The organism is Nocardia sp. NPDC059236 (assembly GCF_042754085.1).
Taxonomy (GTDB): Bacteria; Actinomycetota; Actinomycetes; order Mycobacteriales; family Mycobacteriaceae; genus Nocardia.
Window position 1 is genome coordinate 172,589 of record NZ_JBHZAF010000011.1, and the last position, 54,413, is coordinate 227,001.

General features: G+C 67.4%; 60 protein-coding genes (2 of these 60 running past the window's edge). 21 read left to right on the forward strand and 39 right to left on the reverse strand.

The genetic code is table 11. From position 1 onward, the window contains the following. Positions 1-185: the 3' portion of a cytochrome P450 gene (locus ACFXIV_RS27830; RefSeq protein WP_379399152.1), read on the forward strand. 1,015 nt of this gene lie to the left of the window's left edge; the window shows 185 of its 1,200 coding nt (coding positions 1,016-1,200); its start codon lies beyond the left edge, outside the window; the stop codon is at positions 183-185. Between the two features lie 46 nt (positions 186-231). Here the strand turns inward: ACFXIV_RS27830 and bioB are convergent, their stop codons facing one another. Further along, positions 232-1,296 carry a biotin synthase BioB gene (bioB, locus tag ACFXIV_RS27835; RefSeq protein ID WP_379399153.1) on the reverse strand — a complete coding sequence of 355 codons (1,065 nt, stop codon included), beginning with the start codon at positions 1,294-1,296 and terminating at the stop codon, positions 232-234. A gap of 186 nt (positions 1,297-1,482) precedes the next feature. Between bioB and ACFXIV_RS27840 the strand changes: the two genes are divergently transcribed. The 3 genes from ACFXIV_RS27840 to ACFXIV_RS27850 all read left to right on the forward strand — a co-directional run bounded on the left by ACFXIV_RS27840 (position 1,483) and on the right by ACFXIV_RS27850 (position 5,300). Then, positions 1,483-2,790 carry a PucR family transcriptional regulator gene (locus ACFXIV_RS27840; protein WP_379399154.1) on the forward strand — a complete coding sequence of 436 codons (1,308 nt, stop codon included), beginning with the start codon at positions 1,483-1,485 and terminating at the stop codon, positions 2,788-2,790. 719 nt (positions 2,791-3,509) lie between these two features. Further along, positions 3,510-4,385: a 3-hydroxyacyl-CoA dehydrogenase family protein gene (locus tag ACFXIV_RS27845; RefSeq protein WP_379399155.1), complete on the forward strand. Its 876-nt coding sequence runs from the start codon at positions 3,510-3,512 to the stop codon at positions 4,383-4,385. A gap of 15 nt (positions 4,386-4,400) precedes the next feature. After that, positions 4,401-5,300 (forward strand): hypothetical protein, encoded by a 900-nt coding sequence (locus tag ACFXIV_RS27850; protein ID WP_379399156.1) that lies wholly within the window; start codon positions 4,401-4,403, stop codon positions 5,298-5,300. Here ACFXIV_RS27850 and ACFXIV_RS27855 read toward each other — a convergent pair. Then, a complete protein-coding gene (locus ACFXIV_RS27855) occupies positions 5,186-5,599 on the reverse strand; it encodes an ArsR/SmtB family transcription factor (RefSeq protein WP_379399157.1) in 414 nt (137 codons plus the stop codon). The two genes, ACFXIV_RS27850 and ACFXIV_RS27855, sit on opposite strands and share 115 nt — an antisense overlap. An 83-nt stretch (positions 5,600-5,682) precedes the next feature. Here ACFXIV_RS27855 and ACFXIV_RS27860 point away from each other — a divergent pair, with 83 nt between their 5' ends. Further along, positions 5,683-6,057 carry a VOC family protein gene (locus ACFXIV_RS27860; RefSeq protein ID WP_379399158.1) on the forward strand — a complete coding sequence of 125 codons (375 nt, stop codon included), beginning with the start codon at positions 5,683-5,685 and terminating at the stop codon, positions 6,055-6,057. 130 nt (positions 6,058-6,187) lie between these two features. Here ACFXIV_RS27860 and hsaA read toward each other — a convergent pair whose 3' ends face one another. Continuing rightward, positions 6,188-7,351, reverse strand: coding sequence for a 3-hydroxy-9,10-secoandrosta-1,3,5(10)-triene-9,17-dione monooxygenase oxygenase subunit (gene hsaA / locus ACFXIV_RS27865; RefSeq protein WP_379399159.1), 1,164 nt, complete (start codon positions 7,349-7,351; stop codon positions 6,188-6,190). A gap of 209 nt (positions 7,352-7,560) precedes the next feature. Here hsaA and ACFXIV_RS27870 point away from each other — a divergent pair, with 209 nt between their 5' ends. From ACFXIV_RS27870 to ACFXIV_RS27880, 3 genes are all read left to right on the forward strand, one after another. Beyond that, complete coding sequence (locus ACFXIV_RS27870) at positions 7,561-8,748, forward strand: Rieske 2Fe-2S domain-containing protein (protein WP_379399160.1); 1,188 nt, start codon at positions 7,561-7,563, stop codon at positions 8,746-8,748. Between the two features lie 132 nt (positions 8,749-8,880). Next, positions 8,881-10,620 (forward strand): cytochrome c oxidase subunit I, encoded by a 1,740-nt coding sequence (gene ctaD, locus ACFXIV_RS27875; RefSeq protein WP_379399161.1) that lies wholly within the window; start codon positions 8,881-8,883, stop codon positions 10,618-10,620. Next, the gene (locus ACFXIV_RS27880) at positions 10,617-10,745 is read left to right on the forward strand and encodes a hypothetical protein (RefSeq protein ID WP_379399162.1); all 129 of its coding nucleotides are present in this window, start codon (positions 10,617-10,619) and stop codon (positions 10,743-10,745) included. Before ctaD ends, ACFXIV_RS27880 begins: the two co-directional genes overlap by 4 nt. Before the next feature lie 111 nt (positions 10,746-10,856). Here the strand turns inward: ACFXIV_RS27880 and ACFXIV_RS27885 are convergent, their stop codons facing one another. The 4 genes from ACFXIV_RS27885 to ACFXIV_RS27900 form a co-directional block, all read right to left on the reverse strand. Next, entirely contained in the window at positions 10,857-11,456 is a 600-nt protein-coding gene (locus ACFXIV_RS27885) for a TetR/AcrR family transcriptional regulator (RefSeq protein WP_379399163.1), read from the reverse strand. 19 nt (positions 11,457-11,475) lie between these two features. Next, entirely contained in the window at positions 11,476-12,183 is a 708-nt protein-coding gene (locus ACFXIV_RS27890; protein WP_379399164.1) for an ABC transporter ATP-binding protein, read from the reverse strand. Next, entirely contained in the window at positions 12,180-13,301 is a 1,122-nt protein-coding gene (locus ACFXIV_RS27895; RefSeq protein ID WP_379399165.1) for an ABC transporter permease, read from the reverse strand. Before ACFXIV_RS27895 ends, ACFXIV_RS27890 begins: the two co-directional genes overlap by 4 nt. An 86-nt stretch (positions 13,302-13,387) precedes the next feature. Beyond that, complete coding sequence (locus tag ACFXIV_RS27900) at positions 13,388-13,921, reverse strand: hypothetical protein (protein ID WP_379399166.1); 534 nt, start codon at positions 13,919-13,921, stop codon at positions 13,388-13,390. Positions 13,922-14,088: 167 nt separating this feature from the next. On the opposite strand from ACFXIV_RS27900, the gene ACFXIV_RS27905 reads away from it, so the two are divergent. Next, a complete protein-coding gene (locus ACFXIV_RS27905; RefSeq protein ID WP_379399253.1) occupies positions 14,089-16,923 on the forward strand; it encodes a LuxR C-terminal-related transcriptional regulator in 2,835 nt (944 codons plus the stop codon). 228 nt (positions 16,924-17,151) lie between these two features. Here the strand turns inward: ACFXIV_RS27905 and ACFXIV_RS27910 are convergent, their stop codons facing one another. Continuing rightward, positions 17,152-18,336, reverse strand: coding sequence for a lipase family protein (locus tag ACFXIV_RS27910; protein WP_379399167.1), 1,185 nt, complete (start codon positions 18,334-18,336; stop codon positions 17,152-17,154). A gap of 241 nt (positions 18,337-18,577) precedes the next feature. Beyond that, entirely contained in the window at positions 18,578-19,060 is a 483-nt protein-coding gene (locus ACFXIV_RS27915; RefSeq protein WP_379399168.1) for a MarR family winged helix-turn-helix transcriptional regulator, read from the reverse strand. A gap of 82 nt (positions 19,061-19,142) precedes the next feature. Here ACFXIV_RS27915 and ACFXIV_RS27920 point away from each other — a divergent pair, with 82 nt between their 5' ends. Then, positions 19,143-20,387 (forward strand): FAD-dependent oxidoreductase, encoded by a 1,245-nt coding sequence (locus ACFXIV_RS27920; RefSeq protein WP_379399169.1) that lies wholly within the window; start codon positions 19,143-19,145, stop codon positions 20,385-20,387. A gap of 39 nt (positions 20,388-20,426) precedes the next feature. Here ACFXIV_RS27920 and ACFXIV_RS27925 read toward each other — a convergent pair whose 3' ends face one another. Continuing rightward, the gene (locus ACFXIV_RS27925) at positions 20,427-20,612 is read right to left on the reverse strand and encodes a hypothetical protein (protein ID WP_379399170.1); all 186 of its coding nucleotides are present in this window, start codon (positions 20,610-20,612) and stop codon (positions 20,427-20,429) included. A 43-nt stretch (positions 20,613-20,655) separates the two neighbouring features. Continuing rightward, a complete protein-coding gene (locus ACFXIV_RS27930) occupies positions 20,656-21,264 on the reverse strand; it encodes a helix-turn-helix domain-containing protein (RefSeq protein ID WP_379399171.1) in 609 nt (202 codons plus the stop codon). Between the two features lie 111 nt (positions 21,265-21,375). On the opposite strand from ACFXIV_RS27930, the gene ACFXIV_RS27935 reads away from it, so the two are divergent. After that, positions 21,376-22,194: an MBL fold metallo-hydrolase gene (locus tag ACFXIV_RS27935; protein ID WP_379399172.1), complete on the forward strand. Its 819-nt coding sequence runs from the start codon at positions 21,376-21,378 to the stop codon at positions 22,192-22,194. Between the two features lie 482 nt (positions 22,195-22,676). Here ACFXIV_RS27935 and ACFXIV_RS27940 read toward each other — a convergent pair whose 3' ends face one another. Next, entirely contained in the window at positions 22,677-23,228 is a 552-nt protein-coding gene (locus tag ACFXIV_RS27940; RefSeq protein WP_379421346.1) for a hypothetical protein, read from the reverse strand. Positions 23,229-23,587: 359 nt separating this feature from the next. Beyond that, on the reverse strand, positions 23,588-24,259 hold the full coding sequence (locus ACFXIV_RS27945; RefSeq protein ID WP_379399254.1) for an alpha/beta fold hydrolase: 672 nt from the start codon (positions 24,257-24,259) through the stop codon (positions 23,588-23,590). Here ACFXIV_RS27945 and ACFXIV_RS27950 point away from each other — a divergent pair. Next, the gene (locus ACFXIV_RS27950) at positions 24,188-24,490 is read left to right on the forward strand and encodes a MarR family winged helix-turn-helix transcriptional regulator (RefSeq protein ID WP_379399255.1); all 303 of its coding nucleotides are present in this window, start codon (positions 24,188-24,190) and stop codon (positions 24,488-24,490) included. The two genes, ACFXIV_RS27945 and ACFXIV_RS27950, sit on opposite strands and share 72 nt — an antisense overlap. Before the next feature lie 37 nt (positions 24,491-24,527). On the opposite strand, the gene ACFXIV_RS27955 is transcribed toward ACFXIV_RS27950, so the two are convergent. Then, positions 24,528-24,740, reverse strand: coding sequence for a hypothetical protein (locus ACFXIV_RS27955; protein ID WP_379399174.1), 213 nt, complete (start codon positions 24,738-24,740; stop codon positions 24,528-24,530). Positions 24,741-24,810: 70 nt separating this feature from the next. Beyond that, positions 24,811-25,458 carry a TetR/AcrR family transcriptional regulator gene (locus ACFXIV_RS27960; RefSeq protein WP_379399175.1) on the reverse strand — a complete coding sequence of 216 codons (648 nt, stop codon included), beginning with the start codon at positions 25,456-25,458 and terminating at the stop codon, positions 24,811-24,813. 241 nt (positions 25,459-25,699) lie between these two features. Between ACFXIV_RS27960 and ACFXIV_RS27965 the strand changes: the two genes are divergently transcribed. From ACFXIV_RS27965 to ACFXIV_RS27975, 3 genes are all read left to right on the forward strand, one after another. After that, positions 25,700-26,884, forward strand: coding sequence for an LLM class flavin-dependent oxidoreductase (locus ACFXIV_RS27965; protein ID WP_379399176.1), 1,185 nt, complete (start codon positions 25,700-25,702; stop codon positions 26,882-26,884). A gap of 4 nt (positions 26,885-26,888) precedes the next feature. Next, positions 26,889-27,956, forward strand: coding sequence for an alcohol dehydrogenase catalytic domain-containing protein (locus tag ACFXIV_RS27970; protein ID WP_379388975.1), 1,068 nt, complete (start codon positions 26,889-26,891; stop codon positions 27,954-27,956). Between the two features lie 239 nt (positions 27,957-28,195). Then, positions 28,196-29,044, forward strand: a complete 849-nt coding sequence (locus ACFXIV_RS27975) for a ParA family protein (RefSeq protein WP_379399177.1) — start codon at positions 28,196-28,198, stop codon at positions 29,042-29,044. Here the strand turns inward: ACFXIV_RS27975 and ACFXIV_RS27980 are convergent. After that, positions 29,017-29,547 (reverse strand): hypothetical protein, encoded by a 531-nt coding sequence (locus ACFXIV_RS27980; RefSeq protein WP_379399178.1) that lies wholly within the window; start codon positions 29,545-29,547, stop codon positions 29,017-29,019. The genes ACFXIV_RS27975 and ACFXIV_RS27980 overlap by 28 nt on opposite strands. Before the next feature lie 112 nt (positions 29,548-29,659). Here ACFXIV_RS27980 and ACFXIV_RS27985 point away from each other — a divergent pair, with 112 nt between their 5' ends. The 3 genes from ACFXIV_RS27985 to ACFXIV_RS27995 are packed head-to-tail and all read left to right on the forward strand — an operon-like array spanning position 29,660 to position 32,413. Further along, positions 29,660-30,424, forward strand: coding sequence for an ATP-binding cassette domain-containing protein (locus ACFXIV_RS27985; RefSeq protein ID WP_379399179.1), 765 nt, complete (start codon positions 29,660-29,662; stop codon positions 30,422-30,424). Continuing rightward, positions 30,421-31,404: an ABC transporter permease gene (locus ACFXIV_RS27990; protein ID WP_379399180.1), complete on the forward strand. Its 984-nt coding sequence runs from the start codon at positions 30,421-30,423 to the stop codon at positions 31,402-31,404. The genes ACFXIV_RS27985 and ACFXIV_RS27990 overlap by 4 nt, the downstream gene beginning before the upstream one ends. Before the next feature lie 28 nt (positions 31,405-31,432). After that, the gene (locus tag ACFXIV_RS27995) at positions 31,433-32,413 is read left to right on the forward strand and encodes an ABC transporter substrate-binding protein (protein WP_379399181.1); all 981 of its coding nucleotides are present in this window, start codon (positions 31,433-31,435) and stop codon (positions 32,411-32,413) included. Between the two features lie 57 nt (positions 32,414-32,470). On the opposite strand, the gene ACFXIV_RS28000 is transcribed toward ACFXIV_RS27995, so the two are convergent. The 4 genes from ACFXIV_RS28000 to ACFXIV_RS28015 form a co-directional block, all read right to left on the reverse strand. Next, positions 32,471-32,752, reverse strand: coding sequence for a hypothetical protein (locus ACFXIV_RS28000; protein ID WP_379388981.1), 282 nt, complete (start codon positions 32,750-32,752; stop codon positions 32,471-32,473). A 321-nt stretch (positions 32,753-33,073) separates the two neighbouring features. Continuing rightward, positions 33,074-33,961 (reverse strand): alpha/beta fold hydrolase, encoded by an 888-nt coding sequence (locus ACFXIV_RS28005; protein ID WP_379399182.1) that lies wholly within the window; start codon positions 33,959-33,961, stop codon positions 33,074-33,076. Positions 33,962-34,063: 102 nt separating this feature from the next. Then, positions 34,064-34,228, reverse strand: coding sequence for a hypothetical protein (locus ACFXIV_RS28010; protein WP_379399183.1), 165 nt, complete (start codon positions 34,226-34,228; stop codon positions 34,064-34,066). 41 nt (positions 34,229-34,269) lie between these two features. Then, a complete protein-coding gene (locus ACFXIV_RS28015) occupies positions 34,270-35,235 on the reverse strand; it encodes an NAD(P)/FAD-dependent oxidoreductase (RefSeq protein ID WP_379399184.1) in 966 nt (321 codons plus the stop codon). A gap of 82 nt (positions 35,236-35,317) precedes the next feature. Here ACFXIV_RS28015 and ACFXIV_RS28020 point away from each other — a divergent pair, with 82 nt between their 5' ends. Then, on the forward strand, positions 35,318-35,902 hold the full coding sequence (locus ACFXIV_RS28020) for a helix-turn-helix domain-containing protein (protein WP_379399185.1): 585 nt from the start codon (positions 35,318-35,320) through the stop codon (positions 35,900-35,902). Positions 35,903-35,929: 27 nt separating this feature from the next. Here ACFXIV_RS28020 and ACFXIV_RS28025 read toward each other — a convergent pair whose 3' ends face one another. The 7 genes from ACFXIV_RS28025 to ACFXIV_RS28055 all read right to left on the reverse strand — a co-directional run bounded on the left by ACFXIV_RS28025 (position 35,930) and on the right by ACFXIV_RS28055 (position 42,723). Then, positions 35,930-36,556: a TetR/AcrR family transcriptional regulator gene (locus tag ACFXIV_RS28025; RefSeq protein WP_379399186.1), complete on the reverse strand. Its 627-nt coding sequence runs from the start codon at positions 36,554-36,556 to the stop codon at positions 35,930-35,932. A 108-nt stretch (positions 36,557-36,664) separates the two neighbouring features. Next, entirely contained in the window at positions 36,665-38,161 is a 1,497-nt protein-coding gene (locus tag ACFXIV_RS28030) for a flavin-containing monooxygenase (RefSeq protein WP_379399187.1), read from the reverse strand. Continuing rightward, entirely contained in the window at positions 38,158-39,015 is an 858-nt protein-coding gene (locus tag ACFXIV_RS28035) for an SDR family NAD(P)-dependent oxidoreductase (protein ID WP_379399188.1), read from the reverse strand. Before ACFXIV_RS28035 ends, ACFXIV_RS28030 begins: the two co-directional genes overlap by 4 nt. Further along, positions 38,999-39,901, reverse strand: coding sequence for an alpha/beta fold hydrolase (locus tag ACFXIV_RS28040; RefSeq protein WP_379399189.1), 903 nt, complete (start codon positions 39,899-39,901; stop codon positions 38,999-39,001). The genes ACFXIV_RS28035 and ACFXIV_RS28040 overlap by 17 nt, the downstream gene beginning before the upstream one ends. Beyond that, positions 39,898-41,259 (reverse strand): cytochrome P450, encoded by a 1,362-nt coding sequence (locus ACFXIV_RS28045; RefSeq protein WP_379399190.1) that lies wholly within the window; start codon positions 41,257-41,259, stop codon positions 39,898-39,900. The genes ACFXIV_RS28040 and ACFXIV_RS28045 overlap by 4 nt, the downstream gene beginning before the upstream one ends. 156 nt (positions 41,260-41,415) lie before the next feature. Then, positions 41,416-41,700 carry a hypothetical protein gene (locus tag ACFXIV_RS28050; RefSeq protein ID WP_354844716.1) on the reverse strand — a complete coding sequence of 95 codons (285 nt, stop codon included), beginning with the start codon at positions 41,698-41,700 and terminating at the stop codon, positions 41,416-41,418. Positions 41,701-42,078: 378 nt separating this feature from the next. Then, complete coding sequence (locus ACFXIV_RS28055; protein ID WP_354844718.1) at positions 42,079-42,723, reverse strand: helix-turn-helix domain-containing protein; 645 nt, start codon at positions 42,721-42,723, stop codon at positions 42,079-42,081. A gap of 151 nt (positions 42,724-42,874) precedes the next feature. Here ACFXIV_RS28055 and ACFXIV_RS28060 point away from each other — a divergent pair, with 151 nt between their 5' ends. Then, complete coding sequence (locus tag ACFXIV_RS28060) at positions 42,875-43,819, forward strand: oxygenase MpaB family protein (RefSeq protein WP_379399191.1); 945 nt, start codon at positions 42,875-42,877, stop codon at positions 43,817-43,819. Between the two features lie 12 nt (positions 43,820-43,831). Here ACFXIV_RS28060 and ACFXIV_RS28065 read toward each other — a convergent pair whose 3' ends face one another. After that, positions 43,832-45,148, reverse strand: coding sequence for an alpha/beta hydrolase (locus ACFXIV_RS28065; RefSeq protein ID WP_379399192.1), 1,317 nt, complete (start codon positions 45,146-45,148; stop codon positions 43,832-43,834). A 346-nt stretch (positions 45,149-45,494) separates the two neighbouring features. Here ACFXIV_RS28065 and ACFXIV_RS28070 point away from each other — a divergent pair, with 346 nt between their 5' ends. After that, positions 45,495-45,896, forward strand: a complete 402-nt coding sequence (locus ACFXIV_RS28070) for a hypothetical protein (protein ID WP_379399193.1) — start codon at positions 45,495-45,497, stop codon at positions 45,894-45,896. A gap of 6 nt (positions 45,897-45,902) precedes the next feature. Here the strand turns inward: ACFXIV_RS28070 and ACFXIV_RS28075 are convergent, their stop codons facing one another. From ACFXIV_RS28075 to ACFXIV_RS28125, 11 genes are all read right to left on the reverse strand, one after another. Beyond that, on the reverse strand, positions 45,903-46,982 hold the full coding sequence (locus tag ACFXIV_RS28075) for a calcium:proton antiporter (RefSeq protein WP_379389058.1): 1,080 nt from the start codon (positions 46,980-46,982) through the stop codon (positions 45,903-45,905). Positions 46,983-47,269: 287 nt separating this feature from the next. Next, positions 47,270-48,154 (reverse strand): ectoine hydroxylase, encoded by an 885-nt coding sequence (gene thpD / locus ACFXIV_RS28080; RefSeq protein WP_379399194.1) that lies wholly within the window; start codon positions 48,152-48,154, stop codon positions 47,270-47,272. Positions 48,155-48,163: 9 nt separating this feature from the next. Then, entirely contained in the window at positions 48,164-48,553 is a 390-nt protein-coding gene (locus tag ACFXIV_RS28085; protein ID WP_379399195.1) for an ectoine synthase, read from the reverse strand. 1 nt (position 48,554) lies between these two features. Next, entirely contained in the window at positions 48,555-49,829 is a 1,275-nt protein-coding gene (gene ectB, locus ACFXIV_RS28090; RefSeq protein ID WP_379399196.1) for a diaminobutyrate--2-oxoglutarate transaminase, read from the reverse strand. After that, entirely contained in the window at positions 49,826-50,362 is a 537-nt protein-coding gene (gene ectA / locus ACFXIV_RS28095; protein WP_379399197.1) for a diaminobutyrate acetyltransferase, read from the reverse strand. Before ectA ends, ectB begins: the two co-directional genes overlap by 4 nt. A 105-nt stretch (positions 50,363-50,467) precedes the next feature. Next, complete coding sequence (locus tag ACFXIV_RS28100) at positions 50,468-51,193, reverse strand: response regulator transcription factor (protein ID WP_379399198.1); 726 nt, start codon at positions 51,191-51,193, stop codon at positions 50,468-50,470. Positions 51,194-51,477: 284 nt separating this feature from the next. Beyond that, positions 51,478-52,176, reverse strand: coding sequence for a L,D-transpeptidase (locus ACFXIV_RS28105; protein WP_379399199.1), 699 nt, complete (start codon positions 52,174-52,176; stop codon positions 51,478-51,480). A gap of 87 nt (positions 52,177-52,263) precedes the next feature. After that, a complete protein-coding gene (locus ACFXIV_RS28110) occupies positions 52,264-52,806 on the reverse strand; it encodes a YaeQ family protein (protein ID WP_379399200.1) in 543 nt (180 codons plus the stop codon). Between the two features lie 212 nt (positions 52,807-53,018). Further along, complete coding sequence (locus ACFXIV_RS28115; RefSeq protein WP_379399201.1) at positions 53,019-53,213, reverse strand: hypothetical protein; 195 nt, start codon at positions 53,211-53,213, stop codon at positions 53,019-53,021. Between the two features lie 63 nt (positions 53,214-53,276). After that, on the reverse strand, positions 53,277-53,780 hold the full coding sequence (locus ACFXIV_RS28120) for a winged helix-turn-helix transcriptional regulator (RefSeq protein ID WP_379399202.1): 504 nt from the start codon (positions 53,778-53,780) through the stop codon (positions 53,277-53,279). Then, on the reverse strand, positions 53,777-54,413 hold the final stretch of the coding sequence (locus ACFXIV_RS28125) for a molybdopterin-dependent oxidoreductase (RefSeq protein WP_379399203.1). The gene runs 1,616 nt beyond the window's last position; the window shows 637 of its 2,253 coding nt (coding positions 1,617-2,253); its start codon lies off the right edge, out of view — the gene reads right to left on this strand; its stop codon occupies positions 53,777-53,779. Before ACFXIV_RS28125 ends, ACFXIV_RS28120 begins: the two co-directional genes overlap by 4 nt.

A 54,413-nucleotide genomic window follows, 5' to 3' on the forward strand; every position in this document is an offset into this window, starting at 1 on the left:
TGGCCTTCGGCCACGGCTTCCATCACTGCGTGGGTGCGCAACTGGCCCGCCTCGAACTGCAGGTGACGCTGACCGCGCTGCTGCGCCGCTTCCCGAACCTGCGCCTTGCAGTGCCCGCCGACGAGGTGGAGTGGAAGACGGGCATGCTGCTGCGCGGCCCGAAAGCGCTTCCGGTCGTCTGGTAGCGCCCGGCCGTGGGCGGCCCCTTCGGCGAGCCGCCCACGGCGCACCCTACGCGTTCGCCGGAAGATCCGTCCCCGCACCACGTTTGCGCACCGCGACCAGGTCGTGGCGCGCCGGCGGCAGGGTCTGCTCCTGCGCGCCCTCGATGGTGAATCCGGCATCGATGATCATCTGCCGGTCGTCGGCTCCGGGCTGCCCCTCGCTGGTGAGGTAGTCGCCCAGAAAGATCGAATTGGCCAGGTGCAGCGCCAGCGGTTGCAGGCCGCGCAGGTGGAGCTCACGGCCACCGGCCAGCCGCACCTCCACGTCGGGGAAGAAGAAGCGGAACAGCGCGAGAATGCGCAGGCAGCGGTCGGGCGTCAGCTCCCACTGTCCCGCCAGCGGCGTTCCATCGAACGGGATCAGGAAGTTGACCGGCACCGAGTCCGGGTCCAGCGCCCGCAGCGCGAAGGCCAGATCGACGATGTCCTCGTCCGACTCCCCCATGCCGAAAATCGCTCCGGAACACGGTGACAGCCCGGCCGCGCTCGCCCGCAGCACGGTGTCGACGCGATCGTCGAAGGTGTGCGTACTGCAGATGTCGGCATAGCGCGCCTCGGAGGTGTTGAGGTTGTGGCTGTAGGCGTGGGCGCCGGCCGCCGCGAGCCGCTCGGCCTGTCCCTCCCCCAATAGGCCCAGGCACACGCAGATCTCCGTCTGCGGATGGTCGGCCGTGATGGCGGCAATGGTCTGCTCGATTCTGGTCAGATCCCGTTCGCCGGGCCCGCGCCCGCTAGCGACCAGGCACACTCGTTTGGCCCCGCCCGCAATCGCCTGCCCGACGACCCGCGCGGCCTGCTCGGGCGTGATCCAGGAGTACTTCAGCACACCGGATGCCGAGCCCAGCCGCTGCGAGCAGTACCCGCAGTCCTCCGGGCACAGACCGCTCTTCATGTTGACGATCGTGTTGAGTTTGACACGCGCGCCGAAGAATTCGTGTCGCACCCGCGAGCCCGCCGCCACGACGTCGATGAGCGGTTGCGCGCCGCTCAGCAATGCCAGCGCCTCCGCCCGGGTCGGGACCGTTCGGCGTAACGCCTTGTCCACCAACAGATTCAACAGTCCATCAGTCATGTCAAGGCAATCTACCTCGAGCTTGAACATCGTTCAAGTATTGGTTTGACGTGGCCTTTTGTGATAACTAACAGTCCGAGGTGGGTGACGTTTGCCGAATATTCACAGGCCGAGTGCCCGGACAGCCGGTCCGGATGATCGGTAGCTTCGGGATCGGGAAGCAGGGGGTGCAAGGGAGAAACCGGAATGTCGATGATCGATTCACCGAGTTCGGGCCTGACCATTTCGGGCATGCCGCTGTCGTCGGCGCTGCGGGACGTCCGCGAGCTGTCGCGACGCATGGTCGGGCATTTCGTGGAGACCGTGGTCCCGTGCGGGACGCTGCCGGGCGACGCGCTGCGCGGGGATGTCACGACCATCACCCGCACCTGCCTCGAGCTGGCGGTGAGCATGCTCGACGGCCGGGACATCCCGGAGAAGACCAAGCGCCTCGAGGACGCCGCGGCGCAGTGGGCCCGCGAGGGCATTCCGATCGACACCATCCATCACGCCATCCACGAGGGCTTCAAGATCGGCCTGGACCTGGTGATGGCCAAGTCCACCAGCAAGTACACGCAGGCGGCGGGCACGACCACGCCCTCGCTCACCGCATCGGACTTCCACGCCATGGTCGGCGGCGCGAAACTCGTGGTGGAGCTGCTGGATCGGATGACGGCGGCCGTCTCGGTCGCGTACGTGCGCGAGCTGCGCGCGGTGATCAGCGAGCACCACACCGCCGTGCACACGTTGACCTCGGCGCTGCTCGGCGGCCACAGCACCTCCACCATGGCCCGCGAGTGCGGCATCGAGATCGCGGAATCGTATCGGGTGCTTGCGGTTTCGATTCCGCCGCATCCGGACGAGATGAACCGGGCGCTCGACAGTCAGGTGGTCGCGCGCCGCAAACTGCGCCGGACGCAGGCCGAGCTCGCGACCCGCTATCCGGACAAGGCGCTCTCGCTGCTGAGCGTCGACGGCGGCACCATCCTGATCCCGGAGCACGGGCTGCCCGATGCGGAGCTCGACGAATTCATCGTCAACCTCTCCCGGGCCGCGCAGGTGCCGATCACCGCGGCGGTCACCCAGGCTGCGCCGCAACAGATTCCGGCCGCGACCGAGCAGGCGCACGAGCTGCTCGACATGGTGCAGCGCTTGCAGCTGGTGCGCGGGCTGTACCGCTTCGACGATCTCTCGCTCGAATACCAGCTCACCCGTCCGGGTCCCGGCCGCGATCACCTCGGGACGCTGCTGGATCCGCTGGACGAGTATCCCGAACTGCTGCAGACGCTGCAGCTGCACATCAGCAACAACCTGAACCGTCAGCGTACGGCCCGGACGCTGCATGTCCACACCAATACCGTCGACTACCGGCTGAAACGTATCGGCCGGCTCACCGGATTCGACCCGACGCACACCTCGGGGGTCTGGTATCTGCGCTCGGCCCTGGTGGCGCGCACCTACCGGAGCACCCGGTCGAACAATGCCCAGGACTTGTGCAGGTCTTCCTCCCAGTAGCCCCAGGAGCGGGTGCCGACCGGCGCAGATCGAACGTGGCGGGCACGTGCAGGGCGGCGAGCCGGTCGCGCAGAGCGAGGGCGCACTGATCGGTCACGGCCTCCACGATCACGCCGGATGTCCACTGCGCCAACAGTTTCAGCTGCCGAGCTACACGCCATTCGATGGACTGCGAGTACGCATCGAGTCCGCAATCACGATCCACGAAGGCGCCCGTTCTCGGTGTTTGGAGCAGTATGCGCGACTTCAGCAGCAGTACAACGAGTTCGACGATCCATCGGCGCCGTGCGTGATACACGACGAGCATGGCAAGGAAATCTTGTGGTACCGCCCTCGGGTGTTCCCACCGTTCTCTACCTCGACAACGTATCGGTTGGTTGGCGTGAGGGGATCTCGTCCAACTGGCGGTCGACCACAGCGACTTCCGGCGGATCACCGACGGCCAGTATCAAAGCATTTTCGACGCTTACGGCGGCTACGACGTAACCAAATGGCCGGGTTATCGATTACTCGCCGACATCCCGCGTGGTGCCGAAGCCATGGACCTGACGAGCGCCCTGAGCCCGAACCGTGTCCGCCCGCCGGACCACCACCGCGTCCACACCCGCCCACCGCGCCGACAATGCTGCCGCTACCCCGGGAGAGGAGTATGCCCCGCTACGGTATAGCGATCGATTACGCGAATTCACAGCTCGGACCTTTCATCGAAGGAGCGGGGAATGGCCGCGATACCGAATGACTATCGCAATCGGCCGGTGGCCGTGATCGGCGCGGGAACCCTGGGCCGGCGCATTGCGCTGATGTTCGCCACGCGGGGCGGCACCGTGCACATCACCGATCCGAACGGGACGCAGGGGACGCAGGCCGCCGGGTATGCGACCGGCGAATTGCCCGCGGTGGCCGCCCACATCGACGGCGGCACGCCGGGGATCGTGAGTTATGTGCCGGACCTGGCCGATGCGGTGGCGGAGGCGTGGCTGGTGGTGGAGGCGGTGCCGGAGCGGCTCGACCTCAAGAAGTCGATCTTCGGTCAGCTCGACGGACTGTGCGCGGCCGATGCGGTCGTCTCGTCGAATTCGTCGTCGTATGCGAGCAGGCTGTTCACCGAGAGGCTTTCGACCCGCGACCGCATGCTCAATACGCATTTCTATATGCCGCCCGCGTCGACGACGCTCGATGTGATGTCCGATGGCGATACCGCGCCCGAGATCATCGACTTCGTCATGTCGACGTTCCCCGAATACGGTCTGCATCCTTTCCTGTGCCGTAAGGAGAGCACCGGCTTCATCCTCAATCGGATCTGGGCGGCGCTGAAACGCGAATCGCTCGACGTCGTCTACGAGGGCGTCTCGACCCCGCAGGATGTCGATGCCATGTTCAAGCTGAATTTCGGCACCGAGGCGGGTCCGTTCCGGATGATGGACAGCGTCGGCCTCGATGTGGTGCTCGATATCGAAGAGCATTACGCCCAGGAGAATCCGCATCTACCCGAGGGCCCGCGCATTCTGCTGAAGCGCTATATCGCCGACGGCAAGCTGGGCGTGAAATCCGGTGCCGGCTTCTACGACGACTACCCCGACCCGAATCGGCTTTGACGGCAGGAGGCCGCGATGAAACATCTGCTCGCGCTCGACCTCAAAGCCCGTGCCATGCACGCGATCTCGCTCGACGGGGGTGACGTGCGCACCCTGATCACCGGGTTGGACGCCTACCCCGACGGCGTCACCGTCGATCAGGATCGCGGGCACGTGTACTGGACCAGCATGGGCGCACCCGACATGCGTCCCACGCCCGGCACGGAACCCGTGTTCTTCCACCGGACCGGCATGCTCGAACGCGCCGACCTCGACGGCGGCAATCGCACGGTGATCGTCCCGCCCGGTGCGTTCACCACCGGCAAGCAGCTCACCGCCGATTTCGACACCGGCCACCTGTACTGGTGCGACCGCGAGGGCATGCAGGTCCTCACCTGCAATCTCGCCGGGGGCGAGCTGCGCCCGCTGGTGGTCACCGGGGAAGGCACCGAAGACGCTGTGCAGTCTCGGAATTGGCCGGTCGGCATCTGCCTGGACCTCGACCGCCGCCACCTCTACTGGACCCAGAAGGGCGCACCGAAGGCTGGTGAAGGCCGGATCTTCCGCGCGCCACTCGAGCTCCCCGCCGGCACCTCCCCCGCAGCCCGCACCGATATCGAGGTGCTCTGGCACGATCTCCCCGAACCGATCGACCTGGCACTGTCCGGCGACGGGAACCTGCTGTGGACCGATCGCGGCGCAGAACCCGCGGGCAATACCCTCAACCGCGCCTCGGTCGACCCGGTTCCTGGACCGGTGACCATCCTGTCCAGCGGCTACCGCGAGGCCATCGGCGTGGTGGCGATCAGCGAATCCCGGTTCTACGTCAGCGATCTCGGCGGTGCGATCCGCCTCGTCGACCTCGATGACGGCATCGACACCGAAATCGCCCGCCCCGGTGGCGCGCTCACCGGACTGGCACTGGCAGACCTCTGAGCGAGGGACCCGAGCACCGCGTCGAGAACGCCGGGGAATCGTTCGTCGAGGTCGGCCCGGCGCAGGGTCATGTAGCGGGCCTTGCCGTCGACGCGGGTGACGGTGAGGCCGGCCTCGCGCAGGGTGCGCCAATGGTTCGACAGGGTCGATCTCGGGATTACGAGATGGTCGGGGCTGCAGGAGATTTCGCCGTGGACGGCCATGAGGCGCACCAGTTCCATCCGGACCGGGTCCCCCAGGGTGTGCAGCACCGTCACCAGGTTCAGGTCCGCGGTATTCGGCTGGGTCAGCGGCGGCATCGGGTTCCTCGTTCGGTTGACATGACCGGGGCACCAGCTTACGTTCGTTTCGTTAATTCGGAAATATCGAAATGAGATTGCCTGTGACGGTCCTCAGCACCCTGGCCCGCGTCTACGTCGACGATCTGGACGCCGCATTGCCCACGTTCACCGCGCTCACCGGTGAGCAGCCCCGGCTCCGCTTCGCCTACCGCGAGCTGGAACTGGCCGGCATCGGCGCCTACCTGCTCATCGCCGGAACCCCGGAAGCCCTTGCCCCCTACCGGGAAACACACGCCACCGCGATAGTGGACGACCTGGACGAGGTGCTCACGATCATCACCACCCTCGGCGGCGACATCCTCGACGGCCCGAACGACGTTCCCACCGGCCGCAATCTGACGGTGCGGCACCCCGGCGGCGCACGCATCGAATACGTCGAATTCGATACGGCCAAGGTCGAATCCGTCGCGAGCTGACGACGGCAGGCCCCGCGCGGCGATCAGGCACCGGCGCGGGCGGTGGCCAGGATGGCGCCGATGGCGGGGCGCTCGGGTCCTTCGCCTGGCGGGCGGGGCCTGATCCGGAGCCCGCCGCCGACCGATCCGACTACACCATGGTGTCCCCCATCGGAAGACCGAAAGCATGGTTCCCGTACATGACGTAGGCACGTTCGGGGTCGTTGGCCGCGTGGACGCGTCCGGCATGGGCATCGCGCCAGAGGCGTTGCAGCGGGGTGTCGACTGCGAGGGCGCCGGCCCCGGCGGCCTCGAAGAGCCGGTCGATGGCGGCGATGGCACGGGCGGTGGCGCGGACCTGGTCGCGGCGGGCGCGGGCGCGCAGAGCGAACGGGATCTCCCCGCCGTCCCGGAGCCGGGCGTACTCGTCGGCGACATTGCCGGACAACTGCCGCCACGCGGCATCGATGTCGCTGGCGGATTCGGCGATGCGGATCTTGCCGAAGGGGTCGTCCTTGGCGTGCTCGCCGGCGTACGCGGCCCGGATCCGCTTGCCCTGATGCTCGACGTGGGCCGCGTAGGCGCCGTAGGCCATGCCGACGATCGGCGTGGAGATCGTGGTGGGATGGATTGTCCCCCATGGCATTTTGTAGACCGGCTCCGAATTTCGCTGCAGCCCGGGCGATGTCAGCGAGTTCATCACGCCGAAGCTCAGGAAGCGGTGCCGCGGGACGAAGACGTTCTCGACGACAACCGTATTGGATCCGGTGCCACGCAGACCGACCACGTTCCAGACGTCGTCGACGGAGTAGTCGCTGCGCGGGATGAGGAAGGAGCCGAAGTCGACAGGCTTGCCGTTCTCGAGCACCGGCCCGCCGACGAAGACCCAGTCGGCGTGGTCCACCCCGGAAGACCACGCCCACGAACCGCTGACCAGATAGCCACCGTCCACCACGGCACCGGCGCCCATCGGCGCGTACGACGAGGCGATCCGCGCGTCACTGTCGTGGCCCCAGACATCGTCCTGCGCACGCTGATCGAACAGCGCCAGGTGCCAGTTGTGAATCCCCAGGATCCCCGCCACCCAGCCGGTGGATCCACAGGCGCTCGCCAGGGTGCGCACGGTGTCGTAGAAGACCACCGGATCTGCGGCGCATCCACCCCATTGCCGCGGCTGCATCAGGGTGAAGAATCCCGCCTCCCGCAGGTCCTCGATCGACTCGTCGGGAATGCGCCGCAACGTCTCGGTCCGCTGGGCGCGCTCGCGCAGGGTCGGCACCAAAGCCTCGACGCGCGCGGTGATTTCACGGGTCATCTCGCCGGGTTCTCCTGACCGGTCAGGTGGCGATCGCACACTCTCCGCCACATTTCTAGAACACGTTCCTGTCACTATCGAGCAGCTCGAGGTACGCGACAAGCGGACGGAAATCCCTAAAAGAAGAGTCTTTCGACCATTTTCTGGATGCTCTTACTGATCGGAAGCTGACACAGATCTGAAACTGGTTCTAGACCTAGGAGGGTGCGATGGCGACGTCACGCGGGTTCGGCAGAAAGATCCGGGACATCGACGTGGGCACGATGCCGACCCGCTATGCCCGCGGCTGGCACTGCCTGGGCCTGGCGGACGCGTTCCGGGACGGGAAACCCCACTCGGTCAATGCCTTCGGCACCAAGCTGGCCGTCTGGGCCGCCGATACCGGCGAACTGCGGGTGCTGGACGCCTACTGCCGCCACCTCGGCGGCGACCTGTCGACGGGCACGGTCAAGGACGGCCGGATCGCGTGCCCGTTCCACGACTGGCGATGGGACGGCGACGGCCGCTGCACCGGCATTCCCTACGCGCGGCGGGTACCCCCGCTGGCCCGCACCCGCGCGTGGACCACGCTCGAGCGCAACGGCCAGCTCTTCGTCTGGCACGACCACGAGGGCAACCCGCCACCGGACCAGGTCACCATCCCGACCATCCGGGGACCGTACACCGACGCCGAAGGCAACCCCGCGGCAACGCTTTCCCCCGACTGGACCCCGTGGACCTGGCGCTCGATCCTCATCGAGGGCTCCAACTGCCGCGAGATCATCGACAACATCGTGGACATGGCCCACTTCTTCTACATCCACTACGCGTTCCCAACATTTTTCAAGAACGTCTTCGAGGGCCATGTCGCGACGCAGTACCTGGAGACCAAGGGCCGCCCGGACGTCGGCATGGCGACCAAGTACCGCGGAGACACGCTGCTGAAATCGGAGGCCTCGTACTTCGGGCCCGCCTACATGATCAATCCACTGCTCAATGTCTACGGCGGTTTCGAGGTCCGCAGCGTTCTGGTCAACTGTCACTACCCGGTCACCCAGGACTCCTTCGTCCTGCAGTACGGCATCACGCTGGAAAGACCCACGGGCGTACCGGCGGACACCGCGAACCGTCTGGCGGACAGGATGACCGAGGGCATCGGCGAGGGCTTCCTGCAGGACGTGGAGATCTGGAAGCACAAGTCCAAGATCGAGAACCCACTGCTCTGCGACGAGGACGGCCCGGTCTACCAGCTGCGCCGCTGGTACGAACAGTTCTACGTCGACGTCGCCGACGTCGACCCGAAATCGGTGCGGCGCTTCGAGTTCGAAGTCGACACCTCGCGGGCCAACGAGGTCTGGGAGCTCGAGGTCGCCGAGAACCTGCGCCGGCGCGATGTGATCCCGGCCACCGCACCCTAGCCCAGTTCGAGGACGATCTCGGTTCGGAGGTCACCGGCGGCGCGGCCCAAGGTCCTCGATCGCTCGTCGAAGGTCCTCAAACCGTCCCTCGGGGATTCACCGGCTACCCCGCAGCTCATTACCGTGCGCTGGGTGACCGCGATATCACCGAAAACCCCAGCAGCGCCGGAGATCACGCGTCCGCATCCGGTGCGGCGATCGCCCAAGGGCTCATTCCTGTACCGGATGGTCAGCACGACCGACCCGAAGGTGCTGGGGCAGATGTACCTGATGACCTCGATGGCGTTCTTCATGATCGCCGGGCTGATGGCGTTGATCATGCGCGCGGAGCTGGCGCAGCCGGGCATGCAGTTCCTGTCGCCGGAACAGTTCAACCAGCTGTTCACCATGCACGGCACGATCATGCTGCTGTTCTACGCGACCGCCATCATCTTCGGATTCGCGAATATCCTGCTGCCCTTGCAGATCGGCGCGCCCGATGTCGCGTTTCCGCGGCTCAATGCGCTGAGCTACTGGTTGTATCTGTTCGGCGCGACCATGGCGACCGCAGGCTTCGTCACCCCGGGCGGTGCGGCCGATTTCGGCTGGACCGCGTACGTGCCGCTGTCGGACATCATCCACTCCCCCGGTGTCGGCGCGGACCTGTGGATTCTGGGGGTGGGCGTCTCGGGCCTGGGAACCATTCTGGGCGCGGTCAATATGCTCACCACCGTCGTGTGCCTGCGCTGCCCGGGTATGACCATGTTCCGGCTGCCCATCTTCACCTGGAACGTCGTCGTCGCGAGTTTCCTTGTGCTGCTGGTGTTCCCGCTGCTGACCGCAGCCGCCCTGGCGCTGTACTACGACCGGCACCTCGGTGGGCACATCTACGATCCGGCCAGCGGCGGAACCATGCTGTTCCAGCATCTCTTCTGGTACTTCGGGCACCCCGAGGTGTACGTGATCGCGCTGCCGTTCTTCGGCATCGTGTCGGAGATCTTCCCGGTGTTCAGCCGCAAACCACTGTTCGGCTACACCGGCATGGTCTATGCGACACTGGGCATCGCGGCGCTGTCCATCGCGGTGTGGGCGCACCACATGTATGCCACGGGAGCCGTTCTGCTGCCGTACTTCTCGTTCATGACCTTCCTCATCGCGGTGCCGACCGGTGTGAAGTTCTTCAACTGGATCGGCACCATGTGGAAGGGGCAGCTCACCTTCGAGAGCCCGATGCTGTTCTCGCTGGGCTTCCTGGTGACCTTCCTGTTCGGCGGCCTGTCCGGCGTCATCCTGGCCTCACCGCCACTCGATTTCCATTTGTCCGACACCTATTTCGTGGTCGCGCACTTCCACTACACCCTGTTCGGCACGGTCGTGTTCGCCACCTTCGCAGGCATCTACTTCTGGTTCCCCAAGATCACCGGCCGCATGCTCGACGAACGCCTCGCGAAGTGGCACTTCTGGACCACGTTCCTCGGCTTCCATCTGACGTTCCTGGCCCAGCACTGGCTCGGCAACATGGGCATGCCGCGGCGCTACGCCGACTACCTGCCCTCCGACGGCTTCACCCTGCTGAACCAGGTCTCCACCATCGGCGCCTTCCTGCTCGGCGCGTCGATGCTGCCGTTCCTGTGGAACGTCTTCAAGTCCTACCGCTACGGCGAGATCGTGACCGTCGACGACCCGTGGGGCTACGGCAATTCCCTGGAGTGGGCCACCAGCTGCCCGCCGCCACGGCACAACTTCTACGAGCTCCCACGCATCCGCTCCGAACGCCCCGCCTTCGAACTCCACTACCCGCACATGATCGACCGCATGCGCGCCGAGGCCCACGTCGGCTGGGGCGCGACCGCCCATCACGTCACCGAGACCACGCCCATGGAGGCGAAATGACCAGGCCCCAGCAACTCTCGACCTTCCGGATTCCCCGCCTGCCCTACGGAGCCCTGGTCCTGCTGACCGGATTGACGCTGATCGGCGGCCTGATCCTGCTGACCCACCTCGCCCAGGGTCGCTGACCCCCGATCGTGCGAACGCTGACTCCCCTCGCAGCCGTTCGCACTCCGGTGAGGCCGCGCCCCCGCCCGTGCGGCCTCACCGGGCCTTTCGCGATCTTCCCGCGTGCGGATTCAGCGCCGCCCGGCCGCGTTCGGCGACAGCGCCGACAGGTAGGGCGCGACCAATTCCGTTGCGGCCGTGACAGTCCGGTCGGTGTCCTGGCCGCTCTCGAGCATGCGCGAGGCCGCATGCACGATGCCGTCGACGAGTCCGGCGGTGGCGGCGGGGTCGGCCGCACCGGCCGTCTCGAGCGCGGCGATGAGCGGGGTGCGGAGTTCGTCGTGCAGTTCGCGGCTGTAGGCGGCGATATCGTCGTCGATGATCGTGGTGAGCACGCGGGCCAGGGCATGCTCACCGCTCGCGACCAATTCCAGGTTGGCGCGGACGTATTCGAGAACCTGATCGGCCGGGCCGGACGCGGCCGCCATCCGCTCCGCCACCCGTCGCGCCCACTGCGGGAAGGTGTCGGCCAGCAGCTCGGCGAGCAACTGGTCGCGGGAGGAGAAGTACTGGTAGACGCTGGGGCGGGCGAGCCCGGCGCGCGCCGCCACCTCGGTGAGAGTGGGCGGGCGGGCCGGGTCCTCGGCGAGGATGGCGCGCGCGGCGTCGAGCAGGGCGCGGCGTTGCGCCTCGCGATGTTCGGCGAGCGTGGCGGCTTGGATCCTCGGCACCTGATCTCCTCGTTGGGGGTTACCCGCTCAGTCTCCCATCCACCAGGGTGAGCACCCGATCGCAGTGGCCGAGGATGTCGTGATCGTGGGTGACCATGATGGTGGCCACCTTCCGCTCGCGGGTCTGCCGGGCCAGCAGCTCGATCACGTCGTGGCTGCGGGCGCGATCCAGCGCTGCGGTGGGCTCGTCCACCAGCAGCAGCGTCGGGCCGGTCGCGAGCGCGCGGGCGATGCCGACGCGCTGGCGTTCCCCGCCGGAGAGCTGATGCGGCCGCCGCCCCGCCTTCGCGGCCATGCCGACGGCGGCGAGCAGGGCAGCCGGATCCGCTGTGCTGCTCGAAGCTGCTGCGGTGCCGCGCTTCCGCCCGCCGGTGCGATCGAGCAGCCGCACCTGGTCGCGGGCGGTCAGCGCGGGAATCAGATTCCCGGTCTGGAACACGAACCCGATGTGCTCGCGGCGGAATCGCGCCAACTGCCGCCGGGACAGGGTCGTCAGCTCGGTGCCGTGCACCAGCACCTGCCCGGTGTCGGGCCGGGCCAGCCCGCCCGCGACCGCGAGCAGCGTGGATTTGCCCGATCCGGACGGTCCCACGACTGCCAGCAGCTCGCCCGCCCGTACGGTCAGGTCGATGCGGTCCAGGGCCGCCACGGCATGGTCGCCGCTGCCGAAGGTCAGCGAGACATCGCTGAGCGAGATGCCCTGGCGGACAATCGATTCGACGGTCATCGCTGCGCCCCCAGAGCCTCGAGCGGGTCGACCCGCGTGACGCGCAACGTGGTCAGCACCGCACCCAGCATGCCCATCACGATCAGCAGTACCGCACCGACCGCGACCGCGCCGGGTTCGAGCGCGAAGGGCATGCCGCCGACGAACCGGCTGCCGCCCACTCCCACGCCGACCCCGGCGGCCGTCGCGGCGACGAGCACGATCGCGGCCTGGATCAGGCTGTCGCGCAACAGATATCCGGTGGAGACACCCAGCGCCCGCAGCACCGCCAGCTCGTGGGTGCGCTGCACCGTCCAGACCATGAAGAACGCGCCGACCACCAGGGCCGAGATGGCGTAGAGGAAGACCCGGATCAGGGTCATGGTCGACATTTCGGCCGAGTAGCCGGGAGAAGCATCGAATGAGGCCGACAGCGTCATGGCGTGCGTACCCGCGGCGCGATCCCCCGCCGCCAGATCGATGCCGCCGGGCCGCGCGCGCAACGCCACGGCATTGGCCTCGTGATAGATCTCCGGCCGGGCGATGTCGCCGGGCCGCAGTCCGGCGTGGATCTCCTGCCAGAGTCGCAGCGGCACATAGGCGACGTTCACGTGCCCGAAGGTGCGCTGTTCGGCGGTCGCGCCGACGACCCGCAGCGTGGTGCCGATGCGGTCGATGATCACCACATCGCCGATGCGGACGCCCTTGTCGAGGGTGGTCGGGCTGACCACGATGCCGTCCGGCGCCCCGAGCCCGGACCCCCCTGCCGGGCTCGGGGCCAGAAACGACCCCGGCTCGACCCCGAACAGCGCGAGATCGATCGCGACCCCGTTGCCGGTCTTCGCATTGACCAGCGTGTTTCCGAACAGCGCCGCATCGGCGACATCGCCGCGCCCGCGCCAGGCCGCGACCTGCCCGTCGTCGACCGTGCTGCGGGTGAAAGCCGATTCCGTCTCCGTCTTCGGCGCGAAGGCGAAGGCGTCCACGGGCATGGCCTTCAATCCCGAGACACCGTCGTCGACCAGGCCCGACGACAGGCCAGCCAGCATCACTATGAGCACCGCGATCAGGGCGACGACCGCGGCCATCAACCCGAATCTCGCTCGCGCGAACCACAGTTCGCGCACCGCCAGGAACATCCGAACTCCCTTGTCCGGCGCCGGGCACTTTTACCGACGCACCGTCGGGATGTTACCGACAGTGCGTCGGGAAAATCTGAGTGGGGTCAGAGTTTCTTCAGGCAGAATGTGGTCCGGGGTTCGGCCAGGGTGATGACGCTGTCCGCGTCCTCGCCGCACAGGGTTTCGTCGGATTGGCCGTCGATGCGGGTCAAGACCTGGAAGCTGGCGTTGGAGGTGCCGCATTCGGCGTACTTGTAGCCGGTCAGCATGCTCTCGTGATAGCAGGCGCCCTGCTTGAAATTCGGGGCCAGGCACAGATAGGCCATGGACATGCCATTGAGGGTTTCCTCGTACGAGGTGTAGTCGGCAGCGCAATCGGTCTTGCTGCTGTAGACCTTGGCGACCTGATACACCGCCTTCGGGGAACCGCAGTCCACCGGCGCGGTTTTGGAATCGATCATCGAGCCTTCGATGACATCGATACAGTCGCCGACTTGCGAGCGACCGGTATCGGATTTGCCCGCGTCCTTGACCACATCGGCGCTCTTCTGCACGGCGGAACAACCCGCCAGGGCCAGGGCCGCAATGGCCAGGATCACGGGGACCAGCCGCCGCGCACTCGACGAAATCCTCTGCATCTGAAGCTACGTACCTCTCCCACTCGCCAATCGATCGAACCCGGACTACCCAACCCGTTTCCGCACGCCACAGCATCCGTGAAACCACGGGATCGGGGCGGCGGCCGGGAGGCGAGAGTGCCGAGTTAGGCTCAGCCGAAGGCCGTTCACTCGGAAAGGAGTGCGCGATCCAGCCATTCGTCGGCCGCACCCGCGAACTCGCCACCCTGAACGCGGCCTGCCACACTCCCGGTGGAGACGGCGTATTCCTGGTGGAGGGCCCGGCCGGAATCGGAAAATCGCGGCTGCTTTCGGAATTCGCGAACGGGCTCGAGCCGGACCGATGGCGGACGGTCGTCGTCGCGGGCACCGAATACGACCAGCCCACACCGCACTATCTCGTGCTCGATATCGCGGATCGACTGAGCGGCACGGAAAGCGAAATCGGGACCGATACCCGGGACTCGGCCCGATGGATTCGGCAGCGGCTCGAAGCCACGCCGACGCTGCTCATCATCGACGATGCGCATTGGGCCGATGCCGCGTCGATGCGGGTGCTGGCCCTGCTCATTCGGCAGCGGCCGGAATCGGCTCGCATTGTGCTGGCCTATCGCGAAGGGCAATTTCCGGAATCGCTCGGATCCGCGCTGCGCGCACCGGGTGTCGCGAGCGAGCACCTCGCGGTGCCGCCGCTGCCCGATGCCGACGCGAGAGCGCTGCTGCCGGAGCTGCCGGCGGGCCGGTGCACACAGGTGGTGGCGGCGGCGCACGGCAATCCGCTGTATCTGCGACTGCTCGCCGAACTCACCCCGGCCGATTTCGACGCCACGATTCGAGCCGAGGATCCGGCCGCGGCACCGGCGGATCAGACCGCGCTGGACCGGACCATCCGGGCCGAACTGGCACACCTGCCCGCCCGGGAGCGGCTGGTCGCGCAGGCGATCGGGGTGTGCGGCGGCACCGATGACGTGGAACTGCTCTGCGGCACGGCCGAAGTCGCACCGGCCGACCTGCGCGAGGCGATCGACGACCTCACGCGGCGCGGCTGGGTCAGCGTCACCACCGGCCTGGTGAGCTTCCGCCATCCGCTGGTACGCGCGGCGGCGTACCGGCTGGCCGGGCACGGGTGGCGGGCGGCCGCGCACGCTCGCGCGGCACAGGTGCTCCGCGCCAAGGACGCTCCCGTCCTCGCCCGGGCCCGCCACCTGGAACACGCCCTCGGTCGCGACGAGCTCGCGGCGGGCGAATTGCTCTGCGCCGCCGAGCAGGCCCTCGGTACCGACCCGGCCGCCAGTGCCCGTTGGATCGCCGCCGCTCTCGACGCTCAGCCGGATTCGGGTGGGCGCGCCGATGTTCCGGCCCGCGTCCTGCTCGGCCGGGCGCTGCTGCTGTCGGGATCCGCGGAATCCGCGCGCGAGACCCTCGAGCCCCTGCTGCCGGGCACTGCGGGCGATCCCACCCCTGAGCAGGTCGAGGCGGCTCTCCTCTATGCGCGCTGCGAACGGATCCTCGGGCGCGTGGACAGCGCGCGAAACCTGTTGACCCGGCTGGTCGATCGGCCCGGCAGTCACGAACACGGGCCCGCCCGGCTGGAATTGGCCATCCTGGAGATCCAGGACAACCACGACGCCGAAGGCGCGGAACGAGTCCGGCAGCTGTTCACCTCCGAAGCCGTGCACGATCCGGCCATGCGCGCGGCCGCGGTGACACTGCGGAGCATGGGCCGGCTCAATGACCTCGACCTGCGCGCCGCCGAAGCCGACTACCGCGTCGCGGAGCGGGAATTCGCGCAGCTCACCGACACTCAGCTGCTCGACGGCATCCACGCCGTCTCCGCCCTCGGCTGGCTGGCGTACTTCCTCGACGACCAGCGCACCGGCCTCACCCACATCGAGCGCGCCATCCGCGTCAGCCGCCGCCGCGGCCGCAGCTTCATCCTCCCCGAACTCCTGACGGTACAGGCCTACTCGCTGGCCAAACTGGGACGCTACGCGGACGCCCTCGCCGCCGCCGATGACGCCGTCGAAACCGCCGAACTCTACGCCTACCCAGGCATCGCCCCACTGGCTCGAGCCCTCAAACTCCGTGTCCTGGAAGCAACTTCGCCGCGCGCAGACGTCATCCAATGCTGGCGAGACCTCAACGCCCTCCCCCGCCCCGCCGTCCGCTGGTGGCGCGGCGCAGTCGAAGCAGCCCTCCTGGAACTGGCCGCCCGCCTCAACCTGGATGATCTGCCCGCACAACAACCGAGCCCCCGCGCACCCGCAGCTCCAGCGTCCGAAGATTCGACCCTGCGCCCTGGTCCGACGCCAGGACCACAACCGGGAGGTCCGCTCCGAGGCGGCCGGGCACTGCCTGGATTGGCGGAGCCACTACGAGACGGCGCAGCAGACGGCGGCCGCTTGCACCCGATGCGAGCAGCCGAGCTCTCCGTCGCGTGCTTGAGTGCTGTCGATCGAGGTGACCTCGGCGCGGCCGAATTCATGCTGGCCCAGGCGGAGGATGCGGCCGAGCGCCTGGGCTTACCCGGCGCACTGGCTGCGGCAGCTCGGGCTCGGGCCGGATACCTCTGCGCCCGTGGGGATCTCATCTCCGCCGAACGTGCCGCTGAGGACTCGGCCGAAGCGTATGCGCGGGCCGATATGCCGGTGTTCCGCGCGCAGGCCCTGTTGGTGGCGGCGCAGATCGCCGGGCAGCGCGGCGATTTCACCACCGCCACCGCCCGAATCGCCGCCGCCCGCGCCGAATTCGCGGCAGCTGGAGCCACGGAACTGCAGCGCGCCGCGACGGTCGTCCAACGTCGGCTCGCAGGACATCGAACGGTCTCCGGAGCGACGAAGCTGAGCGAGCGGGAACGCGAGGTCGCCGAATTGGCCGCCAAGGGCCTTGCCAACAAGGAGATCGCGGCCCAGCTCTACCTGAGTCCCCGCACCATCGAAGATCACCTCGGCCGCATCCTGCGCAAACTCGGTTTGACCAGCCGCGCCGGAATCGCTGCTCGGCTGGCCGAATTGGCCGATTGACCGCGAAAGCATCCAGTGCCGATTGTCATTGCCGCGGGCGAGGTCGCTCTCCGCATGGAGGTCGTCCTGGCCCTCCTCGCCGATGGCGACGGCGCGGAACGGCATTGCAGTTCGTTCGGACTCCCGGTATCGAAGGCCACTCGGACACACCACTTTCGAGCGCTGCGCCTGGCCGGGCTGATCCGTCAGGTCAACCGCGGCAACAGCAATATGGCCCAGCTCGGCAATCTATCCGCAGTTCACCGGAACCGGATCTCCGCGGAAACGTGATTCCACATAGTTCCACGCGTCGGCGAATCCGGCGACGGCCGTGGTCATGTGCTCGGCGATTTCGAAGGGCCGGAACACCAGCGGCACACCGGCCTTGCAGTACCGGTCGGCGACCTCGGCGACCGGATCGAAGGAGGTGAGCGTGTCGAACCGCCCCTGCCAGAAGTAGGTCGGGACCGCCGGCGTGCCCGGGAAGTAGCGCAGGCTGTTCTCCCGCAGCACCGCGTGCGCCTCCGGACTGTCCATCAGGCTCTTGGACGCCGCCATCTGGTCGGCGTTGCGGAAGGCGCCGTGGAACAGCAGGAAGCGACGGCAGGCGTCGTGGGTGAATTCGCGGAACCAGAGCCCGTTCTCGTTGAGCTGATCCGAGATCGGCAGGCGGTTCGGGTATTCGCGCTCCAGGCCCATGGCCGCGGCGAAGGCCAGGCCGAAGCCCGGGTGCGGCTCGAAGCCCAGCGAGAGCGCCATCTGCTCGAGATCGGCCGGAATGCCCCCGGCCACAACGGCATCGAGCTTCAGGTCCGGCGCGTACTCGGGTTGCAGGGCAGCGGCCCAGGCGGTCGCCATGCCGCCGCCGGAATACCCGGCCAGCGCGACGGGCGACTTCCCGAGTCCCAGTTCGGTGGCCTTGCGGACCGCCTTCACACTGTCCAGGGTCACCATGCCGCTGAGCTTGGCCGCGCCGTAGGCGACATTCGGCCCCAGATAGTCGGGCAGCGAGATGGCCCAGCCGCGCCCGATCGGCAGCATGGCGCCCACCCCGTCCTGGAGCTCGCCGTTGAACAGCGACCGCGACGGATTGCATTGCGCGCCCAGCGAGTTGATGAGCGCCTGATACGACACCAGCGGCGGGTTCGAGACCCCTGCCGGGAGCAGCACCGTGGTCATGCCGAGGATCGGCTGCCCCTGGGAGTTGGTGCTACGGAAGGCCACCTGCCAGCCCTCGGTGCCCACGTACAGCCCGGTATCGATCTTCCGCGTCCGGACCACGTCACCGGGCGCGAGCGCACCCAGATCGGCCGGCGGACCGTAGAACGGATCGGGATCCTGCGTGGGATACAGGGGTTGAGCCGACGCGGGGGCGGCGCCTACCGCCCCCGCGGTCAGGATGCTCAGAGCCAGGACCACAGCCCTGACGGACACTGCGAACAACGACGTCCCTCACACTTCAGTCGTTCTCATCTCGCTCCCGACCGCGCGCGAAAGAACGATCGACCAATAAAGCAATGGATTGGCATTCGGCACAGCCGAGCCTGTGAACCGGAAGAGCATGCGTCAGCAAGCCTTTCGCGAATCGTGCAGTGACGCTACAGCTAACTAAACAGAGCGTCCAGTTATTCGGACAATTCCGGCACGAACTGTCAGTGCCGATCACTGCCCTCGACTACGAACCCCGAACCGCCTTGGGCAGAGCCGAGATTCGCTCGCGGTGGCGCTGCTGGAGTTCGCGGCTGCGGGTGAGGAAGTCGAGGATGGTGCGCAGCTCGGCGGCCGACGAGCCCGCCATCTCGGCCGCGCCCTCCTCGGCGATGGGCCCGTATATCTCCCACGCCCGAGCCATGGTCGCCGGGGTGATGCGGACCAGCACCTTGCGCCGGTCGCCCGGTTCCGGCTCCCGGGTGATGTGACCGAGCTTGGCGAGCCGATCCAGCATCGTCGTGACGCTGCCACTGGTCAGACCCAATTCGGCCGCCAGTGCGCCCGGCGTCGACTCACCCCGGACCAGCACCTCGAGACAGCGCAGGTCGGTGCGGTTGACGCCGAGCACGGTCGCGGCGGCCTGGTCGACATCGTCGACGGCCGCCTGCAACGCCTGAGACTCCCGTCCGACTCGGGCACGCAACTCGTCCAGATTTTCTCTTGACATTCAAACCTCTTGATCGTCAAACTATTGATATCTTGATAACCAAGATACATCACGTTCAAGAGAGTTCAGAGGGAGACACGACATGAAGAAGGCACTGGTCATCGGCGGCGGCATCGCCGGTCCGGTCACCGCGATGGCACTGCAGCAGGCCGGTTGGGAAGCGGTCGTCTACGAGGCCTACGCGGACACGGCCGCCGGGCAGATCGGCGCATATCTGACGGTTGCGGTGAACGGCCTGTCCGCGCTGGCCGAGATCGACGCCCACCACATCGTCATGGACACCGGTCACGCCACCGACACGCTGAGCTTCTACACCAGCGCCGGCAAGCACATCACCGATATGCCCATCGGCGGCACGCTGCCCGACGGCACCGTGACCCACAGCGTGAAGCGGCGCGACCTGTACCGGGCACTCAATGCCGAAGCCGCGCGGCGCGGTATCCGATACGAGTTCGGCAAGCGACTCGTCGACGCGGAACCGACGGCCACGGGCGGCGTCGTCGCCACCTTCGCCGACGGCAGCCGGGCCGAGGCCGACCTGCTCGTCGGCGCGGACGGCATCCACTCCCGCACCCGGGAGATCATCGACCCGAATGCGCCGAAGGCCCACTACCTGGGCATCTACGGCCTGGGCGGATTCGTCACCGATCCGGCCCTGGTTCACGAACTCGGTTTGCGGCCGGGCGTTTACAGCATGATCTTCGGCAAGAAGGCCTTCTTCGGCTATCTGGTCGCACCCGGCGGCGAGATCTGGTGGTTCGCGAACATGCCCGGCGCACAGGAACTTTCGAAGCAGACAGTGGCATCCACGGCGCCCGCGCAGTGGCGCGACCAGCTGGCGCGGATGCTGGCGGCGGACCGGGGCCCCGCGGCCGCCATCGTCGCCGCGACCCCCGACGCCACCTTCGTCACCGGCTTCAATCAGTACGACATGCCGTCGGTCCCCACCTGGCACAACGACCGCATGGTCATCATCGGCGATGCCGCCCACGCGGTGGCCTCATCCTCGGGCCAGGGTGTCTCCATGGCCGTCGAGGACGCGGTGACCCTGGCCATCTGCCTGCGCGACCTGCCCGAGACCGCCACCGCCCTGGCCGAATTCGAGCACCGCCGCCGCGACCGGGTCGAGCGGGTGGTCGCGCACGGCGCCGAAACCAGCGGCGACAAGGCCCAGAGCGGCCTGGCCCGCTTCCTCGTCCGCCAACTGACGCCGATCTTCCTGAAGAAGGCCGCCAAGCAGGGCGTGGGCTCACTGAACTGGATGTTCGACCACCGGATCAGCTGGTCCGGCGAATCAGCCGACCAGCCGGTCCGCCCGAACGCCTAGTACCGCAACGGTATCGACCAGCCGGGATCCTCTGGACCCTCAGCAGACGTAGTAGGTGATCTCGGTGGGGTCGCTGATCGACCGGCGCGCCATGAACGCGCTTACCACGATCAGGGCAAAGGTGCCCACCGCCCATGGGGTCGGTGCGTTGCCCCGCACCGGCGAGCACGCAGCGCCACTGCCGAAGCGCAGGCCCGGCGCGATGAGCGCGCGGACCGCGGTCAAGGCGAGGATGACTCGGGGCGCCTTGGGCGATGCGTGCGGCCGTTCAGGTTCTGCGCGAGATGAACATGATGTATTCGCAGGGAGCGTTCGTTCGGTTGGCGAAGCCGTGGTCCGCGTCGGCCTGGAAGAACAGGGAGTCGCCTGCGTTCAGGGTCTCGGTGATCCCCCCGATCGCGACGGTGAGGGTGCCTTCGAGTACCACGAGTTGTTTCTCCATACCCGGCGGATACGCGGGCAGCAGCCCGGTAGAGACCTGTGCGGGAAGGTAGTGGACGACCATCTCGGCTCCTCCCGCGCCCGGGGCCGCTGACACCATGTGCCGCTCGAAGCCGGTTTCCGGGTCACGGAAAACGGGGCGATCGTTCTTGCGCAGGACAACGGCCACACCAGACGCGGCAGCAGTCGCCCCACCGATCAGGTCCGAGAGCGATGCGTCGAGCGCGTGAGCGATCCTGGACGCGACGCCGATCGTCGGGCTCTTTTCACCGCGTTCGACCTTGGACAGCATCGCCCGGCTGACCGTCGACTGTGTGGACAGCTGCTCCAGCGTCAGGCCCGCCTCCTCGCGGCGTCGCCGCACGTTGGCGCCGAACGCGCCGGCCAGGTCGTCGCCGTGCTGTGGTTCAGCCACGTTTTCGTCTTGCTCGACCACCGTGCTCCTCGATCGATGAGTACCTTGCTGCCCACAGTGTAGATTTCTCCTAAAGAAGATATAGTCTTCTATCGGAGACACGCGATATGCGCCCGACACGACGGAGGTTCCATGCGTTTGATCTCGAGCGGCCAGCACCATGCCACGTTCGAATTCGGCGATCTGCAGGTGATCTCGTTGCGAGACGGGTACATCGACATGCCGCCGACACGGCTCCGCGACGAGTATGGGCGCGAGCTCGTTGCGCTGCCGGCCGCCGTGCCGCTGGCCGGCGACAACTTGCGGCTGTCGGTCAACGCCTTCTTCGTCACCGACGGCACGCGGTCGGTTCTCATCGACACCGGCGCGTCCAACGCCTGGCACGACCCCACCATGGGATTGATCTACGACGCGCTCGACGAAGCGGGAATCGACCGCGCGCAAGTCACCGATGTGGCCATCACCCACAGGCACGAAGACCACGTGAGCGGCCTGATCGCGCCGGACGGTGCAGAGGCGTTCACCGCACTCGAGCGCGTGTGGATCGGCGCGGGCGACACCTCGGTGTTCACGGGGCGGCTCGAGCCGATCCGCGACCGGGTCGTACCCGTGTCGGAGAAGGTCGCGATCAACGACTGGATCACCGCGATCCCGACACCGGGCCACACACCCGGTCACACCGTCTACGACGTCAGGAGCGGCACCGGCCACCTTCTCGTCTGGGGCGACACCGTTCACGTTCCCACGCTCCAATTCGATCAGCCGAACGTGTCCTGGGAGCTCGACGGCAACCAGTCCCAGGCCCGCGCCGCGCGAGCGGCCCTCCTCGAACAACTGACCCAGCCACACCATTTCGTAGCCGGCGCCCACCTCGACTCACCCGGTATCGCCCGGGTAACCCCCTCCGGCGATGGTTATGCGCTGGAATACCTCGCACCACCGATCGGCTGATCGAGCCTGCCGGCTCCCGGCCGCGCTCGCGATGGTGGCCAAGGAGGGCAAGCTCGTCCGGAACGTGGTCGAGCCGATCAGGCGCTTCCCGGGCGCTTAGAAGTTGATCAAGGTTTGGGGGTTAGTACTGCAGCGGCGCCCGGTGGTCAGGTGAGTGGGTGTCCGCGGCCGCTGCTCCAGCGTCCGTCGACTTGCCTACGTGCCCAGTCGTATTCGCGCGGGCCGTGTGTCCCGGTGCCGACCGACAACCGCTGCCAGGCGGTGGCCGACAGTTCCGACGCCGAGCGGTACAAGCAGCGCCACGCCGTCTAGTGCGGTATCGGTCGGCTGAAGGAAAACCGTGCCGTGGCAACCAGGTACGACACACTCGCCGTCCGCTACCGGGCCACACTCCACATCACCGCCGTCAACCAATGGCTCCGACACGGGTGAGGGCGGGCACACGCCCGCCCTCACGCACTTTCAAACACCGGCCAGCTGACCTACTGGATTGAGTTCGTCCACCATTCCATGTCGCGTATGCCGGAGTTGGTGCAGTTCACCGTGCCGGAGAACCCTTCAGCCTGGCTGTTCTGGTACCCGGTGACCGTCCCGACATAGTCACAGATCTGCGGCGAGTTGTTGGTGAGCCGATGGATTTGCACCGTGGCCCCGTCGAAGCTCATCGTCGCCGTCCCCCTGACGGTAGGACTGCCGGGGAGGGCGGTGTTGGTCTCGAACCAGTTCCAGGTTCCGTCGGACTGCTGCGTCCAGTTGCCGATCCAGGGCTGGGGGGCACCACCGGTGTCGCTGACCGACCATTGGGTGCCCAGTCCTGGATCGAAAACTGCCGCGGAAGCGACCCCCGTGCTGAAGGGCAGCATAACCAGGGCTGCGGCCCCGATCGCGACGCTCATTCCGATGCGGGTCCATCGGGGACGAGCGTTCCCGATGTCGGACTTTCTTGGTGAGGACCGCCCCTCGAGTGCGGACAGACCCACGACGGCTGCGACGGCCGAGGCACGGGCAACGAGTTTGGTGCGGTTGGTTGACATAGGTTCACCTTTTCTCCTGGGGTGTCGTGGTTGACGAGAAAAGGTTCTGATGTGGGGCTTCCCGGTTTCTTACGAAGTTCTGCACCCCAGCTCCCGACTCTCGCCCGCCTCCTCGTGCCGGTCCCCCTTGTCCTTTCGCATGGAACGAGCAGCAGAATCGATAGCTATGCCCAACGGGCCAGGCAGTCGGACGCGCGGTTCCCAGGCAAACCGGCCAGACCGGGCCCTGCCCCAGCACCCCGGTTCGGGCCGCTCCTAGGTCGCTTACCCATCTACCGGAGACCTCCCTTCGTCAGATCACCGACACGCCAACGCAGGCAACGAGATTCGCCGACGCGAGCACGCCCCGACTGCGGGCGTCAGGCGCCTGCCCGGAGCTGGCGCAGGTAGGCGTCGAGGTGGGCGAACGTTGCCCGGGGCTGTTCCAGGTGCGGGAGATGGCCTGCGGCAGTGATGATTTCGAGGCGGGCGTCGGGGAATGCCGCGGCATAGGCGGCCGCGTAGGCGGAGGTGGCGATGGCGTCGCTTTCGCCCCAGAGGAGCAGGGTCGGCAGGGACACCTCGGGTAGCCGGGCGGCCAGCTCGGGATTGTGCATATAGGAGTCGCCGGCGTAGTGGCACAGTGCGGCCATGTTCGCCGCACGAGCGGCCGATTGTTCGGGGGTCGGCTCGGGAGCATTCGACCGGGCTCGGGCCGGGTCGTGCCATGAGTACCGCGCGACCTGTTCGGGGGTGAGCGCGAAGATGTCGCGGATCGGCGCACCATCGACCCGGATGCCGACGGCGTCGATGAGCACCAGGCCCGCAAGGCGATTCGCGGTGTCCCGGACCGCCATCTCGGCGGCGATCCAGCCGCCGATCGAGGATCCGACGACAATCACCTCGCACAGGTCCTGTTCGGCCAGCAGCTCGACAGCAGGCTCACCACCGTGGGCACCACGCTGGCGCAGTAGGATGCGCTGCGCGCCATCGACCGCGAACCGGGGTCGTCGGCGCGAGCCTTGGCGGAGGAGACCTTTCAGAGCGAGCAGGCCTTCGGCACACTGGCCAACCGGCTCGCCACCCGCGGGCTGATCGAACGCACCCCAGGCCGCGGCCGCCTCATCGAGCACCGTTTGACCGCCGAGGGGCGACGCACGCTCGCGGCCGGAAACGCGATCGCCGACAGTGTCCTGGCGGAATCCTTCGCCGAACTGTCGGCCGCGGAGCGGAAGACGCTGCAGGCACTACTGCAGCGCGTGGGCCCCGGTTCCCGGGCCTGACGCCCCCGATCGGATTGCGGGACCGCCGAATCGGCGCTCAGCTGGCGAGGGTGTCCGGGGCGTCGGCGACTTCCGGGAAACGGCGGCGCAGGCCGTCGAGCTGACGCTGGACCGCGGTCAGGTCGGCCTGGGCGCGGGTCTGGGCTTCGGGGCGCGAGACGTATTGCAGCTCGCGGTTCAGCATGTCGGCGTGGCTCTGGAGCTCGCGGGCCAGGACACGGGCCTGGGCGAGTTCGGGATCTTCGGGCATCGGCAACCGCTTTCGAGCTGGGAGTGCGCGAAGTATGTCATGTTTCGTCCACTTGTGCGTCACCGGCGATTCAGCGGCCGGTTCCACCCAGCAAACGGTCGAGGCCGCCGATGAGGAAGACGACCTGATCTTCGTAGAGGGCGGCCAGTTCCTCGGCAGGAGGCGGGATCGCGCCTGGATGCCATTCGTCCGCGCGGCTCAGGGCCTGCAGGAAACCCATGAGCGAGATCGCCCAGCGGGCCTCGAGACGGCTGGGATCCGACTGCGGGAAGGCGCGGCGGAGCTGAACGTGCAACTGATCGGGGAGGTCCTGCTCGGCGGCGGTGAGGGCGGGATGGGAGTGCAGGGAGAGCTGGGTGACGATCTTGATCCAGCGCATGCCGCGGGTCCGGTGCTGCAGCAACAGGTCTCGATAGGGCTCGGTGACCGCGCGGACCAGGGTCTCCGCGGTGGGCGGTTCGGCGCGGGCGGCGAGCACGTCGGCATTGCCGCGAATACGGTCGCGGACGGTCGCGCCGAGATCGAGCAGCACGGCGGCGATCAGGTCGTCCTTGGTGCCGAAATGGTAGTTGACCGACGAGGGGCCGAGGCCGGCGGCGGCGTTCACCGCGCGCACCGAGACCGCGTCCACGCCGTGGGCGGCGAACAGGCGCTCGGCGGTTTTCACCAGCCGGGTGCGGGTCGCATTGCCCTGGCGGTTCTGCATGGGGACGGTCACGGCATGAGCTTGGCACATCGGAGGCGCGGGGCCGGCATCGCGGGGCCCGGAACTGGTTCGACAATCCGATTTCGGCACAGCACAGCGCTCATTATCGACGCTGAATCAGCTTGACTACCTGCGTTTTCAAATCATGCCCACTCACCGGGACAGCCGAACTTATGGATCAGTTGATCCAGGTTTACTCGGGGAACCGCACCGGGCGACGAAGCCCGGGGCACTGGGTGAAGGAGATCCATCCGTGTGGACCGCTGAATCGATGAAATTCGGGGCCTTCCTGGCCCCGTACCACCCCCTCGACGCCGACCCGGCCCTGCAGCTGCGTCGCGACATCGATCTCATGGAACACCTCGACCACCTCGGCTTCGACGAGGCGTGGATGGGCGAGCACCACTCGACCGGAGCCGAGATCGTGCCCGCGCCCGACGTTTTCATCGCCGCGGCCGCCGAACGCACCGAGCGGCTGCGCTTCGGCACCGGCGTGGTGTCGCTGCCCTATCACCATCCGCTGGTCACCGTCGACCGCATCACGCAGCTGGACCTGCAGACCCGCGGCCGCCTGATCTTCGGCACCGGCCCCGGCAAGATCCCGCTCGACGCGCACATGATGGGCATCAATCCGTCGGATCAGCGCCGCCGCCAGGGCGAGGCGCTCGAGGCCATCCTCGCGCTGCTGCGCGGCGAGGTGGTGAACATGACCACCGACTGGTTCACCCTGCGCGACGCCCGCGCCCAGCTGCCGACCTACGATCCGGCCGGCATCGAGGTCGCCACCGCCTCCACCATCTCCCCCAACGGCTCGGTGCTGGCGGGCACGCACGGGTTGTCACTGCTGTCGCTGGCGGCCAGCTCCCCCATGGGTTTCGAAGTGCTGGACCGCAATTGGGGCGTCTACGAGAAGGTGTGCGCCGAGCACGGGCACACCGCGGATCGGTCGCGGTGGCGGCTGGTCAATCCGATCTTCCTGGCCGAGACCCGCGCCGAGGCCGAGCGCGCGGTGAGCCGCCGCATCGGCTCGATGGCCGCGTACGTGAACCGGCAGACCGGCGAGCAGCCCGCGTGGGCGGACACCCCCAAGGGCATCATCGATCAGTGGCGCAATGACAACCTCGGCGAATTCGGGCAGGCCATCATCGGCACGCCGGACGAGGCGATCGCGCGCATCGAGAAGCTCATCGAGAAGACCGGCGGGTTCGGCACCATGTTGGTCCTGCACGTGGACATGGCGAGCTGGGAGGACACCAAGCGCAGCTACGAGCTGTTCGCCTCGGAGGTGATCCCGCACTTCAAGAATCGCAACCGCCGCCGCGAGGACAGCCTGCAGTACGCGCAGGACAACCGGGAGCTGCTGATCGGGCAGCTGGTCACCGCGATCACCAAGGCACACACCGACTACTACGGCGAGACCGCCGCGACGGGAGCGTGATCCCATGCGCGCCACACAGTTTCTGAACGGGCAGTTCTCCCCCGCCGAGGTGGCCGAGCCGCCCGCACCGGGTCCGGGGCAGTTGCGGATCGCGGTGGCCGCGTGCGGTATCTGCGGCAGCGATCTGTCCATGTCGAAGGATCCGTGCCGGTTCGTGCAGGTGGCCGCGGACAGCGGGTATCCGCTGGCCACCTTCGACACCGAGCGACCGGTCGTGCTCGGGCACGAGTACGCCGGGACCGTCACCGAAATCGGTGCCGGGGTCACGGATTTCGCGGTCGGCGACCGCGTCGCGGGGATCGGGCTCGCGACCGAGGCGGCGACCGGCATTCCGACGATCATCGGGTATTCGAACGACTATCACGGGGCGTTCGGCGAGAGCATCGTGGTGGACGCGTTCTGGGTGCGGCACGTGCCCGAGGGGCTGTCGCTCGAGCATGCGACGCTGGCCGAGCCGCTGCACGTCGGCGAGATGCACGTGCAGCAATCCGGTCTCACCGCCGAGGATTCGGCGCTGGTCATCGGCTGCGGGACCATCGGGCTGGGCGCAATCATCGCGGCCAAGGCGCACGGGGCGCGGTTGGTGGTGGCTTCGGAGCCCTCCCCCAAGCGGCGGGAGCTCGCGCGGGCCGTCGGCGCGGACATCGTGGTGGATCCGAACGAGCAGGATCCGATCGAGGCGTGGATGACGGCGGTCGCGCAGGGCGACAGTGTGGTGGGCCAGTCGGGCACGGGCATTCTCATCGCCTATGAATGCAGCGGGCGCGCAGGGATTATCGGCACGCTCATGCGGACCATGCCGTTCAACTCGCGGATCCAGGTGCTGGCCGCGCCGTTCGCGGACGAGCCGATCATTCCGGTGGTCGGGCAGTTCCGGCGGATCGCGGTCAATTTCGGGCACGGGCCGTACGAGAACGCCTACGACATCACGCTGGAGCGGCTGGCGTCCGGGGCGATCGACGCGGAGGCGCTGATCACCGGGCGGGTCGGGCTGGACGGGGTGGCGGATGCCTTCACCGCGCTGCGGAATCCGGAAGAGCACGTGAAGATCCTGGTGCTGCCGGATCACTGACGGTGATATGCCCGGTTCATCCGGTTCAGTGTGGCGGGCGGGGTGGTCCATTGCCCCGGCGACCCGCCACACCACCGTTCAGCTAATGACCAGCATGTGCCGAACTCCACCGTTGTCCGACATGCTGGTTCATTGCCCGGATTGTGAAAATCACTGGTAGATCGTCGCACTTGCCGATGTGCGAAAGGACTCCGGAGCGGGTCCGACCGATCCGCCACGTGACGGGTTAGGCTGGCGAAATGTCGGCAAACATTGCTGTTGAGGAGGCCGGGGCGACCGGAGGCGAAGCCCAGGTGATTGCGCTGTGCAATCAGAAGGGCGGCGTCGGGAAGACCACCTCGACGGTCAATCTGGGTGCCGCGCTTGCCGAGTGCGGGCTGCGCGTGCTGCTGGTGGACCTCGATCCGCAGGGGGCGCTGTCGGCGGCCCTGGGCGTCGCGCACCACGATCTCGAACTCACCGTCTACGACCTGCTGAGCCGGTCGGCGCCGCCGATCGACGACGTGCTGATCAAGACCGGCGTCACGAACCTGCATCTGCTGCCCAGCAATATCGATCTGTCCGCGGCGGAGATCCAGCTCGTCAACGAGGTGGGCCGCGAGCATTCGATGCGCCGGGTGCTCGATCCGATCCGGGATCGCTACGACTACATCCTCATCGACTGCCAGCCGTCGCTGAGCCTGCTCACCGTGAACGCGCTCGCCTGCGCGGACGGGGTCATCATTCCCATGGAGTGCGAGTTCTTCTCACTGCGCGGGCTGGCGCTGCTCAACGACACCATGGAGAAGGTGCGCGAACGACTCAATCCGCGGCTCGAGCTGTCGGGCATCGTGGTCACCATGTTCGATCCGCGGCTGCTGCACTGCCGGCAGGTGCGGGACCGGGTGGCGGAGACGTTCGAGGCGGAGCTGTACGACACGGTGATCTCGCGGACGGTGCGGTTCCCGGACTCCACCATCGCGGGTGAACCGCTCACCACGTGGGCACCGAAATCCCGTGGTGCGGAACAGTATCGGGAGTTGGCGCGGGAGTTCCTGAAGCGTTCGGGGCGGCCGATGGGTCAGCTCGCGATGTCCACGACGCAGTAACCCTGGGTCGCGGCGCGCAGGGTGAAGGTGAGCACGGTGGTGACGGCGGAGGAATTCGTCACCGGGACGGTCACGGCCGCGCCCGTGTCGCCGGTGCGGGCCGTCATCCGGTCGGCGTCGAAGGCTGTTGTGCCGGTGAGCCTTCCGGGGTTGTTGGCCAGGGTCGAGCCCGCGCAGACGAGGGGGTACTTGCCCTCGGTGTCATCGGGCTGGAGCGGCTGCCCGATCCAGCGGGACAGGTAGCGGCGGACCGTGTAGCGGGCGTCGTCCTCGGTGAAAGCGGGCTGGGCGGTGGCGGATTGCGTCGGCGTGGTTGTCACCGGCGCGGGGGTGGTCGTGGCCGCCTGCGAGGTGGTGCCCAGCGTGTCGAGTGAACCGGTCGGCAGGGGCCGCGCCTTCTCGGAGGAGTGCGCGGTGTGCGGAGTCTGGGCACAGCCGACCGCCAGCGCGCACAACGCCACAGCGGGGAGCACCTTCAATGCGCGGAATCCAAGGCGGGTCACCGATCCCACGATAGCGGTGTTTTCCATATCCGCCCCGACGCGACGAGATCATCAGTACGCTCGGTGAGTGGACTGGACGTCCGCTCAGTCGATGTCGCCGGGGTGATCGCCGATGCCAGCCGTGGTATTGGAAGCCGAAGGGCTTGAGAAGCGGTACGGCGGTGTGGAGGCCTTGCGCGGGGCCGGTTTTCAGGTCGGTGCGGGCGAAGTGGTGGCACTGATCGGCGACAATGGCGCCGGGAAATCCACACTGGTGAAATGCCTTTCGGGGGCCGAACAGCCCGATGGCGGGCGGATCCTGCTGGACGGCAAACCCGTCCGGATGGCGTCGCCGACCGCAGCGCGACGGCTCGGGGTGGAGACGGTCTACCAGGATCTGGCCGTGGCCCCCGACCTCGATCCCGCGGCCAATCTTTTCCTCGGGCGCGAGTTGCTCCGCAAGGGGCTGCCCGGGCGGCTCGGGATGCTCGATCGCAAGGCCATGAGAACGCAAGCGGCCGAGCACTTTCAACGACTCGGTGTCGTGCTGCCCAGTGCGGATGTGCCGATCGGGTCGCTGTCGGGCGGGCAGCGGCAGACGGTCGCGGTGGCGCGGGCGGTGATGTGGGCCAGCCGGGTCGTCTTCATGGACGAGCCGACCGCGGCGCTCGGCGTGGTGCAGCGGGAGCGAGTGCTGGATGTCATTCGCCGCGTGCGCGATCAAGGCATTGGGGTGGTGCTGATCAGCCACAATATGCCCGAGGTGCTGGCCGTCGCCGATCGTATCGAGGTGTTGCGGCTGGGGCAGCGGGTCGCCCGCTTCACCGCGGCCGACGCCACGCTGGAGCAGTTGGTAGGGGCCATGACCGGCGCGCTGACGACGGAGGACCAGTCATGAGGCGGCTGGCCGGGACCGGCACGTTCTGGATCGGCTGCGTGCTGGTCGTGCTGTACGCCGCGTTCAGTGTCGTGCGGCCGGACGCCTTTCCGACGCGATTCACGCTGCAGACCTTGCTGATCGAGACGTCGGTGCTGCTGGTGCTGTCGATCGGGATGACATTCGTGATCGTCACCGCGGGCATCGATCTGTCGGTGGGGATGGTGCTGATCTTCTCCGGTGTGCTCGCGGCCAAGACCATGGAGTGGCTCAGTCCCAGCGAGGATGCGACGCACGCGGGCTGGGGCATCATTCTGCTCGGGCTGCTGATATCGCTGGCGGGCGGGGCGCTCTGGGGGCTGGTGAACGGAATGCTGGTGGCCAAGGCGAAGATTCCGCCATTGATCGTGACGCTCGGGTCGTTCGGGGCGGCGCTGGGGGCGGCGCAGTTGATCACCGGCGGGGTCGATACCCGCACGGTTCCCGGGAAGCTGCGTGACTCACTGGGTTTCGGCACCATGCTGGGCGGGATTCCGGATCTGGTGCTGGTGGCGGTCGCGGTGACGGTGGTCGGCGCCTGGCTGCTGCACACCACTCGGTTCGGCCGGTACACGTTTGCGATCGGTTCCAGTGCGGAGGCCGCGCGGCGGGCCGGGATCGGGGTCACGCGGCATCTGATCCTGGTGTATCTCATGGCCGGAATGCTCTCGGGCCTGGCCGGTTTCATGAATTTGGCATATTTCGGGACCACGACGATCGCGGGCCACGGAACCGACAATCTCGATGCCATCGCGGGGGTGGTGATCGGCGGGACCAGTCTGTTCGGCGGGGTCGGGTCGGTGCTGGGCACCGTGATCGGGGTGTTCATCCCGTCGGTTTTGCGCAAGGGCTTCGTCATCGCGGGGGTGCCGGTGTTCTGGCAGCCCATTGCGGTGAGCGTCGTGCTCGTGGCGGCCGTGTGGTTCGACCAGATCCGCAGGCGGTCCCGGGACCGGAAATAACACAACGCAGTTCGAAGGTGAGGGCCTGATGATGAGGACCGGTGGACGGGCGGCCGTAATGGCCGGTGTAGTGGTGGCGGTGGCCGGACTACTGGCGGGATGCGGTGGCTCGGTGAGCAATTCGGGCAAGGCCGACACGAAGAAGCTGGTGCTCATCCCCGGCGTCGCGAACGAGCCCTTCTACATCTCGATGCAGTGCGGCGCCCAGGACGAGGCGAAGAAACTCGGATACTCCCTGGACACCCAGGCCCCCACCCAATTCGACGCCTCGCTGCAGACACCGATCGTCACCGGCGTCATCGCCAACAAACCCGGCGCGATACTCATCGCGCCCACCCACGCCCAGGCCATGGCCAGCCCGATCAAGCAGGCCAAGGACGCGGGCATCAAGGTCATCGAGGTGGACACCGCGCTCGACGACACCTCCATAGCCCTGTCCTCCATCTCCTCCGACAATGTGAAGGGCGGGCAACTGGCCGCGGTCACCCTCGCGAAACTGGTGGGCGACAAGGGATCCGTGCTGGTGATCAACACCAAGGCCGGCACCTCCACCACCGACCAGCGCGCCCAGGGCTTCGAGGACGAACTGAAACAGAACCACCCGGGCATGTCGTCACTGGGCGTCCAATACAACAACAACGAAGCCGCCCAGGCCGCCTCCATCGTCACCGCCACCCTCGCCGCCCACCCCGACCTGGCCGGCATCTTCGCCACCAACCTCAGCTCCGCCGAAGGCGCCGCCACCGGCCTCCGCAACGCCGGCAAACTCGGCCAGGTCAAGGTCGTAGGCTTCGACGCCAGCCCCAAACAGGTCCAAGACCTGAAGGACGGCACAGTCCAAGCACTGATCGCCCAAAACCCCTCCGACATAGGCAAACAGGGCGTAGACCAAGCCGACGCCGCCCTCCAGGGCAAGCCTGTCACCCGCAAAATCCAAACCGACATGATCGCCATCACCGCCGACACCATGTCCACCAACGACCAGTACTTCTACAAGAGCAAGTGCTGACCGGACCACCACTTCCGAACACGAGGGCGCAGCAGGCGTAGCCCAGTCAGGCGCAGCTCAGTACTTCTGGCGATCGACGCGGTGCGATAAGCGCTGGGTGAAGGTTTCGGTCCACGCAGCCGACTCCGATTCCTCAGCAGTCCCCGTGGCGCGTCTCCTCGCACGCAGATTGCCCGTACGCCCGCCTTGTTTCACCCCGCCGGGCCGGGCCTGCAACGCCAACACCCGCACTCCCCATGACACGTAGGCCTCCACGCTCATCCCCGCGCACTCCGCCGCATCGCGCAACGTGAGCCAATCATCCTCACCCACCGTCACCACAATGTCCTTGCTCGACATAACGATCAACGTTAGACCTTGCAGACCGTCCAGACCCGTAAGTGGCCTGCAAATATCTCGTTCAGCCGCTGATCGCCCGGTCCGGACAGTCAAACGAACCCACCCCGCGCGCCGCAAAGCCGAACGCCAGAGAACCGGTCGTATCTCGCACCTTCGGCCGCCGGGCAGCATTTTCTTGCCAATTCCAAAGGCACAGTGCGTGATCAGAACGGTAGAGCCAGATAAGGCTAGAACGGATCGTTCACGCACTCACCCGTAATTTGTTGCAGCCGAGCGCATCACGCCGAAGTGGGTACCCACCAACTGGTCTGAGAAACTCGCTCAGCTTTGCGACGCGTGTCGCTGGATGAGTTCGTATACCGGCTTGGGGTCTTCTATTTGGGGGTAGTGACCCAGACCCGGCAATCGAGTTACCGGCGTGTTCGGCCTGAGGTTCAGAACTGCTTGCAGTACGGCCTCGGTACAGATGGGATCCAGACCCGCCCAGCCGAGTTCCAGCGCGCCCAGCCAGGTGCGTATTGCGTTGTGCCAGCGCGTGGAAGTCGGGGGTGTGACGCGTTCGTGGTTGTAGTAGATGAGTTTGTCGAGCATGCGATGACCGTCGTTGTGGGACAGCAACGACCACTGGTCGGCTGCCTCCTCAGCGGTGAGGGGATGCGCCGCGGAGAAGATGCTGCCGAACGAGCGACGGAAGTAGAATTCGCTCGTCGCTCGGGTGACGAGCGGGCCGAGCCGGCTCAGCAGGAGTTTCTGTCCGAGCAGCAGGCTGGCCTGTTCGCGGACCAGGCTCGCATTGAACAGCAGAGCCGATTTCAGCGTGAACGACAATGTTCCATCGATGTCGCGGGCGAGGAGTTCGGTGGCGACCGAGCTGCCCATGTCGTGGGACACCATGACGACGGGTTCACCTACGTATCGCTGCACGAGTTCCTCGGCGAGATCGGCTTGAATTCGCAACGAGTACTGCGTATCTCGCGGCTTGTCGGACAGCCCGAAGCCCAGGAAGTCGAAGGTGAGCAGGCGGTGGCCGTCGATCGAGTCGAAGGCGTCCCGCCAGTCGTAGGAGCTGGACGGGTAGCCGTGCAGGAGCACCAGCGGCGGCAGGTCCGGGGAGCCGGCTCGTTCACGGACGAAGATCCGGTGGCGTCCGATCTGTTCGAAGGTGCCCGATCGCTGCCAGGCCGCGACGCGTGGGGTCAGGTCCGCCATCTCTACCCTCCTGTGGGCGACAGCCGTCGGTTCGCCTTCACCCTAACAAATTGCACTGTCCATGCAGATTGTTCGCGGGGTAAACGGGCCGATTCCCCACGCTCAGTAGTTGCCGCCGAAAGCAGCGCGCTGAGTCCGTTCCAGCCGGCCGCTGAACATCCGGGCCAGCGGCGGCACGGGCACGCCGGCCGCGTCGTCCGGGCCCGCTACGGAGAGCAGCCAGGCGGGCATGAATCGCAGCGTCCGGAGCGGAGCCGTTCTGCGCATCTGGGTAGGCCGGACCGGCGTGGGCCGGTCCGGCCGGCTGGTCAGGCGGTGGCCAGGGCGCGGTGAGCCTCCACTGCCAGACGGGTTTCTTCGGTTACCAGGTCGGCGTTGATGTGGGCGCCGGCCATGGCGCCGGCGGCGGCGGAATTGCCTACTTGAGCCGAGATGTCGGTGACATTGCCTGCGGCCCAGACGCCGGGGGTTTCGGTGCGGCCGGTGGGGTCGGCGGGGATGTATTCGCCTACGCCGCTGGGGTGCGTGGTGGGGGTCAGGCCTAGATCGGCCAGGAAGGCGGTGCGGGCGACCATGCGGGTGGGGGCGGCCAGGATCTCGCGGGGGATGATGGTGTCGTCGGCGAGGCGGACGCCGGAGATTCGGGCGGCGGCGATCTCTACGGCGGTGACCTCGCCGGTGACGACGCGAATTCCTCTGGCCGCCAGCTGTTCCGACTCCTCCTCGGTGGGAGTGGTGTTGGTGTGGGCGAAATAGACGACGTCGTCGCTCCACTGGCGGAAGAGGAGGGCGAGGTGAATTCCCATGGGGCCCAGGCCGAGGACACCGATCGGGCGGTCCCGGACCTCCCAGCCGTGGCAGTACGGGCAGTGGATGACATCGTGGCCCCAGCGCTCGCGCAGGCCCGGGATATCGGGGAGTTCGTCGACCAGGCCGGAGGTCACCAGCAGCCGGCGGGCGCGGACGGACCGCCCGTCGGCCAGGGTGACGACGAATTCCTCACCGTCCCTCACGATTCCGCTCACCTCGCCCGGAACCACCTGTCCGCCATAGCCACGCACCTCTTCCCGCCCCCGCGCCAGCAGTTCTGCCGGCGGCACGCCTTCGCGTGCGAACAATCCGTGTACCCCGTCCGCGGGCGCATTGCGCGGACTGCCCGCGTCGATCACGACCACCGAGCGTCGGGCTCGGGCGAGCATGAGCGCTCCGTTCAGTCCGGCCGCGCCGCCGCCGACCACCACCACGTCATAGCTGCTGTTCAGCTGATCGGTCATTGATGACCACCTCCTGCCTACGACCATGCGAACCATGCCGCGATCCTGGCAACCTTGTTTGCCGATATGGCAAACTGAAGTCATGACCGAGGATATCGACACAGCCCTGGAAGGGGTGGGACTACGGCTGCGTGAGCTGCGCAAACGACGCGAGACCACGCTGGCGGAGCTGTCCGCCGAGACCGGCATCTCGGTGAGCACGCTGTCCCGCCTGGAGTCCGGCGCGCGCCGCCCCACCCTGGAGCAGCTGCTCCCGCTGGCCCGCGCCCACAATGTGACCCTCGACGAACTGGTGAACGCACCGCTCACCGGCGACCCGCGCGTGCACATGCGCCCGATCAATCGGGGCGGCATGCAGATGCTGCCGCTGACCCGCCGCGTCGGCGGCATTCAGGCCTTCAAGATCGTGCTGGGCCCGAAATCCGGTCGCACCGAACCCAATCCGCAGACCCACGAGGGCTACGAGTGGCTCTACGTCCTCAACGGCCGGCTCCGGATGATCCTCGGCGCGCACGACCTGATCCTGCACCCGGGCGAGGCCGCCGAATTCGACACCCGGGAACCGCACTGGTTCGGCGCGGCCGACGACGAGCCGGTCGAATTCCTCAGCCTCTTCGGCAAACAGGGCGAGCGGGCTCACTTCCGCGCCCGCCCCAAGGACGACTGACGGGCCCGCCCTAGGGGAGACCGACGGCTATCCCTGATACCGCGGCCCGACCAGCGCGAGCGCGGTTTCGACTGCCACATCGATGATTTCGGTGATGTCGCGCCCGTCCTCCACGGTGGAGGCGATGAGCTCCCGGAACCCGCCGTAGAGGATGGTCGCCATCTGCCGGGTCGGCGGATGCAGTCCGGCCGCCTGGAATTCCGATGTGGCGGTGAGGTCCTGGATAAGCGTGATGAACGATTCCGCGGCGTCCCGGTGCAGTTGCCGCGCCCGCTCCCCCAGCGCCGGGGTGTCGCGGATCCAGGCCAGGGTGATGCAGGTGTCGTCACGGGAGGCCCCGATCCACGCCTCGATCGCCTGATGGATCTGGGTGTCCCAGGGCGCGGTCGGGTCCACGGCCGCGTAGATCTGCTGGACGGTGTCGTTGTTGCGTTCGGTGAGCATGGCGACGAAGCAGTCCTGCTTGTCGACGAAGTGCTCGTAGAAGGTCCGCCGCGAGGTCCGCGCGAGGCGGACCACATCGGCGACGGTGGTATCCCGATAGCCGCGCTCGCGAACCGCGTCGGCCATGGCGTCCAGCAGCCGCCGCCGGAACCCGGAGTCGATGGCGGGTTCGGCGCTGGTTGTGGTGTCGGCGGTGTCGACGTCGGTCACGAGCATCAGCCTAGTTTCTCCGATCTCGGTGAGCATCGCGGCATGTCGGTGTGTTCGCGGCGGTATCGCTCGCACCCGGTCAGGCGGCGGTGTCACCTCACACCCCGGTCAGGCGGTGACCTGTTCGGGACCGCGTTCGGCCGCGGCGACGGTATGAGCCGGGCGGCGGCCGAAGCGGATGGTGCCGTCCTCGATTCGCCCGTGCCGCAGAGTGATCACATCCTGGGCATAGTTCATGCCCAGCCGCCACGGCGCACGCGATCCGGCCCTGGGGAAGCGGTCCATGGACCGCAGCACATAGCCGGCCTGGAAGTCCATCAGCGGCGCGGTGGTCACCGCCGGATCCGGCCAGGGCGTCGCCTGCGAATACCCGTGAATGTCCATGTGCCGCAACAACCGGCACACGAATTCCGCGACCAGGTCGGCCTTGAGCGTCCAGGACGCATTGGTGTACCCGATGGTGAAGGCGAAGTTGGGCACGCCGCTGAGCATCATGCCCTTGTAGGCCATGGTCTCCGGCGGCTGGATCTCGCGCCCGTCGACGGTGAGCCCGATACCGCCGAGGGCCAGCAGGTCCAGCCCGGTGGCGGTCACCACGATGTCGGCCGACAGTTCCGCGCCGGATTCCAGCTTCACCCCGTCCGCGGTGAACCGCTCGATCCGATCGGTCACCACCGAGGCCCGCCCGTCGCGGATGGCCCGGAACAGGTCCCCGTCCGGGACCAGGCACAGCCGCTGATCCCACGGGTTGTAGGCCGGGTTGAAATGCGTGTCGACGTCGTAGCCCTCGGGCAGCTGCTTGATGGTCAGATCCCGGAAGAACTTGCGCATCATCTGCGGCCGCCGCTGGCTGAGCTGATAGATCAGTGTGCCGACGGCGACGTTCTTCCACCGGGTGATGGCGTAGGCCCGCCGCGTCCCGAACCACCCGCGCAGTTTGGTGGCGATGGCGTCCACGCTGGGCGCGGACATGATGTAGGTCGGCGACCGCTGCAGCATGGTCACGTGCCCCGCGTTCTCGGCCATGGCCGGCACCAGCGTGACCGCGGTCGCCCCGCTGCCGATCACCACGACACGCTTTCCGGCGTAATCGAGTTCGGCGGGCCAGTGCTGCGGGTGCACGATCTGCCCGCGGAAGTCGCCGATGCCGGCGAACTCGGGGGTGTAGCCCTCGTCGTAGCGGTAGTAGCCGCTGCACAGGTAGAGGAAGTCGCAGGTGATGGTCGAGGTCATTCCGTCGTGCTCGAACCCGACGGTCCAGCGCGCCTCCTCCGACGACCACGAGGCCCCGGTCACCCGGTGCCCGTAGCGAATTCGCCGATCGATCCCTGCGTCGGCGGCCGTCTGGCGAATGTAGCCGAGAATGGCGGGCCCGTCCGCGATGGCCTCCGCCGCCACCCACGGCCGGAACCGGTACCCGAGGGTGTGCATATCCGAGTCCGACCGCACCCCGGGATACCGGAACAGATCCCAGGTCCCGCCCATGGCCTCGCGCGCCTCGAAAATGGCGTAGCTGCGTCCCGGGAACGCGTCCTGCAGATGATGTGCCGCCCCGATGCCCGACAGCCCGGCCCCGACGATCAGCACGTCCACGTGTTCGGTCATTGCTTCGCTCCCTTCGCGGCCCGGGCGCGTACCAGGCCCATCACGACCGACAGCACGTCGAAGTAGTGCGTCGGGGTCACCCGCGCCAGCGTGTCGAACAGGTAGGCGTCAGGCCCGACGAGAACGCGCGCCTTGCCGCGTTCGACTCCGCGGCAGATGATTTCGGCTGCCTGCTCCGGCGTGGTCATGGTCATGGCCTCGAATTCGGCGGCCATCTGCTCGTGGGTGCGGCCCCTGCCCTCGGGATCCTTGCGCACCCGGCCGTTGCGGGCGATATTGGTCCGGATGCCGCCGGGATGCACGGTCACCGCCGAGACGCCCGTGCCCCGAAGTTCCTGCCGCAGTGCGTCGGTGAACCCGCGCACCGCGAATTTCGCTGCGCAGTAAGCACTCTGATACGGCATCCCCACCAGCCCGTACACACTGGAGGTGTTGACGATGGCGCCGCTGCCCTGCTCGACCAGGATCGGCAGGAACGCCCGCGTGCCGTTCACCACCCCGTCGAAGTTGATCTGCCGCAACCATTCGTCGTCCGCGGGCACACTGTCGAGCACCGAGGAGGACACCGCCACCCCGGCATTGTTGAACACCGCCGCCAGGGGCGCGGGCAGCCACTCGCGCACCTCGTCGGCGAAGGCCAGCTGATCGGCCGCGTCGCGCACATCCAGCACGCGGGTCAGCACCGGCCCGCTGAGGGAGGCCGCCGTCTGCTTCAGACCCTCGGCATCGATATCCGCGATGGCCACCGGCGACCCACGGCGAGACAGCAATTGGGCCAGTCCCCGCCCGATTCCGGAGGCCGCGCCGGTGATCATGACCGGGTGGCCGGACAGGGGCCTAGAGGTTCGGGGCATCGGAACTCCTGGATTCGGCGGTGCGGACGTGCGAGTCGATGAGGTCGGCGAAGGTGGGCCAGAGTGCGGCGGGCAGATCGTGACCCATGCCGGGGAGGGTGTGCAGGCGCGCGCCGCGGATCGCCGCGGCGGTGACCTTGCCGCCCGTCGGGTTCACCATGCGGTCGCGGTCGCCGTGCAGGACGAGGGTCGGCGCGGTGATCGTCCGCACCTCGGCGGTCCGGTCGCCGGACTTCATGATTCCGGCGAGCTGGCGTCCCACTCCCGCCGCCGGGCGCGGATCGCGGTCCCAGGTGGTCCCGGCGGTCGCGCGAATCCTGGCCTCGTCGAACGAATATCCCGCCGAGCCGATGTGCCGGTACATGCCGACCGCACGGTCCAGGTGCTCCTCGCGGGTCCCGGCGGGCTTGCGGAACATGCGTGCCCAGGTGGACAGCGCGGGGCGCCCCACGCGCGCCGCACCGGTGGTCGAGAAGATCGACGTCAGCGAGGACACCCGAGCCGGATAGCGGGCCGCAACGGTCTGCGCGATCATCCCGCCCATCGACATGCCGACCACGTGCGCGGACCGCCAGCCGAGGGTGTCGAGCAACCCGACGGTGTCGGCGGCCATGTCCCCGAGATCGTATTGCTGTGGGTCCCAGCGCTTGCGGGCCATTGCCAGCCCACCCGGCGGCCGGAACCCGGCGTGCGTGGAGGTCCCCACATCGCGATTGTCGAACCGCACCACGTCGTATCCGCGCACCACCAGCTGCGCGATCAGCCCGTCGTGCCATTCGTGCTTCTGCTGCCCGAGCCCGGCGATCAGCAGCAGCGGCACGCCCGATCCCTCCCGCTCGTAGGTGAGGGTGATCCCCCGCCCGACCTCGGCCACCCGCTCGCTCATGCGGTCACCTCGGCGCCACGCTCCACACTGGTTTCGGCGGCCTCGACCGCCGGCGGCCGCGGTGCCCGCCGATACACGACGACCCGCCCCTTCTTCGCCGGAACCAGTGCGACCCCGCGGAAGTGCGCGCGCTCATCGGGCGCGTCGGTGGTCTCGAGTGTGAAGTCCCGCAACAGCACCCGCAGCACCACATTCATCTCCATGGTCGCGAAGGCCGCCCCGATGCACCGGCGCGCGCCACCGCCGAACGGAATCCAGCTGAAGGTCCCCGGCCGGGCGCCGACGAACCGATCGGGATCGAAATCCCTTGGGTTGGTGAACAATTCCGGATTGTCGTGCATGAGCCGGATACTCACCAGCACGTGCTGCCCGCGCGCCAGCGTCCACCGGCCCAGTTGCAGCGAGTCGGTCCGCACCTTGCGCGCGGTAGCGTCGATGACCGGCCGTACCCGCTGGGTCTCCAGCAGTGTCGCCTCGCGCAGCGCGGACCCGCCCGCGTCGTTCTCCTCGACCAGGCGGCGCAGGATGTCCGGATGCCGCCGCAGCCGTTCGACGGTCCAGGCCAGCGAGGTGGCGGTGGTCTCGTGCCCGGCGGTGAGCAGGGTGAGCAGTTCGTCGGCGATCTCGCTGTGCGTCATGGCCGAACCGTCGTCGTAGCGAGCCTGCAGCAGCATGGCCAGCACGTCGTCACGCTCGCTCAGCTCCGGATCGGCGGCCGCGCGCCGGATGAGCCGTCCGACGATCTCGTCGTACTGCGCGCGGTAGGCGGCGAACCGTGCCCACGGCCCGAAGCGCCCGAACAGCCTGCGCGGCACCGGAAGTGCCGCCAGCGCCGACCCGACCAGCACCAGTTTCGGGAGCAGCGCCCGCAGCTGGTCGAATTCCGCGCCTTCCGCGCCGAAGACCGCGCGCAGGATCACGTTCAGGGTGATCCGCATCATCGAGTCCATGGTCGCGAACTCGCGCCCCGACGGCCAGCCGGCCATCTCGCGGACCGCCTCCTCCTCGATGAGCGATTCGTAGACCGCCAGCCGTCGCCCGTGGAACGGCGGGGTGAGCAGCTTGCGCTCCTTGCGGTGTTCCTCCCCGCGCAGCGCGAAAAGCGAACCGGGGCCGAGGAATTGGCCGAGGTTGGCGTCGATGTTGTCCACCAGATCGGTGTGCGTGGTGAACAGCGCCTTGACCTCGGCCGGTTCCGACAGCACGAGTGTGGGCCCGAAGCGGGGCATCGCGACCATGAACGCCGATCCGTAGCGCTGATGCAGGCGACGCCAGGCCCGGGTGCGCCCGGCCAGGATCTCGATGCCCTGCACGAAGGCCGGCGTGGTTGGTCCGTCGGGCAGTGTCACTGTGGTCATGCGCCATCTCCCAGCCTGGTACATCTGCGTACCACCAGCACGGTACGCGCCTGTACCGACTGTGGCAAGGGTCACGTTCCGGACATGAGAGGGCCACGTGGCAGCCCTCAGCAGTCCGGTCGGCGCGACGACCGCAACGCTGTCCGGAGAGGTCGACTACAGCGCCGACCGCAACGGGTGAGCGGGATCGAAGATCGAGATCGGCGGGCCCTCCCCCGCCGGATGCACCTGGAGCTTGCCGGTGTCGTCGATGAGGATGCGCCGCCCCGGGTATGTCCGCCGAGCGATCTCCACGTCACGCTCATCGAACTGGTCGCAGCCGGTGAAAACCAGTACGCCGTAATGCAATTCGGTGGCGTACACACTGGCCGGCCAACGATGTAGCCAGACGTCGAGATCGAAGAGGGCATCGGGTTTGGGCAGGTCAGTGCCGACCGTCATGCGGGCATAGTAGGCCCGCCCGCCCGAGTTCCGCACGCGCACATCGGCGAGTCGCCGTATGGATCGCATCAATGTTGCGCCGCCGGTTCGGGTCCGGACTTCGCTATCGTCACTCCCCGGCGGCGACACACGGGAGTCTGATGACGGAGACCGGTCTCGGACCAGCGCAGTCCGATCCGGCGATCGATCAAAGGCAGGCGCGGGTCCTCGCCCATTCCGGCCGCGTCCTGCGGTGGCCGCGGATGATCTACCGCCGCGAGGACATGACCCTCGAGTCACCCATCACCACCCCGAGCACGGCCCCCAACCTGGTGCGGGTGCTAGGACCGCTGGACGGGCAGCCGGCGTCGTTTTCCGGCATGGGCAGCGGCAGGTCTGTCAGCGGGCGCCGATCAGCAGGTGGACGATGGCCTGGACGAAGCCCTCGATGCGCTCGCGGGGATAGGCGTCCGGTTCGCTGACGGCCAGGCGGCCCAGCATTTCGGCAATCGTCAGCAGTGAATTCGTGAGCAGGCCGGAATCGATTCCGGCCCAGCGTGGATCGGCGATCAGACCCATGCGGACCAGCGCCTCGGCCCGGTCGAAGATGCCGGCGCGGGAGCTGCGGATGGCCTCGCGATATTCGTCGGGGGCATTGCCCGGGCCGGCGAGCAGCAGTCGCCAGCGGGTCGGATTGCGCAGGGCCACATCGACGAACGCCTCGACCGTGGCGGAGGCGGCGACGACCGGGTCCGCGCCGAGCAGGTCGGTGGGCAGGGTGTCGGCGACCTGTTCGAGGGCTCGCTCGCGTTCGCGTTCGAGCAGCGCGGCGACCAGCTCCGCGCGGGTCTTGAAGACCGTGTACAGCACCGGCTTGCCGACACCGGCCTCGGCGGCGACGGCCTCCATGCTCAGCTCGTGCAGCTCGGCCTGCTCGAGTACGGCGAAGGCGGCGTCGAGCAGCTGTGCCCGGCGTTCGTCCGGGGGCAGGCGGGGCGCATAGCGCCGCCGCGGCCGGTCTGCCGTCACACGGGGTTTGCTCACTGCCGCTCCACCTTCACCGGCCCATTCTGTCATCCCGGATAGCGAGGTCACGCGCCTGTCCGGACTAAAGCTACGCACCCGTTGTATTCGGCGGCCACAATTGCTACGGTGGCGTTGTATTCCATGGGATCGAGCCTGCAGAGGAGCCCCAGTGACCTTCGATCCGACCACTCTCCGCCGCGATGACTACGGCTTCTTCGGCCCGGATTCGCCGAGCTGGAAGGTGTGGACCGCACCCACCGCGGTGATCGGCTTCCAGCGCGCGGTGACCCTCGAGCACTTCGATCCGTTCCTGACCGCGGCCGTGGCCGACACCGGCAAGATCTACTCGGAGCCGCGCCACCGCCTCGACGCCACCTTCGCGTACTTCCTGATCGTGGCCATCGGCGATTCCCGCACGGCCATCCAGGCCTCCGAGCACCTGATGACGGTGCATGCCGAGAACACGGGCATCGAGCCGATCAGCGGGCAGCGCTACAGCGCCAATTCCCCCGAAACCCAGCTGTGGATCCACATCACCGGCTGGCACTCGGTACTCAAGGCCTACGAAATGTTCGGGCCCGGACTGACTCCCGAGGAGGAGGCCCGCTACTGGCAGGAGTGCCGGATCGCGGCCGAGCTGCAGACCTGCAAGCCCGAGGAGGTGCCGGTCACGCGCGCGGGTGTGCAGGAGTACTACGCGAATGTCCGTGCGCGCCTGTGCACTTCGGAACGCGCCCAGGACGGTATGCGGCAGCTGCTGTTCACCTCGCCGCGCCACGGCGCGGGCTGGACGTACGCAATCGGTGCACGCCTGCTGTCGTTCGCCTCGATCGCGACGCTGCCCGAGTGGATGCGCAAGCTCGGCCAGTTCGACCGCCCGGGCATTGTCGACCTGCTGGTGAGACCCGCAGCGCGCGTCCTGGTCTGGCTGTTCTCGCTCTTCGACAAGGCGGGTCTGATCATGGCCGCCCCGATCATCGCGCCGATGGCGGGGCAGATCCTCGAACAGCACCTGAAAGCGGCGCCCCCGGCCCGGCTCGAAACGGTCACACCGGCCGCCGCCCGCGAGCTCTACGGCCGTCGCGGGCACCGAACCGTCCCTGCCGCAAGCTGATTCGAGGCGACCTCATCGGCAGGTGAGGTCCTGATTCGGACGCGTGCCGTCGCGCAGGAAACGCTCGACGGCATCGTTCGCGCAGGCGACCGGCGAGGGATACACGCCGTGCCCGCCACCGTCGACCGCCACCATCCGGGCGCGGTCACCGAACGCCTGCCGCAAGTGCAACGCGCCGCTGTACGGGGTTGCCGGATCCCGGAGATTCTGCAGCAGTAGCACATTCGACGGTCCGGACGCGGTCACGACCGTGCGCGGCGCGACCGGATACGGCCAGAAGGCGCACGGGGAGAAGCCGCGCGGCATGCCCGCGGTGAGCGGGTATCGGGCTCGATCCGCGGCGACGGCGGTCGAGTAGTCGTCCGCCGACGTCGGCCAGGCCACGTCATTGCACAGGGTCGCTACCATGACCGCGGTCGACGCCTGGGCCGCCGGCTCCGGCGGGGAGAGCCGCGCGGCAGGCAGGGCGTCCGACCGCAGCGCGGCATTGATCACCTGGGCGACATAGGGAAACCGCTGATCCTTATATAGTCCGTCGAGCAGGATCTGCCGTAATCCGTTGCCGCTCAATGCCGAGGTCTCGGCACCCGGCCATGGCAACGGTGCGCGATCCAATCGTGCCGCCAGCGTGAGGAACGCGTCCCGCACCGCCTCGGGCGTCTCCGCCACCCGGTCAGGATTCCCCTCGGCCGCCGCCCACCGCGCGAAGTCCGGAAACCGATCCTCCGCACCCACGGCGGAATTCCCCAGCCAGGTCCGCTCGACCCGCTCGGGATCCGGATCATCGTTGCTGTCCAGCAGGATCCGATCCGTGTGCTCCCCGAACAGCGTGGCGTACACCGACAGCACGTACGTCCCATACGACGTTCCCCACGCTGCGATCCGCGCTTCCCCCAGCGCTTCCCGGATCCGGTCGATGTCCCGCGCCGCGGTCCGGGTCCCGATCGACCGCACCAGCGCACCCCCATCCCGCACGCACGCCTCGGCCACCCGCCGCTCCATCGCCACATTCTCCGCGATCCCCCCGTCCGCGTCCGGCCACGGCCGCAGCCGCTCCGGCGCCAGATCCTGCTGCGCGATATGGCAATTCGCCGCGGTACTCGCTCCGATCCCGCGTGGATCGAACCCGATCAGGTCATACTCGTCCCGCACCGACTCCGGCAGCGTCTGTCCTGCGGTGGACGGCAGATTCAGCCCGCTGCCACCCGGCCCGCCCGGCACGAGCAGCAACACCCCACGCCGATGTTCCGGATGCACACTCCGAATCCGCGACACCGCAAGGGAAACCCGCTCCCCCTCCGGATGCTCGTAGTCGAGTGGCACGGACACCGTCGCGCACTCCTGCCGCGAATCGACCCCCACCCCCTGACACGCGGCCCACTCGATGCCCGAGCTCGAATCCGACCGGCAGCCGGCGAGCACAGACGACACCACCACTGCGAGCCCCACCGCCGCCCCAACGCGAATTGTTGTCTTCACACCGCCGAACGTAGAAACCCCGAACACCGACCCGCGTCACCCCACGGTGCCACCCGCCGCTCCCCCTACGGGACTATCGGACAGCCGGCGGTTACGGTCCTGGGTGAAACGCCAGTGTTGCGTGATTGAACGTAATCGACCGGATTCGATAGGCTCGGGGTTTGGTGTGCGGGCCGATCGAGCCGAGGGTGATGCGATGAGGCAAGCGTTCGATGCTTGGAAGCGGGCGGTGACCCGGGGGGCCAGTACCCGGGCCATTGCGGAGAAGCTGGACAGCAATGGGCCCAGGATCAAGCGGCATTTGGAGGAGTCGGATCCGCCGGTGGCGGACACGGTGATCGAGCTCGCGCGGGCCTACGGGGTGAATCCGGTGCAGGGGTTGATCGCGGCCGGGCTGATCACGCGCAGCGATGTCGATCATGCTGCAACGAAGGACGCGCTTGCCGAGGTGCCCATGTTGCAGTTGCTGGAGGAGGCCGTGGAGCGGGAGCGGCGGGCCGTGCGGCGGCGGGCGCCCGAGGGTGAGCAGGCGGCGGAGGGCGAGGAGCGCCGGAGCCGGCGGTTCCGGCGCAAGGTCGGCGAGGGGACTGCGGAGTAGGCGTTCCTACGGCGCGACCGCGAGAAAACCGAACGCCGCGAAGAGCGAGAGGTGCACCGTGCCCTGCAGCAGGGTGGCGCGGCCGGGCACCACGGTGAGCATGCCGACGACCACTGTTATTGCCAGCAGCACCATTTCGGTCGCGCCCAGGCCGAGCAGCAGCGGGGTGTCCAGCCAGATCGAGGCGACCGCGATGGCCGGAATCGTGAGGCCGATGCTGGCCATGGCCGAGCCCAGCGCCAGGTTCAGACCGACTTGGACCCGCCCGCCCCGCGCGGCACGCACGGCGGCCAGCGCCTCGGGCAGCAGGACCAGCATCGCGATCACCACGCCGACCGCCGAACGCGGCAGACCCGCTGCGTCGACACCGGATTCGATGGCCGGGGACACCGCCTTCGCCAGACCGACCACCCCGACCAGAGCGGCGATCAGCAGCCCGCCGCTGATCCACGCGCGGCGCGCACTCGGCCGCTCCGCGTGCTCGTCCTCGTCATCGGTCCCGGGCTCCACCGGGAGGAAATCCTCTTTGTGCCGCACGGTCTGCATGGCGATGAAGCAGCCGTAGAGCACCAGTGAGGCCACGGCCGCGAAGGCCAGCTGGGCGGGCGAGAAGTGCGGTCCGGGTTCGCTGGTCGTGAACGTCGGCAGCACCAGGCTCAGCGTGGCCAGGGTCGCGACCGTGGCCAGCGCCGCACCCGTGCCCTCCGCATTGAAGACCGCGACCCGCCGCCGCAACGCCCCCACCAGCAACGCCATTCCGAAGATGCCATTGCAGGTGATCATGACCGCTGCGAACACGGTGTCACGGGCCAGCGGCGCGGCCTTGTCCCCGGCCGAAACCATCAGCGTCAGAATGAGTCCGACCTCGATGACGGTCACCGCGATGGCCAGCACCAGCGCGCCGAACGGCTCGCCGACGCGATGCGCGACGACCTCGGCGTGATGCACCGCGGCCAGTACCGCCGCCAGCAGGAGAGCGAATACCGGGATGTCGGCCAGCAGCGACAATTCCCGGCCCCACACCGCGGCGAGCATCACCACCGCGAGCAGGGGAACGACGACGGTCCAGCGAATCTTGTCCAGCAGCAAAGGTTCCTCAGTGGTCACGGGACTCGACGAGCGCGGAAATCCCTCGGACGCAGCCGAATCGATCGAGCACGCGCCGGTCGACCGGCGCGTGCCCGATGTTCGACCTACGTCAAACCATAGAGGTGGGATGCAACGTTCCACAATCACGATGAACCATTGTCGTTCCATCGAGCGTGGTCAGCTCACGCATATCGCCAGCTCAGACTGCACATCCGAGAAATATGTGATCGCACCCACATGGAACGACATCGGCATACGAGACGAACCCTCGACAACTCCCCCGATCACACCAGGGGTGTGAAGTCCCGGCTCGCGAGGAACTCCGGCCGCGGATGCGGCGCGGCATAGGGATCGAGCAGCGTGTTCTCGACACTGTTGAACACCAGGAACAGATTCGAGCGCGGGAACGGCGTGATATTGCCCGCCGACCCGTGCATGAGATTCGAGTCGAACAGCAACGCCGAACCCGCCCGCCCGGTGAACTGCGTAATGCCGTGCTTCCCGGCCAGATCCGTGATGGCCGCCTGCGACGGGATGCCGATCTCCTGACCGTGCAGGGAAACCCGGTGATGATCGGCGGGCGTCTCACCCTGACAGGGGACGAAGGTGCGATGCGAGCCGGGCATGACCATGAGGCTGCCGTTGAACGGGTAGTTGTCGGACAGCGCGATCGACAGGCTCACCGCCCGCGGCGTCGGCATGCCGTCCTCGGCGTGCCAGGTCTCGAAGTCGGAGTGCCAGTAGAAGCCGGTGCCGGTGAACCCGGGCATGTAGTTCACCCGGGTCTGATGCAGATAGACCTCGGAGCCGAGAATCTCGCGCGCCAGACCGGCAATCCGCTCCTCGCGCACCAGATCCGCGATCATGGCGCTGAGCCGGTGCACCTCGAACAGGGAGCGCACCCGGTGCGACTCGCGCTCGATGATCACGCGCTCGTCCAGCACGAGGTCGGGATCGCCGGTCAGCCGCTGGATTTCGGCCGCCACCTCACCGACCTCGTACGGATCGAGCAGGCTGTCGACCACGGCGTAGCCGTTGTCGTCGAAATCGGCGAGGGCATGGCTGCCGATCTCACCCCACACCGTCGGGTCGTCACGCTCGATCGGCGGGGTGCCCACCACCGTGCGGGTGCGATAGCGGTCGATTCTTCCGTTGCCGGACACAGTCATTCGAAACTCCTAGTCGACGGCGACGAGCGGGTACACACCGTGCTCGTCGTGCACCTCCTGCCCGGTCACCGGCGGATTGAACACGCAGAGCATGCGCATCCGGGTGCGGGCGAAGAGGCGGTGTCGTTCATGGCCGTTCAGCAGGTACATCGAGCCGGGGCCCAGCTCGTAGGTGGTGCCGTGGTCGAGATCGACCAGGGTGCCCTCGCCCTCGACCAGCCAGACGGCCTCGACGTGGTGCTGGTAATGGAATTCGTGGACGGTCTCGGCGTCGATGGTGGTCTCGTGGAACGAGAACCCGACCCGGTCGCCGCCGAGCACGATGCGCTTGCTGCGCCAGCCCGGGCCCGCGACATCCCGCTCGGTGCCAGTGATCTCGGCGGTGGTGCGCACGATCATGTCAGCGCCCCCGCCCGCCGCTGACGGCATCCAGTGAGGCGGCCAGCAGCTCCAGACCGTGATCGAGCTCGTAGTCGGTAATGGTCAGCGGCGGAAGCAGTTTCACCACCTCGTCCTCGGGACCGGAGGTCTCCACCAGCAGCCCGCGCTGGAAGGCGGCGGCACACACCTTCTCCGCCTGCGAGGCGTCGTCGAAGACCAGGCCGTGCACCAGACCACGCCCGCGCGCGCCGACACCGTCGAAGGCCGCGGACATGCCCGTGAGGGCACGGTCGAGGCGCTCACCCTTGGCCCGGGTGGCGGCCTCCAGGGCGTCGTCGGCCCAGTAATGCTCCAGCGCCGCACGGGCGGTGACGAAGGCCGGGTTGTTGCCGCGGAAGGTGCCGTTGTGCTCGCCCGGCTTCCACAGGTCCAGTTCCGGCTTGAAAAGCACCAGCGCCATCGGCAGGCCGTAGCCGCCGATCGACTTGGACAGTGTGACGATATCCGGTGTGATACCGGCCATTTCGAAGGAGAAGAACGGTCCGGTGCGGCCGCAGCCCATCTGCACGTCGTCGACGATCAGCAGAATCTCACGGGCGGAACACAATCCGGCAAGTTTGCGCAGCCACTGCACGCTCGCGAGATTGACTCCGCCCTCGCCCTGGACGGTTTCGACGATCACGGCGGCCGGGCTGTCCAGGCCGGAGGAAGCATCGTCGAGGACGCGCTCCATCCATTCGAACGAATCATCGTCCGCGCCGGACAGATACCCGTCGAAGGGCATCGAGGTGGCGTGCTGCAGCGGCACACCCGCACCCGCGCGCTTGGCGGCATTACCGGTGACCGAGAGGGCGCCCAGCGTCATACCGTGAAAAGCGTTGGTGAAGTTGAGGATCTCGGTGCGGCCGGTCACCTTGCGGGCCAGCTTGAGCGCGGCCTCCACCGCGTTCGCGCCGGTGGGTCCCGGGAACTGCACCTTGTAGTCCAGGCCGCGCGGCTGCAGGATCCGGTCGCGCAGCGACTGCAGCAGATCACGCTTGGCGACGGTGGACATGTCGAGCCCGTGGGTGAGGCCGTCGCCCGCGATGTACTCGAGCAGCGACTGCTTCAGCACGGGGTTGTTGTGGCCGTAGTTGAGCGCGCCCGCGCCGGCGAAGAAATCCAGGTACTCCCGGCCGGACTCGTCGCGGAGCCAGGCGCCGGACGCGGTGTCGAAGACCGTCGGCCAGGAGCGGCAGTAGCCGCGCACATTCGACTCGAGATCCGCGAAAACCGTCATATCGGGGCTAGTCATCGCCATTCCTCCTGAGTGGTGACCGGTGCGATGCGGTAGAGGTCCTCGGGCTGATGCCCGCCGGGAAACTGATCCGCCGTGAACAATGTGGTGCGGGTCAGGGCCGCGCCACGACGGCGGGCCAGCGAGGCGAACATGGCAACCGAGGCCGGATTGTCGGGGGCAATGGTGGTCTCGAGCTGCGTGGCTCCGCGCGCCGCGGCACTTTCCAGCAGCGCGTCGAGCATGTCGACGCCCAGGCCGTGCCCACGATGGGGCTGATCGACCGCCACCTGCCAGACGAACAGGATGTGCGGCCACGCGGGCCTGGTGTAGCCGATGACGAATCCGGCTATCTCGCCGTCTATTTCAGCGACGATCGAGGTATCCGCGAAATCGCGGCACCACAGCAGATAGGCATAGCTGGAGTTGGTGTCGAGGACCCGGGAGTCCTCCGCAATGCGCCACATTCGTGCGCCGTCGGCGAGCACGGGCTCCCGGATCTGGATGGATTGCTGGGATATCGCGTCAAATTTGCTGATTTGGATCTGCATGACCACTTCAGCCTGACGGTGAAGTTTTGAGGTCTTCCATGCGAACTCATTGCGATCTCATGACGATCCCATGACTCCGCGGGCCTCGCACACCCGCGAATACGCCTATCGCGGCATATCGAGGCGATATCCGAGGCCGCGCACGGTCACCACGATGCGCGGCTCCGACGGGTCCGTCTCGATCTTCGTGCGCAGCCGGCGGACATGGACGTCGACCAGCCGCTCATCACCGAAGAAGCCTTCGTCCCAAGCTCGTTCGAGCAGCAGGGTGCGGCTGAGCACCCGGCCGGGATTCGCCGCGAGTTCACACAGCAGGCGAAACTCGGTGATGGTCAACGGAATCTGCTCCTCGCCTCGGCGCACCACGCCACCATCGGGCGAAAGCACCAGCGGCGCATCATCATCGGCGTCCAGGACGATCTCCACCGGCGGCTCGGCCGCCGGATCCTCCGGCAGCCCGCCCAGGTGCGGCCGCCGCCGCAGCGCCCGCATGCGCGCGCTGATCTCCTTGAGCTCGAACGGCTTGGTCACGAAGTCATCGGCGCCCGCCTCCAGCGCCGCGACCACATCATGGGTGTCCGCGCTCGCGCTGACCACCATGATCGGCACCTCGTGCGCGCGCCGCACCTCACGAATACAGGTGAAGGCATCCATCCCGCCCACCAGCAGGTCCACGATCATCACATCCGGCGCGCCGTGATTGCGCAGCCGTTCCAGGGCCACCTCGGTCGCGCCTGCCTCGGCGACCTCGTAGCCCTCCCCTTCCATCGCCACCCGCAGGGTGCTGCGGACCCGGTAGTCGTCCCCCACGATCATCAGGCTCGCGCCCATCATCCATATCCTTTCGTCCGAAGGACGCCGCGAACACGTCCAGCGGACAATCACCGAGCTGCGGTGATCGCGTTCGACAAGGTCGAATACCCGAACCTTAGTTGAACGAAACATCCGGCCATCCCAGGTATGCGAGCCGATAGCTGATGCGCATCACTCCGATTGCTACCGGTCAGGCGGGGGAAATACCGAATGGCACCGCCATGATTCCGCATTTGCGCACGTCAAAGCCACTTCGGTCGCATTTGCGACATTGTGAGAACCTGCACAGAGGTTTCGCGGATTCAGGGGTTCGCCGCGCGATCCCGGACCTCTATGTCGATGACCGGGCCCTGGGTGGGGTCCAGCCAGCGCATCACGCGGTCCAGATCCGCGCCTGGAAGCGCTACGCAGCCCGCGGTCGGGGTGCCGTCTCCGACATGGAGGAAGTACGCCGAACCCGCGCCGGGGACGACCGGGGAGCGGTTGTAGTCGATGACGACGGCGTGATCGTAGGCGGGACCGGCCGTACCCAGGTCCTCACCCGCGGATTCATCGAACGGGCAAGTGCCGGGAGCGCAGGTGTAGTGGGTGTTGTAGAAGGGCGACTTGGTGTCGGAGACCCACCAATCCGATGGTGTCACTCGGCGATACGGGAGTCTGGTGCCGTTGCTGGGAGAGATGCCGAAAGCCTCTGTCAGCGTCCAGATTCCGGCCGGGGAGCGGGTGGCCGATTCGCTGGTGGGGCCGATGCCTTGCGCGCCCACGTCCGCGTGCAAGGGGCCGATCGCTCGAACCCATTGTGTGCCATCGCGATCCCAGGCGGTGAGGGTGGCTGTGGTGGCGGTGGGGGAATCGGCGGTGACGGTGATGAGCTGATCGGCCGGACCGGTGTACGTGGGCTGTTCCACCGGAGGCTCGGAGCGCTTCTGAGCGCAGCCGGCCGCGGCCAGGGCTATGACGGCCAGGGCTGCGATCGCTGGGCGGGGGCGGGTTCGACGCATTGTGGTTGCCAGTTTGCCTGAGGTGGGGTGCTCGGGTCTCATGAAACCCGGGGGTGGAATTCGGGTCGCTCGGCCTGTCGGCAGGGGTTAGGCGAGGGAGTGTTCTTCGATGGGGGTCGAGAGGGAGGTGCCGTTCAGGTCCAGGTAGAGGTGGCGGTCCGTGACCGAGAGCGTGAGGGTGTTGCGGCGGTCGAGGAGGGCGGTGGCGGCGTCGATGAAGGATCGGTCGAAGGCGTAGAGGGGGATCTGGTCGGCCTGGTGGATGCGTTTGCCGGCGAGTTGGGCGAGGACTTTTGCGGGGTCCCGGTGGGTGTAGATGGCTACGCGGTCGGCCAGTTTGCTGGCGCGGTGGATGCGGTCGGCGTCCGGGGCGCCCACGTCGATCCAGGTGGTGAGGCGACCGGTGAGGTCGCGGATGAGGACCGGCGGCTCATCGGTGGAAGAGACCCCACCATCACTGAACGCAATTCCCTCTTCATACTCCAAGCAGTAGGCCAGGATCCGAGTCAACATGTACTCACCGGTCTCGGAAGGATGCCGCGCAACCCGCAACTCCAACTCCTCGTAGACCCCCCGATCCACATCAGCCAAGTGCACATTCACGTTGTAGAGAGTCGCGTTCAGGGCCATAGTCCCTGCAGCCTAAAGCCCACCCCACCCCCGCCGACAACCGGTTCAGACTCCACCCCCGCCAAACCAACAGCGCGGACCCCACCCACAGCACACGAGCAGCCGGGTGTCATGCAACCCGGGGACCCCACCTCGAGCAACTGGAAACGATGGAGCTGGCGACCAACTCCCCAACGTGATGTCTCTGATTGACCCGAGCGGTGCCCGAAGGATCAATCCTCTTGGGCGCGATCCACCCGCACCGCCCGCGATACGGCGAATCCTTGCAACCGCTGCATCAACTCCACGTCATCGTCATCGGAGAACTGATTCATATTCCCGTGCAGCAGCGAACCCGAAAGAGACCGCACCGCAGCATCGACATCAGCGATGCCACAGCTGTCGAGTGTCTCCCCCGTGATTCCCATGCACTAATTCTACCGCACCCCCATTATCCATTAGTAGCGAATTTCATTCTGATACAAGGCTTTTCAATCCACAACACCAAAACGACCGGTCGCTAACGCCGCATTCCGAAGCCGAGCCGGAAACCCCGGCCCCAGCCGAGCGGAAATATCCTCGTGCCGCAACGGCTCCCGGCAGTGCGAGCACACCACCTCGGCGTGCGTATCGTGGTCACACGCCGTGTGATGCAGAACCACCGGTTCCCCGGATTCCGGAGCCAGGTACCGATCCCCCCAGGCCATCATGGCCGCGATGACGGGAAAGAAATCGCGCCCCTGATCGGTCAGCCGGTATTCGTAGCGAACCGGCCGCTCCTGATACGGAACCTTGGTCAGCAGTCCCGCATCCACCAATCGGTTCAAACGCTGGGTGAGGATATTGCGGCTGAGGCCGAGGGTGGATTCGAAATCGTCGAAACGCTTGGCACCGTAGAAAGCTTCGCGGAGGATGAGCGGCGTCCACCAGTCGCCCAGCAGGTCGACGGTGCGGGCGACGGTGCACGGCCAGTTCGCGAAACTCGTTCGTTTCATGCGGTCACGGTATCCAGGCGGGCGGGGACGTACTTGTGCCAGGGGGTGCCGACCCATTCGTCACGGTCGTCGAAGGAGGTCAGCTCGTTCGGGGCGGTGCCGGTGGTGACCGAGGTGCCGTCCGGGGCGGCGACCGAGAGGCCGAAACCGTTCGGCAGCGACAGGTGGCCCCGGCGCATACGGTCGGTGGGCTCGACCGGGACCTGCGCGGTGCCGCGCCGGGTCGTCACCTGGACCAGGTCGCCCGCGGTCAGTCCGAGCCGCTCGGCATCGCCGGTGCTGATGCGCAGGGTGCCCGCCGCATCACGCTTGCGCCAGGCCGGGTCGCGGAAGATGGTGTTGGCCGTGAAGGCCCGGCGCTCACCCGCCGAGAGGATGAACGGCCAGTCCGCGCTGTCGTCCTCGGTCGGCACGGGCAGGGTGGCGATCACCTCCAGCAGCTCCGGAATCTCCAGCCGGATCACCTTGTCGCGCACCCGGTTCCAGGTCTCCGTGTAATCGTCCTCGGAGATCACGATGCCGTGCTTGCCCGTCAGGATCGCCTCGAACAGCCGCTCCCCAGCCTCCAGACCTGTTCCGTACCCGGCACGTTCGACGCTGGCCGGGAACTTGCGCACCATGTTGTAGGCCGCC

What these genes read in the sequence shown, in the direction of transcription:
- bioB (WP_379399153.1), bottom strand. Translation starts at nt 1,296, where the DNA reads ATGACTGATGGACTGTTGAATCTGTTGGTGGACAAGGCGTTACGCCGA.
- ACFXIV_RS27840 (WP_379399154.1), top strand. Translation starts at nt 1,483, where the DNA reads ATGTCGATGATCGATTCACCGAGTTCGGGCCTGACCATTTCGGGCATG.
- ACFXIV_RS27845 (WP_379399155.1), top strand. Translation starts at nt 3,510, where the DNA reads ATGGCCGCGATACCGAATGACTATCGCAATCGGCCGGTGGCCGTGATC.
- ACFXIV_RS27850 (WP_379399156.1), top strand. Translation starts at nt 4,401, where the DNA reads ATGAAACATCTGCTCGCGCTCGACCTCAAAGCCCGTGCCATGCACGCG.
- ACFXIV_RS27855 (WP_379399157.1), bottom strand. Translation starts at nt 5,599, where the DNA reads ATGCCGCCGCTGACCCAGCCGAATACCGCGGACCTGAACCTGGTGACG.
- hsaA (WP_379399159.1), bottom strand. Translation starts at nt 7,351, where the DNA reads ATGACCCGTGAAATCACCGCGCGCGTCGAGGCTTTGGTGCCGACCCTG.
- ACFXIV_RS27870 (WP_379399160.1), top strand. Translation starts at nt 7,561, where the DNA reads ATGGCGACGTCACGCGGGTTCGGCAGAAAGATCCGGGACATCGACGTG.
- ACFXIV_RS27880 (WP_379399162.1), top strand. Translation starts at nt 10,617, where the DNA reads ATGACCAGGCCCCAGCAACTCTCGACCTTCCGGATTCCCCGCCTGCCC.
- ACFXIV_RS27890 (WP_379399164.1), bottom strand. Translation starts at nt 12,183, where the DNA reads ATGACCGTCGAATCGATTGTCCGCCAGGGCATCTCGCTCAGCGATGTC.
- ACFXIV_RS27895 (WP_379399165.1), bottom strand. Translation starts at nt 13,301, where the DNA reads ATGTTCCTGGCGGTGCGCGAACTGTGGTTCGCGCGAGCGAGATTCGGG.
- ACFXIV_RS27900 (WP_379399166.1), bottom strand. Translation starts at nt 13,921, where the DNA reads ATGCAGAGGATTTCGTCGAGTGCGCGGCGGCTGGTCCCCGTGATCCTG.
- ACFXIV_RS27915 (WP_379399168.1), bottom strand. Translation starts at nt 19,060, where the DNA reads ATGTCAAGAGAAAATCTGGACGAGTTGCGTGCCCGAGTCGGACGGGAG.
- ACFXIV_RS27920 (WP_379399169.1), top strand. Translation starts at nt 19,143, where the DNA reads ATGAAGAAGGCACTGGTCATCGGCGGCGGCATCGCCGGTCCGGTCACC.
- ACFXIV_RS27935 (WP_379399172.1), top strand. Translation starts at nt 21,376, where the DNA reads ATGCGTTTGATCTCGAGCGGCCAGCACCATGCCACGTTCGAATTCGGC.
- ACFXIV_RS27940 (WP_379421346.1), bottom strand. Translation starts at nt 23,228, where the DNA reads ATGTCAACCAACCGCACCAAACTCGTTGCCCGTGCCTCGGCCGTCGCA.
- ACFXIV_RS27955 (WP_379399174.1), bottom strand. Translation starts at nt 24,740, where the DNA reads ATGCCCGAAGATCCCGAACTCGCCCAGGCCCGTGTCCTGGCCCGCGAG.
- ACFXIV_RS27970 (WP_379388975.1), top strand. Translation starts at nt 26,889, where the DNA reads ATGCGCGCCACACAGTTTCTGAACGGGCAGTTCTCCCCCGCCGAGGTG.
- ACFXIV_RS27975 (WP_379399177.1), top strand. Translation starts at nt 28,196, where the DNA reads ATGTCGGCAAACATTGCTGTTGAGGAGGCCGGGGCGACCGGAGGCGAA.
- ACFXIV_RS27985 (WP_379399179.1), top strand. Translation starts at nt 29,660, where the DNA reads ATGCCAGCCGTGGTATTGGAAGCCGAAGGGCTTGAGAAGCGGTACGGC.
- ACFXIV_RS27990 (WP_379399180.1), top strand. Translation starts at nt 30,421, where the DNA reads ATGAGGCGGCTGGCCGGGACCGGCACGTTCTGGATCGGCTGCGTGCTG.
- ACFXIV_RS27995 (WP_379399181.1), top strand. Translation starts at nt 31,433, where the DNA reads ATGATGAGGACCGGTGGACGGGCGGCCGTAATGGCCGGTGTAGTGGTG.
- ACFXIV_RS28000 (WP_379388981.1), bottom strand. Translation starts at nt 32,752, where the DNA reads ATGTCGAGCAAGGACATTGTGGTGACGGTGGGTGAGGATGATTGGCTC.
- ACFXIV_RS28005 (WP_379399182.1), bottom strand. Translation starts at nt 33,961, where the DNA reads ATGGCGGACCTGACCCCACGCGTCGCGGCCTGGCAGCGATCGGGCACC.
- ACFXIV_RS28010 (WP_379399183.1), bottom strand. Translation starts at nt 34,228, where the DNA reads ATGCGCAGAACGGCTCCGCTCCGGACGCTGCGATTCATGCCCGCCTGG.
- ACFXIV_RS28015 (WP_379399184.1), bottom strand. Translation starts at nt 35,235, where the DNA reads ATGACCGATCAGCTGAACAGCAGCTATGACGTGGTGGTGGTCGGCGGC.
- ACFXIV_RS28020 (WP_379399185.1), top strand. Translation starts at nt 35,318, where the DNA reads ATGACCGAGGATATCGACACAGCCCTGGAAGGGGTGGGACTACGGCTG.
- ACFXIV_RS28030 (WP_379399187.1), bottom strand. Translation starts at nt 38,161, where the DNA reads ATGACCGAACACGTGGACGTGCTGATCGTCGGGGCCGGGCTGTCGGGC.
- ACFXIV_RS28035 (WP_379399188.1), bottom strand. Translation starts at nt 39,015, where the DNA reads ATGCCCCGAACCTCTAGGCCCCTGTCCGGCCACCCGGTCATGATCACC.
- ACFXIV_RS28040 (WP_379399189.1), bottom strand. Translation starts at nt 39,901, where the DNA reads ATGAGCGAGCGGGTGGCCGAGGTCGGGCGGGGGATCACCCTCACCTAC.
- ACFXIV_RS28045 (WP_379399190.1), bottom strand. Translation starts at nt 41,259, where the DNA reads ATGACCACAGTGACACTGCCCGACGGACCAACCACGCCGGCCTTCGTG.
- ACFXIV_RS28050 (WP_354844716.1), bottom strand. Translation starts at nt 41,700, where the DNA reads ATGACGGTCGGCACTGACCTGCCCAAACCCGATGCCCTCTTCGATCTC.
- ACFXIV_RS28070 (WP_379399193.1), top strand. Translation starts at nt 45,495, where the DNA reads ATGAGGCAAGCGTTCGATGCTTGGAAGCGGGCGGTGACCCGGGGGGCC.
- thpD (WP_379399194.1), bottom strand. Translation starts at nt 48,154, where the DNA reads ATGACTGTGTCCGGCAACGGAAGAATCGACCGCTATCGCACCCGCACG.
- ACFXIV_RS28085 (WP_379399195.1), bottom strand. Translation starts at nt 48,553, where the DNA reads ATGATCGTGCGCACCACCGCCGAGATCACTGGCACCGAGCGGGATGTC.
- ectB (WP_379399196.1), bottom strand. Translation starts at nt 49,829, where the DNA reads ATGACTAGCCCCGATATGACGGTTTTCGCGGATCTCGAGTCGAATGTG.
- ectA (WP_379399197.1), bottom strand. Translation starts at nt 50,362, where the DNA reads ATGCAGATCCAAATCAGCAAATTTGACGCGATATCCCAGCAATCCATC.
- ACFXIV_RS28100 (WP_379399198.1), bottom strand. Translation starts at nt 51,193, where the DNA reads ATGGGCGCGAGCCTGATGATCGTGGGGGACGACTACCGGGTCCGCAGC.
- ACFXIV_RS28105 (WP_379399199.1), bottom strand. Translation starts at nt 52,176, where the DNA reads ATGCGTCGAACCCGCCCCCGCCCAGCGATCGCAGCCCTGGCCGTCATA.
- ACFXIV_RS28110 (WP_379399200.1), bottom strand. Translation starts at nt 52,806, where the DNA reads ATGGCCCTGAACGCGACTCTCTACAACGTGAATGTGCACTTGGCTGAT.
- ACFXIV_RS28115 (WP_379399201.1), bottom strand. Translation starts at nt 53,213, where the DNA reads ATGGGAATCACGGGGGAGACACTCGACAGCTGTGGCATCGCTGATGTC.
- ACFXIV_RS28120 (WP_379399202.1), bottom strand. Translation starts at nt 53,780, where the DNA reads ATGAAACGAACGAGTTTCGCGAACTGGCCGTGCACCGTCGCCCGCACC.